This is a genomic window from Pseudomonadota bacterium (genome assembly GCA_036141575.1).
Classification (GTDB): domain Bacteria; phylum Pseudomonadota; class Alphaproteobacteria; order UBA2136; family JAPKEQ01; genus JAPKEQ01.
In genome coordinates this window covers 1-57,671 of record JAYZXF010000012.1, presented here as the reverse complement: position 1 = coordinate 57,671, position 57,671 = coordinate 1, and the positions used below count along the sequence as shown (strand labels likewise).

The 57,671-nt window shown below is 45.4% G+C and carries 58 protein-coding genes and 2 pseudogenes (1 of these 60 running past the window's edge); 14 read left to right on the top strand and 46 right to left on the bottom strand.

Annotated elements, in window-relative coordinates:
* The 4 genes in view from VX730_06085 to VX730_06070 are tightly spaced (at most 51 nt apart) and all read right to left on the bottom strand, a layout consistent with a single transcriptional unit that may run on beyond the window.
* Positions 1-793: the 5' portion of a TolC family protein gene (locus tag VX730_06085; protein ID MEC9291954.1), read on the bottom strand. The gene continues 575 nt to the left of window position 1, outside the view; only the first 793 of its 1,368 coding nucleotides appear in the window; its start codon is at positions 791-793; the stop codon falls past the left edge of the window.
* Positions 780-3,950: a multidrug efflux RND transporter permease subunit gene (locus tag VX730_06080; protein ID MEC9291953.1), complete on the bottom strand. Its 3,171-nt coding sequence runs from the start codon at positions 3,948-3,950 to the stop codon at positions 780-782. Before VX730_06080 ends, VX730_06085 begins: the two co-directional genes overlap by 14 nt.
* Before the next feature lie 31 nt (positions 3,951-3,981).
* Positions 3,982-5,187, bottom strand: coding sequence for an efflux RND transporter periplasmic adaptor subunit (locus VX730_06075; GenBank protein MEC9291952.1), 1,206 nt, complete (start codon positions 5,185-5,187; stop codon positions 3,982-3,984).
* Between the two features lie 51 nt (positions 5,188-5,238).
* Positions 5,239-5,862: a TetR/AcrR family transcriptional regulator gene (locus VX730_06070; GenBank protein MEC9291951.1), complete on the bottom strand. Its 624-nt coding sequence runs from the start codon at positions 5,860-5,862 to the stop codon at positions 5,239-5,241.
* A 135-nt stretch (positions 5,863-5,997) separates the two neighbouring features.
* Between VX730_06070 and VX730_06065 the strand changes: the two genes are divergently transcribed.
* The 4 genes from VX730_06065 to rlmJ all read left to right on the top strand — a co-directional run bounded on the left by VX730_06065 (position 5,998) and on the right by rlmJ (position 10,780).
* Positions 5,998-6,849, top strand: coding sequence for a glycerophosphodiester phosphodiesterase (locus VX730_06065; GenBank protein MEC9291950.1), 852 nt, complete (start codon positions 5,998-6,000; stop codon positions 6,847-6,849).
* Positions 6,816-8,306, top strand: coding sequence for a glycerol-3-phosphate dehydrogenase (gene glpD, locus VX730_06060; GenBank protein MEC9291949.1), 1,491 nt, complete (start codon positions 6,816-6,818; stop codon positions 8,304-8,306). Before VX730_06065 ends, glpD begins: the two co-directional genes overlap by 34 nt.
* 108 nt (positions 8,307-8,414) lie before the next feature.
* Positions 8,415-9,893: a glycerol kinase GlpK gene (glpK, locus tag VX730_06055; protein ID MEC9291948.1), complete on the top strand. Its 1,479-nt coding sequence runs from the start codon at positions 8,415-8,417 to the stop codon at positions 9,891-9,893.
* A 149-nt stretch (positions 9,894-10,042) separates the two neighbouring features.
* Positions 10,043-10,780 carry a 23S rRNA (adenine(2030)-N(6))-methyltransferase RlmJ gene (rlmJ, locus tag VX730_06050; GenBank protein ID MEC9291947.1) on the top strand — a complete coding sequence of 246 codons (738 nt, stop codon included), beginning with the start codon at positions 10,043-10,045 and terminating at the stop codon, positions 10,778-10,780.
* A 43-nt stretch (positions 10,781-10,823) separates the two neighbouring features.
* On the opposite strand, the gene VX730_06045 is transcribed toward rlmJ, so the two are convergent.
* Positions 10,824-11,033: a hypothetical protein gene (locus tag VX730_06045; protein ID MEC9291946.1), complete on the bottom strand. Its 210-nt coding sequence runs from the start codon at positions 11,031-11,033 to the stop codon at positions 10,824-10,826.
* 117 nt (positions 11,034-11,150) lie between these two features.
* Positions 11,151-12,452 carry an AAA family ATPase gene (locus tag VX730_06040; protein ID MEC9291945.1) on the bottom strand — a complete coding sequence of 434 codons (1,302 nt, stop codon included), beginning with the start codon at positions 12,450-12,452 and terminating at the stop codon, positions 11,151-11,153.
* Positions 12,453-12,536: 84 nt separating this feature from the next.
* Here VX730_06040 and VX730_06035 point away from each other — a divergent pair, with 84 nt between their 5' ends.
* The 3 genes from VX730_06035 (at position 12,537) to VX730_06025 (ending at position 15,625) form a co-directional block, all read left to right on the top strand.
* Positions 12,537-13,403, top strand: coding sequence for a PP2C family serine/threonine-protein phosphatase (locus VX730_06035; GenBank protein ID MEC9291944.1), 867 nt, complete (start codon positions 12,537-12,539; stop codon positions 13,401-13,403).
* Between the two features lie 246 nt (positions 13,404-13,649).
* Entirely contained in the window at positions 13,650-15,257 is a 1,608-nt protein-coding gene (locus tag VX730_06030) for a SulP family inorganic anion transporter (GenBank protein ID MEC9291943.1), read from the top strand.
* A 20-nt stretch (positions 15,258-15,277) separates the two neighbouring features.
* A complete protein-coding gene (locus VX730_06025) occupies positions 15,278-15,625 on the top strand; it encodes a zinc ribbon domain-containing protein YjdM (protein ID MEC9291942.1) in 348 nt (115 codons plus the stop codon).
* A 37-nt stretch (positions 15,626-15,662) separates the two neighbouring features.
* Here the strand turns inward: VX730_06025 and nadD are convergent, their stop codons facing one another.
* The gene (nadD, locus tag VX730_06020) at positions 15,663-16,316 is read right to left on the bottom strand and encodes a nicotinate (nicotinamide) nucleotide adenylyltransferase (protein MEC9291941.1); all 654 of its coding nucleotides are present in this window, start codon (positions 16,314-16,316) and stop codon (positions 15,663-15,665) included.
* A 197-nt stretch (positions 16,317-16,513) separates the two neighbouring features.
* Here nadD and VX730_06015 point away from each other — a divergent pair, with 197 nt between their 5' ends.
* Positions 16,514-17,074: an rRNA adenine N-6-methyltransferase family protein gene (locus VX730_06015; protein ID MEC9291940.1), complete on the top strand. Its 561-nt coding sequence runs from the start codon at positions 16,514-16,516 to the stop codon at positions 17,072-17,074.
* 466 nt (positions 17,075-17,540) lie between these two features.
* Here VX730_06015 and VX730_06010 read toward each other — a convergent pair whose 3' ends face one another.
* A complete protein-coding gene (locus VX730_06010; GenBank protein MEC9291939.1) occupies positions 17,541-19,214 on the bottom strand; it encodes a U32 family peptidase in 1,674 nt (557 codons plus the stop codon).
* 222 nt (positions 19,215-19,436) lie between these two features.
* Here VX730_06010 and VX730_06005 point away from each other — a divergent pair, with 222 nt between their 5' ends.
* Together VX730_06005 and VX730_06000 are read left to right on the top strand one after the other, a co-directional pair.
* A complete protein-coding gene (locus VX730_06005) occupies positions 19,437-20,402 on the top strand; it encodes a DUF3137 domain-containing protein (GenBank protein ID MEC9291938.1) in 966 nt (321 codons plus the stop codon).
* 148 nt (positions 20,403-20,550) lie between these two features.
* The gene (locus tag VX730_06000) at positions 20,551-20,844 is read left to right on the top strand and encodes a hypothetical protein (GenBank protein MEC9291937.1); all 294 of its coding nucleotides are present in this window, start codon (positions 20,551-20,553) and stop codon (positions 20,842-20,844) included.
* A 344-nt stretch (positions 20,845-21,188) separates the two neighbouring features.
* Here the strand turns inward: VX730_06000 and rplQ are convergent.
* The 9 genes and pseudogenes from rplQ to rplO form a co-directional block, all read right to left on the bottom strand.
* Positions 21,189-21,539 (bottom strand): annotated as a pseudogene (gene rplQ / locus VX730_05995) (50S ribosomal protein L17).
* Between the two features lie 36 nt (positions 21,540-21,575).
* The gene (locus VX730_05990; protein ID MEC9291936.1) at positions 21,576-22,595 is read right to left on the bottom strand and encodes a DNA-directed RNA polymerase subunit alpha; all 1,020 of its coding nucleotides are present in this window, start codon (positions 22,593-22,595) and stop codon (positions 21,576-21,578) included.
* A gap of 60 nt (positions 22,596-22,655) precedes the next feature.
* Positions 22,656-23,042, bottom strand: coding sequence for a 30S ribosomal protein S11 (gene rpsK / locus VX730_05985; GenBank protein MEC9291935.1), 387 nt, complete (start codon positions 23,040-23,042; stop codon positions 22,656-22,658).
* A 6-nt stretch (positions 23,043-23,048) separates the two neighbouring features.
* Positions 23,049-23,414, bottom strand: coding sequence for a 30S ribosomal protein S13 (rpsM, locus tag VX730_05980; GenBank protein ID MEC9291934.1), 366 nt, complete (start codon positions 23,412-23,414; stop codon positions 23,049-23,051).
* 33 nt (positions 23,415-23,447) lie between these two features.
* Positions 23,448-23,588, bottom strand: a complete 141-nt coding sequence (locus VX730_05975; GenBank protein ID MEC9291933.1) for a ribosomal protein bL36 — start codon at positions 23,586-23,588, stop codon at positions 23,448-23,450.
* 346 nt (positions 23,589-23,934) lie between these two features.
* Positions 23,935-24,153 (bottom strand): translation initiation factor IF-1, encoded by a 219-nt coding sequence (gene infA / locus VX730_05970; protein ID MEC9291932.1) that lies wholly within the window; start codon positions 24,151-24,153, stop codon positions 23,935-23,937.
* Positions 24,154-24,183: 30 nt separating this feature from the next.
* Entirely contained in the window at positions 24,184-24,846 is a 663-nt protein-coding gene (locus VX730_05965; protein ID MEC9291931.1) for an adenylate kinase, read from the bottom strand.
* A complete protein-coding gene (gene secY / locus VX730_05960; protein ID MEC9291930.1) occupies positions 24,846-26,213 on the bottom strand; it encodes a preprotein translocase subunit SecY in 1,368 nt (455 codons plus the stop codon). The genes VX730_05965 and secY overlap by 1 nt, the downstream gene beginning before the upstream one ends.
* A 152-nt stretch (positions 26,214-26,365) precedes the next feature.
* Positions 26,366-26,887 (bottom strand): 50S ribosomal protein L15, encoded by a 522-nt coding sequence (rplO, locus tag VX730_05955; protein MEC9291929.1) that lies wholly within the window; start codon positions 26,885-26,887, stop codon positions 26,366-26,368.
* 391 nt (positions 26,888-27,278) lie between these two features.
* Here rplO and VX730_05950 point away from each other — a divergent pair, with 391 nt between their 5' ends.
* The 3 genes from VX730_05950 to VX730_05940 all read left to right on the top strand — a co-directional run bounded on the left by VX730_05950 (position 27,279) and on the right by VX730_05940 (position 29,164).
* Positions 27,279-27,566, top strand: coding sequence for a hypothetical protein (locus VX730_05950; GenBank protein MEC9291928.1), 288 nt, complete (start codon positions 27,279-27,281; stop codon positions 27,564-27,566).
* A gap of 101 nt (positions 27,567-27,667) precedes the next feature.
* The gene (locus VX730_05945; protein ID MEC9291927.1) at positions 27,668-28,369 is read left to right on the top strand and encodes a carbonic anhydrase; all 702 of its coding nucleotides are present in this window, start codon (positions 27,668-27,670) and stop codon (positions 28,367-28,369) included.
* Between the two features lie 63 nt (positions 28,370-28,432).
* The gene (locus VX730_05940) at positions 28,433-29,164 is read left to right on the top strand and encodes a hypothetical protein (GenBank protein ID MEC9291926.1); all 732 of its coding nucleotides are present in this window, start codon (positions 28,433-28,435) and stop codon (positions 29,162-29,164) included.
* Positions 29,165-29,197: 33 nt separating this feature from the next.
* Here VX730_05940 and VX730_05935 read toward each other — a convergent pair whose 3' ends face one another.
* From VX730_05935 to tuf, 24 genes and pseudogenes are all read right to left on the bottom strand, one after another.
* Positions 29,198-29,473: a HigA family addiction module antitoxin gene (locus VX730_05935; protein MEC9291925.1), complete on the bottom strand. Its 276-nt coding sequence runs from the start codon at positions 29,471-29,473 to the stop codon at positions 29,198-29,200.
* A gap of 223 nt (positions 29,474-29,696) precedes the next feature.
* On the bottom strand, positions 29,697-29,903 hold the full coding sequence (gene rpmD, locus VX730_05930) for a 50S ribosomal protein L30 (GenBank protein MEC9291924.1): 207 nt from the start codon (positions 29,901-29,903) through the stop codon (positions 29,697-29,699).
* A 263-nt stretch (positions 29,904-30,166) separates the two neighbouring features.
* Positions 30,167-30,664, bottom strand: a pseudogene (rpsE, locus tag VX730_05925) (30S ribosomal protein S5).
* A gap of 16 nt (positions 30,665-30,680) precedes the next feature.
* Complete coding sequence (gene rplR / locus VX730_05920; protein MEC9291923.1) at positions 30,681-31,043, bottom strand: 50S ribosomal protein L18; 363 nt, start codon at positions 31,041-31,043, stop codon at positions 30,681-30,683.
* A 32-nt stretch (positions 31,044-31,075) separates the two neighbouring features.
* Positions 31,076-31,615 (bottom strand): 50S ribosomal protein L6, encoded by a 540-nt coding sequence (gene rplF / locus VX730_05915; GenBank protein ID MEC9291922.1) that lies wholly within the window; start codon positions 31,613-31,615, stop codon positions 31,076-31,078.
* A 26-nt stretch (positions 31,616-31,641) separates the two neighbouring features.
* Positions 31,642-32,037, bottom strand: a complete 396-nt coding sequence (gene rpsH, locus VX730_05910; GenBank protein ID MEC9291921.1) for a 30S ribosomal protein S8 — start codon at positions 32,035-32,037, stop codon at positions 31,642-31,644.
* Between the two features lie 14 nt (positions 32,038-32,051).
* Positions 32,052-32,357, bottom strand: a complete 306-nt coding sequence (gene rpsN, locus VX730_05905) for a 30S ribosomal protein S14 (protein MEC9291920.1) — start codon at positions 32,355-32,357, stop codon at positions 32,052-32,054.
* Positions 32,357-32,911, bottom strand: coding sequence for a 50S ribosomal protein L5 (rplE, locus tag VX730_05900; protein ID MEC9291919.1), 555 nt, complete (start codon positions 32,909-32,911; stop codon positions 32,357-32,359). The genes rpsN and rplE overlap by 1 nt, the downstream gene beginning before the upstream one ends.
* Positions 32,912-32,922: 11 nt before the next feature.
* The gene (rplX, locus tag VX730_05895) at positions 32,923-33,234 is read right to left on the bottom strand and encodes a 50S ribosomal protein L24 (GenBank protein MEC9291918.1); all 312 of its coding nucleotides are present in this window, start codon (positions 33,232-33,234) and stop codon (positions 32,923-32,925) included.
* A gap of 10 nt (positions 33,235-33,244) precedes the next feature.
* The gene (rplN, locus tag VX730_05890; GenBank protein MEC9291917.1) at positions 33,245-33,613 is read right to left on the bottom strand and encodes a 50S ribosomal protein L14; all 369 of its coding nucleotides are present in this window, start codon (positions 33,611-33,613) and stop codon (positions 33,245-33,247) included.
* A gap of 12 nt (positions 33,614-33,625) precedes the next feature.
* Entirely contained in the window at positions 33,626-33,892 is a 267-nt protein-coding gene (rpsQ, locus tag VX730_05885; GenBank protein MEC9291916.1) for a 30S ribosomal protein S17, read from the bottom strand.
* A gap of 5 nt (positions 33,893-33,897) precedes the next feature.
* Positions 33,898-34,098, bottom strand: coding sequence for a 50S ribosomal protein L29 (rpmC, locus tag VX730_05880; GenBank protein ID MEC9291915.1), 201 nt, complete (start codon positions 34,096-34,098; stop codon positions 33,898-33,900).
* A gap of 32 nt (positions 34,099-34,130) precedes the next feature.
* Positions 34,131-34,544: a 50S ribosomal protein L16 gene (gene rplP, locus VX730_05875; protein ID MEC9291914.1), complete on the bottom strand. Its 414-nt coding sequence runs from the start codon at positions 34,542-34,544 to the stop codon at positions 34,131-34,133.
* Positions 34,545-34,578: 34 nt separating this feature from the next.
* On the bottom strand, positions 34,579-35,247 hold the full coding sequence (gene rpsC / locus VX730_05870; protein MEC9291913.1) for a 30S ribosomal protein S3: 669 nt from the start codon (positions 35,245-35,247) through the stop codon (positions 34,579-34,581).
* A gap of 2 nt (positions 35,248-35,249) precedes the next feature.
* Positions 35,250-35,648: a 50S ribosomal protein L22 gene (gene rplV / locus VX730_05865; GenBank protein ID MEC9291912.1), complete on the bottom strand. Its 399-nt coding sequence runs from the start codon at positions 35,646-35,648 to the stop codon at positions 35,250-35,252.
* 29 nt (positions 35,649-35,677) lie between these two features.
* Positions 35,678-35,947: a 30S ribosomal protein S19 gene (rpsS, locus tag VX730_05860; GenBank protein ID MEC9291911.1), complete on the bottom strand. Its 270-nt coding sequence runs from the start codon at positions 35,945-35,947 to the stop codon at positions 35,678-35,680.
* Between the two features lie 4 nt (positions 35,948-35,951).
* Entirely contained in the window at positions 35,952-36,788 is an 837-nt protein-coding gene (gene rplB, locus VX730_05855; protein MEC9291910.1) for a 50S ribosomal protein L2, read from the bottom strand.
* A gap of 22 nt (positions 36,789-36,810) precedes the next feature.
* Complete coding sequence (rplW, locus tag VX730_05850; GenBank protein ID MEC9291909.1) at positions 36,811-37,119, bottom strand: 50S ribosomal protein L23; 309 nt, start codon at positions 37,117-37,119, stop codon at positions 36,811-36,813.
* A gap of 5 nt (positions 37,120-37,124) precedes the next feature.
* The gene (rplD, locus tag VX730_05845) at positions 37,125-37,766 is read right to left on the bottom strand and encodes a 50S ribosomal protein L4 (GenBank protein MEC9291908.1); all 642 of its coding nucleotides are present in this window, start codon (positions 37,764-37,766) and stop codon (positions 37,125-37,127) included.
* Between the two features lie 2 nt (positions 37,767-37,768).
* Positions 37,769-38,509, bottom strand: coding sequence for a 50S ribosomal protein L3 (gene rplC / locus VX730_05840; GenBank protein ID MEC9291907.1), 741 nt, complete (start codon positions 38,507-38,509; stop codon positions 37,769-37,771).
* A gap of 13 nt (positions 38,510-38,522) precedes the next feature.
* Positions 38,523-38,828 carry a 30S ribosomal protein S10 gene (gene rpsJ, locus VX730_05835; protein ID MEC9291906.1) on the bottom strand — a complete coding sequence of 102 codons (306 nt, stop codon included), beginning with the start codon at positions 38,826-38,828 and terminating at the stop codon, positions 38,523-38,525.
* Positions 38,829-39,276: 448 nt separating this feature from the next.
* Positions 39,277-39,546 carry a hypothetical protein gene (locus VX730_05830; protein MEC9291905.1) on the bottom strand — a complete coding sequence of 90 codons (270 nt, stop codon included), beginning with the start codon at positions 39,544-39,546 and terminating at the stop codon, positions 39,277-39,279.
* Positions 39,547-39,688: 142 nt separating this feature from the next.
* Positions 39,689-40,009, bottom strand: coding sequence for a hypothetical protein (locus VX730_05825; GenBank protein ID MEC9291904.1), 321 nt, complete (start codon positions 40,007-40,009; stop codon positions 39,689-39,691).
* A 144-nt stretch (positions 40,010-40,153) separates the two neighbouring features.
* Complete coding sequence (gene tuf / locus VX730_05820) at positions 40,154-41,344, bottom strand: elongation factor Tu (GenBank protein ID MEC9291903.1); 1,191 nt, start codon at positions 41,342-41,344, stop codon at positions 40,154-40,156.
* 185 nt (positions 41,345-41,529) lie between these two features.
* Here tuf and VX730_05815 point away from each other — a divergent pair, with 185 nt between their 5' ends.
* Complete coding sequence (locus VX730_05815) at positions 41,530-42,015, top strand: hypothetical protein (GenBank protein ID MEC9291902.1); 486 nt, start codon at positions 41,530-41,532, stop codon at positions 42,013-42,015.
* A gap of 39 nt (positions 42,016-42,054) precedes the next feature.
* Here VX730_05815 and VX730_05810 read toward each other — a convergent pair whose 3' ends face one another.
* From VX730_05810 to VX730_05790, 5 genes are all read right to left on the bottom strand, one after another.
* Positions 42,055-42,624: a hypothetical protein gene (locus tag VX730_05810; GenBank protein MEC9291901.1), complete on the bottom strand. Its 570-nt coding sequence runs from the start codon at positions 42,622-42,624 to the stop codon at positions 42,055-42,057.
* Between the two features lie 102 nt (positions 42,625-42,726).
* Complete coding sequence (locus tag VX730_05805; protein MEC9291900.1) at positions 42,727-43,383, bottom strand: hypothetical protein; 657 nt, start codon at positions 43,381-43,383, stop codon at positions 42,727-42,729.
* Between the two features lie 95 nt (positions 43,384-43,478).
* On the bottom strand, positions 43,479-48,656 hold the full coding sequence (locus VX730_05800; GenBank protein MEC9291899.1) for a BspA family leucine-rich repeat surface protein: 5,178 nt from the start codon (positions 48,654-48,656) through the stop codon (positions 43,479-43,481).
* A gap of 83 nt (positions 48,657-48,739) precedes the next feature.
* Positions 48,740-52,417, bottom strand: coding sequence for a tail fiber domain-containing protein (locus tag VX730_05795; GenBank protein ID MEC9291898.1), 3,678 nt, complete (start codon positions 52,415-52,417; stop codon positions 48,740-48,742).
* A 48-nt stretch (positions 52,418-52,465) separates the two neighbouring features.
* Positions 52,466-57,671: tail fiber domain-containing protein (locus VX730_05790; GenBank protein MEC9291897.1), on the bottom strand; the 5,206-nt coding region annotated here is incomplete at its 5' end.

Sequence of the window (57,671 nt, the reverse complement as noted above, 5' to 3'; positions counted from 1 at the left end):
ATGGAATACTGCCATCAATCATGATCATATCGTCTAGGTTTTCTGGAAGAACACCCACAAGTACGCTCAATGCAAGGCGCTGTGCTTCACGGATACGCTCAGCTTCTGGCACCTGTGCACGTGTTGAGTTCAGAAGGTTATCTGTACGTTCTACGTCTAGGCGTCCCGCCTCACCGACACGCTTTTGCGCTTCAATAATACGCTTCGTTTCTTCTAGCGTTTTAATGTTGCGCTGTGTGAGTTCAACTTGTCTTTCAGCAGCGCGAAGTGCTGTGTACGTACGCGCGATTTCACTAATCAGGACAATCTTAGACTGCTGGTACTGTGCTTCTCTTGCTTTAAAGCTTTTGGCACTCGCTGTGTAGGCATTACGGTTTTTACCCCACAGGTCAATTTCCCATGATGCATCAAAGCCAGCTTCAAATGAACCACGTTGGTTACTTGCACCTTCGTCTGATTCTGTTGCTGTCCCTGTACCACTAATATTAGGCAGCAGGCCACCAAGCGATGTACGCTTAGAGCCACGCGCTTCTTCGACACGCGCAGCAGCAATAGCAAGTGTTGGGCTATCCATCATCGCTTGTGCTACAAGAGCTTCAAGGGCCGGGTCTTCAAAATGAAGCCACCAGTTCTCAAGGCCAGTAATGCTCCCTGCCTCAAGAGGTGTATTTTGCCACACGCTTGCTTCAGGTGCTTCCAGCCCTTTGTTTGGGTTCTTCAGTGGCATACATCCACTGAGCATAAGCGCACTGGCAAGTACCGGAACTGAGAGGTATGTCTTATTCGCTAGCATGTTCAGCCTCTTCCTTTTTTTCAAATTTCTTATCGACTAGGCGTAGGAGTACATAGAAGATCGGCGTAAAGATGATCCCCATGAATGTTACACCAAGCATACCAGAAAATACAGCAACACCAATATCTTGACGCATCTCTGCACCTGCACCTGTAGAGGTTACCAGTGGCAGCACACCCATAATAAAGGCGAATGATGTCATCAGGATTGGACGCAGACGTAGACGGCTGGCTTTCACAGCGGCTTCCACAAGCTTCATACCTTCCCTTTCAAGCTCGCGTGCAAACTCAACGATAAGGATGGCGTTCTTACTGGCGAGCCCCGCCAGCACAAAGAAGCTGATCTGCGTAAAGATGTTGTTATCCCCTCCACTCCATTTCACACCCCAGATGGCACTGAGGATTGTGAGAGGCACGATCGCGATCACAGCAATCGGCATTGTCAAACTCTCGTACTGTGCAGCAAGCACAAGGAATACGAGGAAGAGACACAGTGGGAAAATAATCAGCGTTGAATCACCGGCAAGAATCTGCTGGTACGTCAAATCTGTCCACTCATACGTCATACCTGCTGGTAAAGTTTCATCGAGAATCTCCATAATCGCAGCTTCAGCCTGACCACTTGAGTAGCCCGGTGCCGGGTTACCGTTTACGTCAGCCGCAAGGTATGCGTTATAGCGCATGGCAATGGCAGGACCTTTGCTCTCCTCAACGTCTACAATAGACCCAAGAGGAATCATCGCGCCATCACGGTTACGCACTTTAATACTTGTAATGTCAGAGGCTTCATCACGGTACTCAGCTTCTGCCTGTGCAATTACACGATACACGCGTCCAAACAGGTTGAAGTCATTAATGTACTGTGAGCCAAGGAATGTCTGCATTGTTGCGAAGACTTGGTCTACATCCACACCAAGTTGCTCTGCCTTCGTACGGTCTAGGTTGGCAAAGATCTCTGGCGCATCAATGTTGTAGTTACTGTACACCTGAGTCAGTGCTGGGTGTTGGTTTGCTTTACCAAGCACTTGCCACAGGGCAGCGTTTACAGCTTCATAACCAAGGCCTGCACGGTCTTCAATTTGTAGCTTAAAGCCACCAGCCGTACCCAAACCACTTACAGGAGGTGGCGGGAAGATGGCCACAAAGGCGCCCTGAATACTCATGAACTGCTGTTGCAAAGCCCCTGCAATGGCAAAACCGTTGAGGTGTGGCGCTGTACGCTCTTTAAAGTCTTTTAGAGGTAGGAAGACAATACCACTGCTTGAGTTGGCCACGAATCCGTTTGGAGACAGACCAGGGAATGCAACGGCATTGGCAACACCTTCGTGCTTTAGGGCAATGTCACCCATCTGACGAATCACCTCTTCCGTTTGGTCAAGAGTTGCACCTTGTGGAAGCTGCGCAAAGGCAATGAGGTATTGCTTATCCTGCGCTGGCACAAATCCAGCAGGTACGCTCTTAAAACCGTACATTGTTAACACAAGGAACCCACCAAAGATCGCCATCATCAGCCCTTTACGGCTAATAGACCAACGTACAGAGTTTGTGTAACGGTCATTAAAGCGATCAAACACACGGTTAAACACTCTAAAGAATCCACCAAAGATTTTGTCCATGCCACGTTGTAGCCAGTCACGCTTAGCGCCTTCTTTTTGGAGAAGAAGTGCAGACATAGCCGGGCTAAGTGTGAGCGAGTTGAATGTTGAGATCACAACCGCAATGGCAATTGTTAAGGCAAACTGGTTGTAAAACATACCGGTTAGACCTGAAAGGAAGGCAATCGGAATGAAGACACCCATCAGTACCAAACTCGTGGCAATAATTGGGCCCGTTACCTCTTTCATAGCTCTAATGGCAGCTTCACGCGGCGTCATACCTTCTTCAATACCACGCGACACGTTCTCGACCACAACAATGGCGTCATCCACAACCACACCAATGGCAAGGATAAGCCCAAAGAGTGAAAGGACATTAATTGAGAAACCAAGAACCAGCATCACAGCGAATGTACCAACAATAGATACAGGTACAGCAAGTAGCGGAATCAGAGCCGCACGCCAGCGCTGAAGGAAGGCTACAACCACAATCACAACCATGAGAACTGCTTCAAGAAGGGTTTCAATCACCTTATGAATCGAGTCACTCACGAATGTTGTTGGGTCATAGATCACTTGGAAATCTACATCTTCAGGGAAGTTCTTTTTCAGCTCAGCCATCTTTTTACGCACGTTAGATGAAATTTCTAGTGCGTTTGCACCTGGTGATGCAAAGATCGCCGTTGCCACAGCTGGCTTATTATCCAGCAGTGAACGCAGTGCATAGCCAGAGGCATCAAGCTCAATACGAGCCACGTCTTTCAGGCGCGTGACCACACCCTCTGCGCTACGCTTAATAATAATATCTTCAAATTCAGCAATGCTTTCTAGGCGGCCTTGCACCGTAATTGGCATTTGCTTAGGTACATTTTTACCTTCTGTGTATGGAGGGCCACCAATTGTACCTGCAGCAACCTGTGTGTTTTGGCTACGCACAGCAGCCATAATTTCACCTGTTGTTAGGCCACGCTCAGCAACCTTGTTTGGATCTAACCATAGGCGCATTGCGTAATCCCCTGCACCAAAGATCTGTACAGAGCCCACACCCTGAACTTTAGCCAGTTCATCTTTTACGTTGATGTTGGTGTAGTTACGTAGGTAAAGGGCGTCGTAACGCTCATTTGGAGAGACAATGTGCACCACCATTGTAATGTCAGGTGATGACTTCGTTACCGTCACACCAAAGTCACGTACAGTTTGTGGCAGACGTGGTAGCGCCTGTTGCACACGGTTTTGCACAAGCTGCTGTGCAAGGTCAGCATCTGTACCAATGGCAAATGTTACGCGCAACTGTAGGTTACCGTCTGTTGTTGCCAGAGAGTTCATGTACAGCATGTTTTCCACACCGTTAATCTGCTCTTCTAGCGGAATCGACACAGACTCTGCAATATCAGCAGGGCTGGCACCCGGGAAAGACGCATTCACCACAACAGATGGCGGGGCAACTTCTGGATACTCCGAAATTGGGAGGTTAAACATTGCCACAAAACCTGCGACAAAGATAAGGACTGAAAGCACCGCTGCAAAGATAGGGCGATCAATATAAAATCTAGAGAAATTCATGAGATGTTTCTTTCTTCTTCTAGCGGTCTAATTATTTTTGAGCGACCCACGCTTCTTTAGCAGGTTCAACGTTAATTGAAACCTTCTCAGCGTTAATTGTTTGGCCAGAACGCACCATACCAACCTTATCTGTCACAATCTTCTCACCTGCTTTAAGGCCAGACTGAATCACAATAAAGCCGTTTTGTGGGCGACCCACAGTCACTTCACGGTATTTGGCAACGCCCATCTCATCAACCACGTACACAAACATACGGTCTTGGTCAGTCGCGACAGCTGTTTTTGGCACCACAAGCTCACTTGTTGAAGTTGGTGTCGACATTTCAATCTCAGCGTACATACCTGGTAGAAGGATGCCGTCTTTGTTTTCAAATAGAGCGCGAGCGCGAATCGTACCTGTCGCTGGGTTAATCGCGTTATCAAAACTATCAATGCTGCCTTCCATCTGAGGAATACCTTTCACGTTCAAACGTACAGGTACTTTTTGCTCAGAGTTTGAGCGTACGCTGTACACGTTCTTGAGGTATGTTTGCTCATCTACGTCAAACTCAGCGTAAACAGGGTCATTAGAAATCAGAGTTGTCAGAAGCGGTGCACTGCCTGCCTGTACAAGGTTACCAACAGTCAGTTCCGCACGGCCAGCTTGGCCAGAAAACGGCGCTTTCACATAAGCGTGATCTACATCAACTTTTGCTTGAATCAACGCAGCTTCCGCCTGAAGGATGGCGTTTTCTGCAACTTCAAGGTCATTCACACGGCTATCGTATGTACGTTGAGCAATCGCGTCTTCTTTGAGGAGAGTTTCAGCACGCTTTAGCTCACGGCCAGCAAGAGCCTTCTGGCTTTTTGCAGAAGCAAGATTCGCTTTAGCTTCCTTTAGGCTTGCTTCATACGGACGTGGATCAATGACCATCAAGATATCGCCCTTTTCAACAGATGCACCATCTTTGAATCGGATTTCTGTAATACGGCCACTTACTTGTGGACGAATCTCAGCTTCATTTACCGCAGCAATACGGCCTGAAAAGCGGCTCCAAAGGTTAACTTCTTGAGCTTTCACCTCCGCCACTGGAATGGTCATTTCAGCGACAACAGCAACAGCTTCCTGCACGCTTTCTTCTTCACCATGCACCATAGTACTATAAAAAAATGCTGCTCCAGCAAAGAGCAGCGTTGTTGCGCTCATTAGCAAAATTGTCTTATTGGTCTTGAGTGTTTCCACATATGCCGTATTCATTGTTCTCTCCTTCATTTGACCTTTAAGTCAACTTTTAACAAAAATTTTTAATTAAGATTCCACTTTATCCAGTGAAATACCAAGAATTCTAAATATGCCTTTTTTCAAATCTTTTTCTAAAACATCGAGAGAATCATGCACCTTTGCAATCATCATTTGGCCTGCCACGAAAGTATGAATCATTCGTGCGAGTTCATCAAGATCTTCTCCCTCTTTTAAATACCCCTCATCTGCAATATCTCTCACACATGATCTCCAGTATTTAAGGAACACATCATCCGCCTCTCTGCAACGCTTGGCCAGACGGGCTTCCTCACCATCCTCACCAGCCATTTCAGAGCCAAGAGACATGAGAGGACATCCCACAACACGCCCACACTCCTTCACCTCTTCATGCATTTTTTCAATAGCATAGTCACAAATTTTAACCATACGCATTAAAGGCGGCACTTGAGGGGAGAAGAGAGAATCCCAGTCGTTTGTATTCTCTTCAAAGTAAGCATCAATCGCTGCAATCGCAAGATCTACTTTAGAGGGGAAATGATGGTAAAAGCTACCCTTATGAACCCCAGCAGCCTGACAAATTTCAGCCACACTCACAGTGCTGTAGTTTGCCTGACCAATAAGGTCATTCGCAGTTTGAATCAAACGCTCTTTAGTCGGTAGTTTTTCCATCATTTCTCCATAGGGTTCTCGTATATGGGGTTATACCCTTATATTAAATTATAATAGCACTTGACTGACCGGTCAACTCTTAGTCGTCATTTTTTGTATTTTCCGCTTCTTTTGCGTTCATGTATAATAAGATGCATGGAACAGAAAACGCCCGCATTCCCTAAGATAATCGGCCATAGAGGCTGCGTTATGGCGCCCCCTGCCCCATATCAAAACTCCCTGTCAGCTTTTTCAAAAAGCCTGACACTTTCCGATGGATTTGAGAGTGATGTGGTCAAAAGTGCTGACGGCACCTTATACATGATGCACCCCACCCGCATGCAAGGCACAGAGATTATCAGTGATCTAAACCATCACCTTGAAACACAGACCCGCTGCAAATCCTTCTTTGAAGATCTGTCAGATACAGATATTACTGAACTTAAACTCAAAGATGGCAGCCACATCCCTACATTTGAGGAAACGCTAGCCCTACTGGCAGAGCATATCCCAGCACATCCCAATACACTCTTTAATATTGAGCTCAAAAGCCCAGATGTCGCAGGCGCAGTATGCAGAATGCTTTTACCCCTTATTCAAGCTGGTAAAATCCACCCCCATAACATTCTGATAAGTTCCTTTGACCACAGCCAGCTGAGCACTATTCAAAAAGAGCTACCCTTTATCCCAAGAGGTCTTCTTTTTGCCCATAAAGCGCATGACGGTATTGCCCATTATAAAGCCCTTAGCGCACCATATCTGAAACAAGCAGCACAATACGGCGCCACCTACGGCATCCTGCCAACGGGCGCACTTAACAAAACCGTTATTAACACACTTAAAAGTCACAACCTTGATCTGATTATTTGGACAGAGTCGGAAAAAGCCGACCCGAAACTCGAGCAGCATTTGGAACTGGCTCTTGCCAGTGGTATTCTAAGGGCAGTTATAGCAGATAATCCGAGAGAGGTATCATGTCTGATCAGCAATTTGATCTCATCATTGTAGGCGCTGGCATTAATGGCGCAGGCATCGCACGCGACGCAACCTTAAGAGGGCTTAAAGTCCTGCTTCTTGATAAGGGCGACATTGGCGCTGGCACATCCTCATGGAGCACAAAGATGATCCATGGCGGCCTCAGATACCTTGAACACTACGAGTTTGGGCTTGTGCGTAAAGCCCTGAAAGAACGAGACACACTGGCGCGCATTGCAACACATCTTGTAAGCCCTCTTAGACTCAACATCCCAGACGAACCCCACACACGCCCAGCAAGACTGGTTAAGTTGGGTCTGTTTTTATACGATAATTTATATCGCTCCCAGTTTTTACCCAAGTCTGTCCAATTTGACCTTAAAACATCAGCTGTAGGTACAGCCCTTAAAAAAGATTCAGGCACCGCATTCGCCTATAGTGATCTCCGTGTAGATGATCACAGGCTTGTGATTGCCAATGCTAAAGACGCGAAAAGCCATGGCGCTGAAGTTATCCCTTCTGCCAGAGTGGTTAAAGTAGAAGCCATTAAAAAGCAGTGGCACATCACCTATATGCACAAAGCCATTAAACATACTGTGACTGCCCCTAAATTTGTTAACGCAACAGGTCCATGGGCCTCTCAGTTTATGGAAGATGTTGCCCCAGACCTTCCAAACAAAGCTCTTAAGCTTATTAAAGGCAGCCACATTGTCGTGCCTAAACTCTTCCTGCATGATCAAGCCTACCTCTTCCAACAAGAAGATGGTCGCGTCGTTTTTGCGATTCCTTTCCAGAGAGACTTTACATTAGTAGGTACTACAGAAGAACTTATGGAAGGCGATCCGGGGCAAGCGAAGATTTCAGACGCCGAGCGTAGCTACCTTCTAGCTATTGCCAATGAACGTTTCAGTAAACAAACCACTGAAGCAGACATTGTGTGGGATTACAGCGGTGTGCGTCCCATTATTGACATGGGGCACGGCCTCACGAAAGCCAGCCGAGATTACAGCCTACAAACCTTTAAATCTAAAGGCGCCATTGGGCTCAATGTATGGGGCGGTAAGCTCACCACTTACCGTACACTTGCCAAAGACGCCATGAAGAAACTTAAAATTAAAGGCCGCTGCCTGACTGGTGATCTCCCCCTATACGGGAACGAAGAGAATTTTGACGTCAAAGCTTTCCAAAAGAAACACCCTGCTATTCCAATGGCAGTAACCCAACGTCTTGCAGAAAGCTACGGCACAGCAGCTGAATATATTCTTGCTGGCTGTACAGACATCGCCTCACTTGGTGAGCACTTTGGCGCCACCCTTTATGCCCGTGAAGTGGAATACCTGATGAGTGAAGAGTGGGCAGCCTCAGTTAACAGCATTATTTGGCACCGTACAAAGCAAGGCCTGTTTATGAATGAAGAGCAAAAGAAAAAGCTTTCTGAATATATGCTTCATAAATTCCATGATAGTAAAAAAGAGATTGTGATCACATAAACATACATTTTAGGCGTTTAGATTTAAGTTTAGATTTTTACTTTTTTGACAGCGCCATGTACCAACGCCGTACATAAGCGGGATAAAAAATAAAAAGGTAACTTAAATATGAATGCCCCTAAGCCAGCTATTCTCTCACTTGACCAAGGCACAACATCTACACGCGCTATTGTGTTTGATGTCCAAGGGAACATTATTGCAAGCCACGCCATTGAACATGAACAACACTACCCTGCCCCAAACCATGTAGAGCACAACGCAGAAGAAATTTGGCAGAACGCTCTCGCTGTCTGTAAGCACGCGCTTTCTCAAGCTGAAAATAAAGGCTACAGAGCCGAAACGATGGGCATTACCAACCAACGAGAAACCTGTGTTGCTTGGAGCAAAGATACAGGCATGCCGCTTGCCCCTGCCCTTGTTTGGCAAGATAAGCGTACCGCCGACCTGTGCGCCGATCTAAACGCTAAACATGGCACGGATGTAAAAGCTAAAACAGGGTTGCCTATTGATGCCTACTTTAGCGCAACAAAAATGGCATGGCTGCTTGAGAATAATGACGCCGTAAAACAAGCGCAACGCTCAAATAACCTATGCATTGGTACCATTGAAAGCTATCTCATTTACCGCCTCACAAGCGGCAACACATACGCGACAGACGCAACCAATGCATCCCGCACACTTCTCTTTAACATTCAGGACATGGCATGGGACAATGAACTCTCTTCACTCTTTAAAGTTCCTGTAAACATTCTCCCTGAGGTTAAAAACAACATTGATGACTTTGGCAGAACAGATGAAGCCCTTTGCGGATTCAGTCTCTCCATTCAAGGCTCCTGCGGTGATCAGCAGTCTGCTACTGTTGGGCAGGCTTGCTTTGAAGCCGGCATGGCGAAGAACACCTACGGCACAGGTAACTTTCTGATGATGAACATTGGTGCAGAGCCTAAAAGCGCCCCAGAAGGCATTTTAACGACAGTTCTCTATAAAACGGACACCGAGACCATTTACGCTTACGAAGGCAGCAGCATGGTCTGTGGCAGCGCTATACAGTGGCTTAGAGATAGGCTAAGCCTAATTTCTCATGCCACTGAGACCGAAGAACTGGCAGCAAGTGCTAAACAAAACGATGAAGTTTATGTAGTCCCGGGCTTTGTTGGCCTTGGCGCACCGCACTGGCAAGCTGGCACCAAAGGGCATATTGTTGGCCTGACCCTTGATAGCACAAAAGCAGATATAGTGCGCGCCACGCTTGATGGCCTCTGCTACCAAACGCTCGACCTTCTCACAGCAATGGAAACACCACTTACAGAACTTCGCATTGATGGCGGCATGGTCGCTAACACATGGTTCTGTGACCGCCTTGCGGATATTACAGATGTAGAAACGGTGCGCCCTAAAGTGACAGAAACCACAGCCCTTGGCGCTGCGTATCTTGCAGCTATTGGCGCAGGACTCATTCCTGATTTTGAAACTATTTCTAACCAGTGGCAGGTGAGTAAAACCTTTACGCCGTCTCTAGACAGTGATAAAAGATCAAAAATGATTAAGGGCTGGCAAAAAGCGATTCAAAATTGCATTGATTTATAATCAAAAAATATTTTGATCATTCGCTAGGCGGCTTGCGAAAATGAGTTTTAATGAGAACCGTATCGCAATGTACTTGTCCGTACCTGAGAAACGGAAGCGCAAGCAAAACTCATTTGCAGCGCCGCATAGTAGAATGAGGAAATATTTTAATGCTATCTTACCTACACTCTTTCCACGCTGGCTGCATGGCTGATGTGCATAAACACACGCTTCTCATTCGTATGATTGAAGGCCTAAAAGCAGATGGTAAACCTCTGAATGTCATTGATACCCATGCAGGTCGTGGCGTGTACGACCTAACCTCTGACCACTCACAAAAAACAGGTGAAGCTGGCCACGGTATTTTGAAACTGATGGAGGAAGACCTTGAGATTTTAAACCCAATTAAAAAGCTGATTGGTAAACTGAAGCCGAACCACTATCCGGGCAGTCCAAAGATCATCCAGATGCTGACAGGTAAAGAAGATACCATCCATCTGTTTGAGCGCCATAGTAACGAGTTCAAACAACTTAAAAACCGCTTCAACCTCGATAGCCGCATTAAGTTCTACGAAACCAATAGCTTTATGTCAGCCTCATTTGGCCTCAGCAAAGACGCTCAAAACCTGATTATGATTGACCCTTCATACGAGCTCAAAAATGAATACGCGGATGTGCTTGATACGGTTGAAAGGCTCCTAAAGAGTAGCCCCAATGCGGTTATCATGCTTTGGATCCCTCATCTTCCAAAAAACTATCATGTAAACCTCATTGAGCAACTTGAAGCCGACGGTAAGGCGAAGCTGAGTACATTTGAGTTTGCCCCAATGAATGAACGGTCTATGTACGCAAGTACGGTTGCGGTGTGGAATGCGCCAGAAGGTATAGACTTAAACTTTAGTTTATAACAAACATAAAGGGCTCCCGAAGGAGCCCTTTATTTGGTTTCGATTAGCCATCTTGAGCTTTCACCCTTTTCTCAAGAACGTGTTTAAGAAGGAAATACACGCCCATAACCACCGAAGCAATGACGACAGATCTCAGCGAGAAAAACTCCCCAGCATGAATCTGATCCAGTGCATAGGGAAAGGTCAAAACTCCGTACAGGATTGCAAGCCACTTGAGCCAGCCCATTGCTTCCAAAATAGATTTTGCACTCATAATGCTATGACTCCTCCAGAGGAACATTCCACATAAAACGCCTCTACAGACGCAAACAAGCGGAACAAAGATGTTTGATTATTTAAATATATAGGAATGAAAGAGGATACTTTCAAGTTAGCGCTTAAAGAATCCTTGATAAAACGCCTTCACGTCTCGACTGGTGCGAATATCAGAAACCGTAATTGGGTCTGTAAGGGTAATAGACTCCAAAGAACGGGCACGTGAAAGCGCTACATAAAGCTGACCTTCTGCAAAAATGCCGCCATCAGAAAGATTGATGACACATTTTTCAAGTGTTTGGCCTTGAGCCTTATGAATGGTGAGTGCCCAAGCCGGTGCGAGAGGCAGTTGAGAGTACGTACCCGCCACTTCTGCAACAGGCTGTTCCGTCTCTTCATCAAGTTTATATTTGGTGAGTTCCCACTTCACAGGTTCTACGTTATAAGTACGGCCTTCATCCATTTTCACCTTCACGGTTTTCACGTCACAGCTCACCACTTTACCAAGGGAACCATTCACCCAACGGCCCATGGCATCGTTACGGGTAAACATGACACGTGCCCCTTTTTTCAGGCTCAGGTGAGATGGACTTGTAAACACATTTTCATCTACCTTACCTGTGGTTTTGGCATCGTAAATATGCTCGTCTGTTGGCAATTTTTCCATTTCTTCTGCGTTGATGGCATCTACTGTATTGTTACGCGCTGCAAGAATCACAGCACCATCAGTATCACCTTGTCCAAGGCGTGTATTAAGCTTGCTGAGCAGGTCACTACTACGCTCGCCGTAACGCACACGATTGAGAAGGTCAATAAATGGTGCATCGCTCTGACGGAAAATTTCTGTAAACTCGACCACTTCAAATGCGCCTTCACGCCATGCATCCGCACCCCAGAAAAATGCTGTACCGAATGTATCTTGGAAGAAGTCTCTTTCGTCTCTGCGCACCACTGGCGGAAGTTGGAATACATCACCCAGTGCAATAATTTGCACCCCTCCAAATGGCTCACCTTTCCTCGGACCATAACGACGCAAAAACTGGTCAATACTATTAAACACATCTGCACGCACCATTGAGATTTCATCTAAAATAATCATCTCAAGTGCTTCATATATCTTACGATTTCTTGGGCGGTGCCAAGCGGTATCGTCTTGCATCAGCTGTGCTTTAAACCCAAAGAAACTGTGAATTGTTTGCCCAGCAACCTGCAAAGCCGCCATACCTGTTGGCGCAAGAACCACATGCTTTTTGTGTTCGCCAACCTTTTTACGGACCCATTTTAAAAATGTACTTTTACCTGTACCGGCACTACCAAGTACAAGAGTGTTGTCACCATTTTCAATGCAAGAATACGCCGTCTGAAATTCAGGCGTAATAGAAACTTTCATCATTGGCTTAGGGGTAGATTCACTCATGGCTTTAGTGTAGCGAGTTAGACCGTATACCGCAATGTACAAAAGCGTGTTACACTGGCAAAAAATGAGAAAGATTTACCACCTATGAGCCATGTCATTCAAAACGTTGATAGCTTTAGCCACCAAGGCTATGTTGCTGTGCAAACACCCAACCATTACAACGAAGATAGAATGGTTGTTGGCACTTATACATTTGCGGTTATCGATGGTGCGACGGCCATTACACCTGCAGATATTGATGGCCTCAACACATCGGCTTATACCTCAAAATTTTTAGCAGAGTTTCTCTCTGCCAATGACAGTAGTGATATGGATGCAAGAGAGAGCATGCTTGCTGCCAACCATGCCTTTAAAAGCCACTTAGAAGCTGAACATCCAAACATTATTGAACTGGGTAAAAGCGGGCCCTGCGCTGCTGCTGCCATGATTAAAATTCATAAGAATGAAGTAAGTTTTAGCAATATCTCTGACTGCGCCATTGTGGGTTTTAAAAAAGGTGAATGGCATGTACTGAGCACACATAGTACATTCCACGCAGATTTAGATAAAAAACTCTCTGACTATATCTTCACTGAAAGTGCAAAAGGCATCAATGTCAATGAGATCCGTAAAACAGAAGCAGTAAGAAGCATTATTGAGCGTAACAGAGGCCTCACCAATGTTAAATATGGTGTATTTAACTATGAACCAGAGATGGAAAACTTCCTCACTGGTGGCACGTTTAAGGCTGGTGAGTTTACACGCATTGTCATGTTTAGTGACGGCTTAGACTGGCCTGAAGGAAAATCTACTGAGCAATCGCTTAAAATGGCAGCAGAAAAAATGACTGAAATGGGCGTTAAAAATTACTATGAAATGCTCAAGGAAATGTTTGCGTCAGACCCAACATTTGAGCGCTACCGTCGCCTCAAGCATATGGATGATGCCACAGGTTTGGTGATTACGCTTTAACTCCAGTAAAATTTAGTTGTTTCAAGGGGTAGACAGAACCTTGTTTTTTGTATACTTTGCACGCTTCGCAATGATCAATAACCGTATTTAAAAGTAAGGTTTCCAATAGCGAAAATGGATAGATTACGAGGACGAGCGCGCAATGTACTAACTGGTACATGAGCACTGGAAGCGCAGTAAGCTAACATTTGCAGCAGTGGCAAATTATCTTTTAATCGGTTAGTAAAGTATAGGAAAACTAACCCCATGTTACGTCTCGTAAACCGTTTTAAACTCACAGAAAATCCACGCGCTGATATGCTTTCGGGCCTTACGGTTGCGCTTGCCCTTGTGCCAGAAGCCATTGCTTTTGCCTTTGTAGCAGGTGTTGAGCCGCTTGTTGGCCTTTATGCAGCCTTTATTGTGGGCTTCATTACATCTATTTTTGGTGGACGTAGCGGTATGATTTCTGGTGCCACGGGCGCCATGGCAGTCGCCATGGTTGGTATTGTGATGCTGTACGGTGTTGAGTATCTTTTTGCAGCGGTTGTCCTTACGGGTATTTTGCAAATTCTTGCTGGCGTCTTCCAGCTCGGTAAATTTATTAGGCTTGTGCCCTACTCTGTAATGCTTGGTTTTGTAAACGGTCTTGCGATTGTGATTTTCCTTGCGCAACTTGGGCAATTTAAAGCGAGAGCCGTAGCAGAAGCAGCTGCACATGGCCATGATGCGGAAGCAAGCCACAGCGCGCTGAGCGTCCTTTGGAATGGCGGTTGGATGCAAGGTTCTGACATGCACATGATGGTTGGCCTGACAGTTCTTACAATGGCGATTATGTGGCTGTTCCCTAAACTTCCTAAAGTGGGCAAAATGCTCCCAGGTTCACTGGTTGCCATTACATCTGTTTCAGCACTTGTTGTTGGCCTTGGCCTTGATACAAAAACTGTGGGTGACATGGCCAGCATCGCTGGTGGCCTTCCTGAGTTCCACATTCCAATGGTGCCATTCACACTTGAAACACTGTTCATTATCTTCCCAGTGGCGCTCACACTTGCAGGTATTGGTCTGATTGAAAGTCTTCTGACCCTCACACTTATTGATGAGATTACTGAAACACGTGGCCGTACATCACAAGAATGCATGGGCCAAGGTTTTGCGAACCTGACATGTGGTTTCTTTGGTGCGATGGGTGGCTGTGCGATGATTGGTCAATCCATGATCAACATTAAATCTGGTGGCCGTGGTCGCTTGTCTGGCATCACCGCTGCAGTTGCGCTCCTTATGTTTATTCTATTTGCTTCACAGTGGATTGAAATGATCCCTCTTGCGGCTCTGACAGGCCTCATGATGATGGTTGTGATTGCGACATTCGCATGGACATCACTGCGTATTATGCAGCACATGCCAAAGGGTGACGCTTTTGTGATTCTACTGGTAACAGGTGTAACAGTGATGCATGACCTTGCCCTTGCCGTAGTAGTGGGTGTTATTGTTGCTGCGCTTATGTTCGCATGGCAATCAGCAACACACATTTGGGCGCAGGTTGGTAAAAATGAAGAAACAGGCGCTAAAGTTTACAGCCTAAACGGCTCGCTATTCTTTGGTTCTATTGCAGAATTTAAAGACATCTTCCATCCGAAAAATGATGAAGAAGATAAAGTCGTGATTGACTTCAAAAACGCGCGTGTTTGGGATTACTCAGCCCTTGAAGCGATTGAAGCCATTGCTGAGAAATACACAGCTGCTGGCAAAAAGCTCAGCCTTGTGCACCTGAGCCCAGACTGCACACTTCTGTTGAAAAAAGCCAAGCACCTTGTAAAAGCTGATTTAATTGAAGACCCGCACTACCGAGTTGTGGCACACTACACAGACTAATCACAACAGAAAGAAACCTCGTGAGCGATATGCCTCTCTGCCCTGAATGTAACGGTGAATATGTTTATGAAGTCGGCGATATGCTCAACTGCCCCGAGTGCGGTCATGAATGGCATAAAAACGCTCTGCCAGATGAAAGCAGTATCATTAAAGATGCCAATGGAAACATTCTACAAGACGGTGATAACGTAACCGTGATTAAAGACCTTAAAGTCAAAGGTTCAAGCCTTGTGATTAAGGTTGGTACAAAAGCAAAGAATATTTCTCTGATTGATCCTGACCGCGTGCATGACGGGCACGACATCAACTGCAAAATTGATGGCATGGGCGCCATGAAGCTAAAAAGCAGCGTGGTGAAGAAAAACTAATCACGAAAAAAGCCCCCTCTTCAGGGGGGCTTTTCTTTTATCGATAAAGGCCGTGCTCATCAATGTACTTTCGTACACCAGAGCTGATATGCGTCGTCCGCTCACCAGCTTTAATGGCATTACGTACCTCAGTGGCTGCGCCAGCAAAGCAGTTGGTCACCATATAGCGGAGGTCACTGCCGCCATTAAAAGGTGTACCTTCGTCTTTCAGGCAAGTGGCAAACTCTTGCATCATCGGACTGTGCATGGCTTGCTCCATGGAACCCTCTCGGGCCATGATCACCATGGGCACCATCTGCACCATCTCACGCCAGTATTCCCACTCATGGAAATGCGTCAAGTTATCGCTGCCCATCATCCAAACGAACTGGCGATCAGGATAAACATCAACCAAGTTGGCAAGAACGCGCTGCGTATAGTGCGGCGCAGACATTTTGCTTTCAAAGTCCGAAACCGAAAGCCACGGATACTTGGCTGCTTCAATTTCACACATCGCCAGACGGTGTTCATAAGGCGCCATATCCTTGGTGGACTTGAACGGGTTTTGTGCCGCCGGCAGAAGCCAAGCATCATGAACCTTTGCGCCTTCCAAGTTCAGCGTATGGTACACATGCGTGATGCTACCAATATGACCGCTTTTATGGATGGGGTTAAATGACCCGCCCAAAAGCAGGGTTACAGTCTTGCTCACGGGGAATTCTCCTTATTGTGAGTGCAAAGAAAAAGTTGAAGATTTCATATAGATGTCTTATAACTGAAAGACTGGTTGTATGCAACCATGGACTTTTGAATAAATTCAGATTCCCCCCTTGAAAATCTCAATAAAAACCCCATCTTCTCCTCATACAATAGCTGACACAAGCTAACACCAGTTGAATAGGGCCACTCATGAATCGTCGCATTGACTTCTTCAAAGAGTTCATCAAAAACCCACTTGGCGTGGGTGCCATTGTCCCCTCTTCACGTTATCTAAGGCAGCGCATGCTATCTTCGATTCCGTTCCAAGATGACCTTGTCATCGTTGAATATGGCCCTGGAGGCGGCGTATTCACCGATCACATGGCATCCAAACTCTCAGAGGGCTCCACCCTTGTGGTGGTTGAAAACAACCCCAGCTTCTATGAAGCACTGCAAGCCAAATACAAAGACACCCCGAACGTCCACCTTCACCTTGGTAGCGTGGAAGACATTCAGGACATTTTGGCGCAGCACGGCCTCAGCCATGCTGATTACGTGGTTTCAAGCATTCCCTTCCTTAGCCTCGGCACCGAGTTCACGCACAACGTGTTCAAGGCAACCAAGGGCATCCTCAAACCCACATCGCAGTTCATTCTGTTCCAGTACACCCGCATGCTGGAAAGCATCCTGAGCGCGCACTTCTCCCAGTACTCCACCTCAAAAGTGCTTCTGAACATGCCCCCTGCCACTGTGTTTAAAGCACAGATTTAACGAACAAGAAAAGCCCCGCAACTGCGGGGCTTTTTGTTTGGGGAGATTATCTTCACTTACAGCCTTGCATTTTCCCTCTGCTGCGCGGCGTCAAAATACAATTCTACGTGAAGTACCATCTTGGTTTAAAACATCTCACTTCAAAAACAGGCATCCGCTCTGTTTTTATATTGTTTTAAACCGCTCAAAACGCCTGAGCGTTTTGGTTCGCCTATTCGGCTCACACACGTCGATGAAATAGCTGGGGTGAATGCCTAAACGAGTGCGAACAGAGTGAGCCAAAACCCGAGGTGGAGGGTTTTGAGCGGGCGAAGCCCAAGACATACGTTTTGAACGAAAGTGAAAAACATCCAAGCGCACATGCAAAGCTATGTGCGATAAAGCAGTATTAAAAGACTATAACTTTCGGAGCATAAAAAACGCCATTTTACATGGCGCTTTTTTATTCTGGGAGTAAGCAAAGAAACTAAACAGCAACCTTACGCTCTTCCTTCGTCAGCATCTTACCCATCTTCTTCTGTTGCAGAAGCTCACGGGCTTTAGCGTACTTGTCATCGTTCCAGAACATCAGGCAACCGTTACAACCAAGGCCACAGCACCCTTCGTCTTTCTTCTTAGGCGGTTTCGCACTAGAAGAACGTACAGGCTGATCGCCACGCTTCTCTTCTGCACGGTGCTTAATCTGAACCAGTACTTTTTCACTGATCTTACCTGATTCCATCTGGTGCGTACGTTCACGTACTTTCACGTGGTCACGGCGCACGTTATCAAGTGAGATCATTTCTGTACGTGCCACTGTCATCACAGGTAGGCGCTGTTTGAAGGTTTCAGGGTCTTCTAGGTGGAAGGCACTGATTGGAATACGCAGAGCAAATTTTTGACCTGGGTTCACCTTCTCAACCATTTTACCTGTTTTTGCGCACTCAAACTCATACAGGCGCAGACGTACAACTTCTAGGTCTGGGTTGTGCTTACTGTTTGGTGGCAGAAACTCAATCACGTCACCCTTTTCAATCGTGTTACGCACTTCAAAGATCATGTCATCGCCGTCCCACTCACGGATAAATCCACCAAAGTTCCACTCACCCATAGACGCCGTTGTTTCGTAGTCTTGAGAGTGGTTTGTCAGGCGACCATTGTGGAAAGCGAGCGTGTAACCACGGCTACGTACAGCATTCAGTTCAGCCATGTAAGCTTTGCTGTCCCAGCCTTCTGGGTCCACGTAGTAGTCATCAATCGCTTTACGGTAAGCACGGGCAACACTTGCCACGTAGAACTCATTCTTGTGACGACCTTCAATCTTCAGGCTATCTACACCAATACGCAGGTAATCGTTAAGCACTGGCATGAGGCACATGTCTTTTGCGTTCATGAAGTATGTACCGTCTACAGTCTCCTCAAGTGGAATCAAGTCACCCGGGCGGAACTCTTCTTCAAGGAAGAACTGGAACATGTCCTTGTTGTCTTCGTTGATGATCAGCTCTTCTGTACGACCATCTTTCATCTTCATGTGTACTTTGTAGTGCCAGCGGCAGCTGTGTGCGCAGTTCCCTTGGTTTGCCCCACGCTCACTCATAAAGTTTGAGAGCAGGCAACGGCCAGAGTAACTCATGCACATGGCGCCATGTACAAAGGCTTCAAGTTTGATGTCTGGGCATTTTTCGCGGATCTCTTCCATCTCACCAAAGCTCACTTCACGCGCCAGTACAGCAAGTGATGCGCCCTGCTCTTTCCAGTAGTTTACCGACAGCCAAGAACATAGGTTCGCCTGCGTTGAAATATGGCGCTCAAGCTCTGGGCAGTTTTCTTTCATGTATTGGAATACACCTGGGTCAGCCACAATCACACCGTCTGGCTTCACTTTACGAATCGTCTCAAGGAAGTCAGGCAGCTTTTCAATATCTTTGTTGTGTGTGTATAGGTTAAGGGTCAGATACACACGTACGCCGTTCTCGTGCGCGTACGCGATACCTTCCATCAGGTCTTCAAGGCTAAACGCAGACTTAGTACGCAGAGACAAATCAGGTGTCCCACAGTAAATGGCATCCGCACCATAAAGAATGGCTGTTTTCATGTTCTGAAGACTGCCCGCTGGCATTAAGAGTTCGCTGCGCTCTGGACGTGTAACCTGCACTGTCATGTGTGTATTCCTTAAAACTAAGTTTTTATTTTTGGGCTATGGCAAACCTTGCCTTATACCCGAAAAATAAGGGTATCGCCCAGCGCACTGTATACCATACGAACAATAGCGATACAAGACGAAAATGGTTTTGTTTAACCACAACTTTTACGTTTTATTCTACTGATTTTCACACCTATTTCCCGTATGCTAGTTTCACGTAATAAAAACAGGACAGATACGATGCTCGACACATCTACATTTAAAGATTTAGAACGCACACGCGAAACCATGAAGAAGAGCTTTGATTTATATCTCATGGTATTTAAAGTTACATTATCACTATGGCTAGTGCTTCATGTCATTGTTCTTGGAACAATGTTTAAACCAGAAGTTCTTGCAATATTACCTGTTGCTCTAACAGATACATTTACAAGTATCTTAAATTCTCACCAATATGTTTCACACCTAGTAATTGGCGTACCATTTATTCTGTTGATTGCTCCTATCTTTAAAATTACTTCCGTTGCAGGGAAATATAAAAAATACATGTTAGAAACTATCTTTAAATCAGGGCTTGGCTTTAAACAGGAGAAGTTTTCAGACCATGCACTTTACAAAACCCTAAAGACACAAGGTATGTTTACACGTGGAGAAAACCCGTCTTTTACAATGGAAATATACGAAGGAAAGCACGGTGAACGTGATCTAAAATTCTGGCAGCAACGTACTATTAAAGGGAAAAACACAACGATCTTCTCTGGTATGTACCTGACAACAGATATGCCAAATGCTCCAGCGTCTACGCTACTCTGTACAAACCTTCATAAAAAAGTACGCGCCAAGCACCTAAGTAAATTTGAAACAAACAATAGTGTATTTGAAAGCAAGTTTAACCTTTACTCAGATAATGCAGACGCTTTCTCCCCTTACCTAACTGATGAGCTTCTCAGTAAACTTGATGACCTGAACCAATCGTTCCGCTCTAACCGTGGTAAACAAGATGGCGAAATTAAAGAGATCGAATTCCTCATTCATGAGAAAAAACTTTATCTTGCAGTCCCAATGGCAAAAGGCATGTTTCAAGCCACTAGCTTGTCTTACAAGAGCCAATCTATCCGCAAGGATGTAGAACACATTGTAAAAGAGATTGAAGAAATTCTCTCTGCTGTGAATGTGTTCTCAGTTTTTGACCAGTCCCACCAATAAGAAAATACTACTTTAAAAGCCCTCAGCAGCACACTGAGGGCTTTTCTATTGAAAAAAACGATTCATCATACCCATATATAGAGACAGTTAACCCATCATGGGTTCTCTGAAGTACCATTTCAACAGCCTTTCTAGAGGAGATATCTTTATGGCTGACAACCCTGAAATTAGCTACGAGCTGAACAGCAACGGCATGATCAGCGAAGCTGCTGCCACAGCCATCCAGCTGGCCAAGCAAGGCAACTGTGAAGTTGTCATGACTTGCGGCTACGGCGCCAAAATTCGTGTGAATAAAGACACGGAAATGGCGCACGTAACCCAAGCGTATGCTTGCTTCAAACGCGGGCAGATCAAAGGTGACATTGACTGCACCGTCAAAACCCTGCTGGATGCGGAGAACAAGCGTATGCAAGCAAGAATCGAAAAAGATATGGCTGCATAACAGTTCATATCAACCAAACAAAGCCCCCTGCTACATGCGGGGGGCTTTTGTTATATTTAGCTGAAAGTTATAGTCAAACAAAAAAGCCCCGCACATGCGGGGCTTTTTTAAACTTAACTTAGCCTCGAGAGAGATTACTCAGCTTTTTCAGCTTCGTCTTTTTTAGCAGCTGCTTTTTTAGCTGGCGCCTTTTTAGCAGGAGTCTTCTTCTCAGAAGCTTCCTTCTTAGGAGCGGCCTTCTTAGCAGGAGCTTTTTTCTCAGTTGTTTCAGCTTTAGCTTCAACGACTGCGTCTTTAGCTTCTGTTTTAGGCTTTTCAGCTTTAGCAGGCTTCTCTTCAGCCATGTCCGTTAGAGCGATGATTGCCATTGGGGCAGCATCACCTTGACGGAAGCCAAACTTCATTACGCGCGTGTAACCACCCTGACGGTCTTTGAAGCGAGGTCCGATTTCATCGAAAAGCTTCTTAACAACCGCTGGGTCTTTGATGATGCGTGCTGCCTGACGGCGAGACGCTAGGTCACCTTTTTTCGCGTAAGTGATGAGTGGTTCAACAACCTTACGAAGGTCTTTAGCCTTTGGAAGTGTTGTTTTGATTTGCTCATGCTCAAGCAGGCTTGTTGCAAGGTTGCAAAATAGTGCCTTGCGGTGGCTGCTTGTACGGTTCAGTTTACGTCCTGCAATACCGTGTCTCATAGTTTTACCCTATCTCTCTTAATGCTTCTATTAAGCTTAGTTAAAGTTTTTTGTGATTCGGCTAGCCAAATCTTCAATGTTCTCTGGTGGCCAGTTGTCGATACGCATACCGAGGCCTAGACCCATAGTTGAAAGAACGTCCTTGATCTCGTTTAGAGACTTACGACCGAAGTTTGGAGTCTTCAGCATTTCAGATTCGCTCTTGTGAACTAGGTCACCAATGTAAACAATGTTGTCGTTCTTCAGGCAGTTTGCACTACGTACAGATAGCTCAAGCTCATCTACTTTCATCAGTAGGTAAGGGTTGATCTGTACTTCTGGCTCTTTCGCTTCCTCTTCTTCAACAACTTCCTCGAAGTTAATGAACACTGTTAGCTGGTCCTGAAGGATACGCGCTGCGTAAGCAAGAGCGTCTTCTGGAGCAACAACACCGTTTGTTTCAACTTCCATAGTTAGTTTGTTAAAGTCAGTCGCTTGACCAACACGTGCGTCAGTAACTTTGAAAGCAACACGACGAACAGGTGAGAAGATAGAGTCGATTGGAATAAGTCCAATAACTTGGTCTTCTGGAGCGTTCTCAGCAGCTGGAACATAACCCTTACCAGTGTTAACTGTAAGTTCCATGTTTAGCTCACCTTCATCGCTCAATGTTGCGATGTGGTGGTCTGGATCGATCACTTCGATGTCGTGGCCAGTTTCAAGGTCACCAGCAGTAACTACGCCTGGGCCCTTTTTCTTCAATGTGATTGTTTTTTGCTCATCAGAGTGAGAAACAATCGCCATTGCTTTCAGGTTCAAGATGATGTCTGTTACATCTTCACGCACACCTGCTACTGTTGAGAATTCATGTAGAACTCCGTCAATTTTCATTTGTGTCACAGCCGAACCTTGTAGGCTAGACAGTAGGATACGACGTAGTGCGTTACCTAGTGTGTGACCAAAGCCGCGCTCTAGAGGCTCAACAACAAATGTTGCGCTCTTGCGAGGATCTTTGTGAGTTACGATGTCTACTTTGCTGGGTTTAATCAGCTCTTTCCAGTTTGCAGTAATTTGCATGATTTTTATCTCCACTATTTATCTTAAAGCTCGGTTTAAGAAGTGGCGGTACGTATAAAATTATACGCGACGCTTCTTCTTCGGTCGGCAACCGTTGTGTGGTACAGGTGTAACGTCCTTGATTGACTGAATTTCAAAGCCAAGTGTGTGTAGTGCGCGAACAGCTGATTCACGACCAGAACCTGGGCCTTTTACTTCAACGTCAAGTACTTTAACACCATGGTCTTGAGCCTTACGGCCCGCATCTTCAGCAGTTAGCTGTGATGCAAAAGGAGTCGCTTTACGAGATCCTTTGAAACCCTGTTGGCCAGAAGTTGACCAAGAAATTGTGTTTCCTTGTACGTCTGTAATAGTTACAGATGTGTTGTTAAACGTAGAACGAATGTGAGCGATACCGCTTGTAATGTTCTTTTTAACTTTTTTCTTTGTACGAAGTTGTTTAGCCATGTGTCTCTACTTTCTCTTTACAACGCCTGTACGAGGGCCTTTACGCGTACGTGCATTTGTCTTTGTGCTCTGGCCACGAACTGGCAGACCACGACGGTGGCGTAGACCACGGTAGCAACCTAGGTCCATAAGACGCTTAATGTTAAGAGCAACCTGACGACGCAGATCACCTTCTACAAGATTCTTTGTTTCCACAAGTTCACGAATTTTCGCTACTTCTGCTTCAGTAAGTTTGTTTACGCGTGTGTCTTCTTTCACCTTAGCTTCTGCTAGGATCTGACGAGACTTTACGTTACCAATACCGTAAATGTAAGTCAGAGCGACCCACACTTGCTTATCTGTTGGAATGTTTACACCGGCAATACGAGCCACTGGTTCTCTCCTTGTTTACCTAAATTCTTTAAATTAGCCGCGACGCTTGAAACCGATACGCACTTTGTTGCGTGGGTTCATTTTGTCGAGTACATAAATACGACCACGACGCTTAACAACCTGAGTTGTGCGGCTACGAGTCTTACGGCTTCCTAGTGATGAACGTACTTTCATCGTTCTTTCCTTTCTCATGTGTCTAAGGCGGTTATCTAGTGCATCTAACCAAATCGCTAGGCGCCTTAGGCTTTCTTTTAAGGGTTTTTCTATATACACATACAAAAAAACCACGAAACTATACGTTTGTCGTTGCGTCTTACCAGGCCAGATTCCTTTTTACCGAAGTAAAATGGCGGTTATGTTAAACCTGATGCCCACTTGACGCTTGGGGCTTATTGCCAAAACAGAGGCTGTGTGTGCCTTGTATAAGCGATGTAGGTATAAATTGCAAGGGGTTATTTAAGATTCTCTGATAAAAAATCAAAGCCCCCTCTCTTGAGGGGGCTTTTTGTAATCAGTGTACTTACTTCTTACGGTAAGTGATACGGCCTTTTGTTAGGTCGTAAGGTGTCATTTCAACCGTTACAGTATCACCAGCAAGAATACGAATGTTAAACTGACGCATTTTACCAGAAATATGCGCAAGGATTTCGTGACCGTTCTCGAGCTTCACTTTGAACATTGTGTTCGGTAGCGTATCTACTACAGTTCCGTCGAGTTCAATTACATCGTTTTTGGCCAAGGGTCTTCTCCTAGTTGTTTAAATATTCGTTTACGCTGACTGTTTATAAGGTACGCCAAGTGCTTTTGCAAGGTTTTCACTTACAGTTTCTACACTTTCAGCACCATTCACCCGAATCAGTAAGCCTTTTTCATCGTAGTAGTTGATGAGTGGCATTGTTTGCTCACGGTAGACATTTAGACGGTGGCGTACCACGTCTTCTTTATCGTCTTCACGCTGTACAAGATCTTCACCAGACTCGTCACACTTACCAGCCACTTTAGGCGGGTTGAATTCTACGTGGTAGATGCGCTTAGATTTAGGTGCCGTGAGACGACCACCCTTACGACGAACAATCTCGTCATCAGCCACATCAAAGTTAATCACGTGATCAAGCGTTAGATCGCGACGACCAAGCATTTCACCAAGGGCGTCTGCTTGAGCCACAGTACGTGGGAAACCATCCAGAATAAAACCATTCTGACAGTCTGCTGCACGTGTACGCTCTTCAACAAGTGCAATTACATCTTCGTCTGCTACAAGGTTACCAGAGTCCATAACCTCTTTCACTTTTTTACCAAGCTCAGTACCTGCCGCCATAGCGTCACGTAGCATATCACCTGTTGAAAGAGTTGGTACATTCAGCATGGTACTCAGGCGGTGTGCCTGAGTCCCTTTGCCTGCCCCTGGAGGGCCAAGTAGAATAAGAATCATCATGCTGTTCCTTTAGCTTTACGGCCAGCAAGTGGAGATTTCTTCAGAAGGCTCTCGTAACGCTGAGCGATCAAGTGAGACTGAACACGTGTGATCAGGTCAATTGTGACTGACACAACAATCAGGATGCTTGTACCACCAAGGTAGAACGGTACAGTCAGCTGGCTGTTAATGATCTCAGGAAGCACACATACAAATGACATGTAAGCGGCACCAATAACTGTTAGACGTGTCATCATGAAGTCTAGGTAAACAGCAGTACTCTTACCTGGGCGGATACCTGGAATAAAGCCGCCGCTCTTCTTCAGGTTATCAGCGGTATCATCTGGGTTAAACACAATCGCTGTGTAGAAGAAGCAGAAGAACACAATCAGCGCTACAAAGAAGGCTGTCCATAGAGGCTTACCTGGTGCAAACCATACACCAACCCACTGTGCCCAAGGCGCTTCTGGGTTAAAGTTAGCAACACTCATTGGCAGCAGAAGAAGTGAGCTTGCGAAAATCGCTGGGATCACACCTGCTGTGTTTAGCTTCATTGGCATGTGGCTTACTTCTGGAGTACCGCCAGTCATACCCCCAATCATTTGGCGTTTCGGGTATTGAATTGGCACTTTACGCATTGCTGTTTCAACAAACACCACAAAGCCCATGACAAGAATAACAAGAGCGAAGATACCACCCACCATTAGAGGGCTTAGCGAACCAGCACTCGCAAGCTCAAATGTTTGGAACAGAGCACGTGGAAGTTCAGCCACAATACCTGCAAAAATAATGATAGAAATACCGTTACCAATACCACGGCTATTGATCTGCTCACCGAGCCACATCACAAACATTGTACCCGTCATCAGTGTGAGAGCTGTTTGCAGGCGGAACATCATGCCGCCGTTTGCAACAACGTTCATAGACTCGTTTGCAACCTGCACAGTTGCGCCTTCCATACCTGCAGCAAGACCGAAACCTTGTACAAGCGCTAGGATAAGCGTGAAGTAACGTGTGTATTGGTTAATCTTACGACGGCCTGTTTCGCCTTCTTTCTTCAGCTCAGCAAGCTTTGGAGAAACTGTTGTCATAAGTTGCATAATAATAGAAGCCGTAATGTAAGGCATCACGTTAAGTGCGAACACCGACATACGTGCAAATGCACCACCAGTAAACATGTTAAACATACCCAGAACACCGTTCTGAAGCTGGCTTTGATACTGTGCCAGTGCGTATGCGTCAATACCTGGAAGTGGAATGTGTGTACCTAGGCGATATACAATCAAAATACCTAGTACAAAAAGAATTCGTGATTTTAGCTCAGTTGCGCCAGCCAGCATTGAAGCCAGTTGCGCCTGATTTGGTTGCCCCGCGCGATTTGCCATCTTATAGAGGTCCTTTATTCTATTATCCCAAACTTAAGTGTTTGGTTTTGTTTCTTTTTAAAAACGAGAGGAAATTCTTGAATGCGGCCTGTCCTCTTAGGCCTCACACAAGCAAAACGGGGCGGAGGATAACTCCCCTGCCCCGAAAGTACTTATTTCTTAGCTTTAGCAGCTGTCTCTTTCTTAGGAAGCTTGCGAGGGTTTTCCTTCACTTCCGCAACAGTAAGAGTACCGCCAGCTTTAGATACTTTTTCCATCGCTGACTTAGAAGCACCAGCAGCTTCAATAGTAAGTGCTGTTTTCAGTTCGCCAGTACCAAGTACTTTAAGACCGTCTTTTGCTTTCTTAGACATACCGATAGATTGGATCACTTCAATCGTGATTGGTTTCTTCGCGTCTAGACGACCCGCGTCAACCATAGCTTGGAGGTCACCAACGTTTACTTCACAGTAAGATTTTGTAAAGTTCGCGTTGCTGAAACCACGCATTGGCAAGCGTTGGTAAAGTGGGTTTTGACCACCTTCAAAGCCGATACGTACTTTACCGCCAGAGCGAGAAAGCTGACCTTTGTGACCGCGACCAGCAGTTTTACCGTTACCAGAACCAATACCGCGACCTACGCGGTTTTTGCCCTTACGAGCGCCCAAGTTATCAGAGAGTTGATTGAGTTTCATGACTCGGTTTCCCTTTCGCCTTAAAAATAATCCTATAATTCTACTAGAAGCTGCTGTAAATCTCTGCTTCCTGTGCGCCGTTGTTCATGTGTTGCATATACACTGCGCTACGGTGCTCGTAAGCAAAAATTTTCGCCACTTTCTAGCGAATTCTCGGATCATTTTTGCATGTTAGTTTTCATCTATTTTGCAATGCTTTCCATAGCCACAGCCACGGACAACATTAAAATCCAAATTGGTTTGTAAGGTATCTAGTGCGCTTTGTCAATGAGGGAATTGATTTTATTTGTGTTTTGGTGCCTTGAATTTCGTACTTTTGGCTCCCATATATTAGATACGACATAAACTTGGGCACTCTTGCCCTGTCCCTCTTGTAAAAGGATGAAATCCAATGAAACTCTCTTTTGCCGGTTTTACCGACATGACCGTATTGCATGATGTGGTGGAATTTCTGGAAAGTGACATGATTTCCGACCACGACAATCACCGCGGCGATTGGAACGTTGACCATGACTACCCTCTCATCGTCACCACTGAAGGTGATGGCTCAGAGGCTCATATCACCATCGCGCTGGACTATGCCAACGGCACCCCCATGAACGAAATTCACTTCGGCAAGCTTGCTGAAGCTTTGGGGCACAAGACCTACCAAGGCGCCCCTTGGGGTAAACAGTGCTAAACGAATGCTTAGAGCCCCCTTTTTAGGGGGCTTTTTGCATGCACTCTCTATCCATGATATATTTCAGATCTGTAATAAATAGGATGATACAAGGAGCTCTTATGCCTGAACTTAAACCACGTCACGCCTCTGCGGCTCTTGCTCGTATTCCTAAACACAATCACAAACACCAAAGTAATATGCCTGATAAAACCTTTGCGTTTCTGCAAGATGGTCAAGAACCTTGGATTGGTGTGATTACCTGTGCAGATTCTCGCGTTCCACTTGAATCCATCATTGGTGATGCCTCTAACCTTGGAAAGGCATTTAAATGCGCCTGCGCTGGTAATACAGCTAAAGGCGCTATTGGCAGCCTTGAGTTTGCTGTGCATCATCTTGGCGTTAAGCTACTTGCCGTACAAGGCCATACAGAGTGTGGCGCTGTTGGGGCTGCTCTTTCAGATTATTCAGGCCTCTCAGAGACACTTAGAGGCGAAATTCACCATATTAAAGGCATGATAGATGAAACGCCCGAGGATGAGCGCCTAAACAACTTAGACGGCGTTACAGCGGGTGTTCTCACGAACATTCGCGCTCAAGTCAAAGCGCTTTCTGCGCACTTTGCCACAGAAATCGAGCGAGACGGCGTCGCTGTTGTCGGCCTCCTTTATGACCTCCACAACAAATTTGGTGGCGGCTTTGGTAAAGAGTACCTTTACTGTATTGGCGATGAGATCCAAACGGATCAGCTTCTAAATCACCCCCTCCTCTCAGAAACCCCACAAGAAGAGCAACTTTCTTTTATTCTGCCCCTTGATTTATAAAATATTCTCCTTACATGAAAGGAGAACTTTAACTTTCTTCCCTTTCACATCATGGAGATTCTCATGCTTAACGATCAACTCCTTCAGCAGCTGCATCGTACTTTTGTCCCCCACGTAGATCTGCTGGCACTTCGTCCAGAAATCACCATCAGCAAAAGTGACTTGCCCAATGAAGGGTTCGGTGAACTAGACGTGACGACTCAAAACCCAGACGGACAAGCTGAAGCGCATTACAGCTACTTGCAACACCCTGTAGGGAGCCTCACAGCGAAAGAGGCTGGAGCGGGTAAGCCTGATAACCTTAACTATACGATAGAAGGGCAACTTTGCAAAAGTCTGGAACAATGGCCTAGAGTCATTGACATGCATCCCCCACGGAAACTCATGAGCATGACCTATTCAGCTCGCCAGCGTCATAAACTCAGAGCGCGCCAAAAGCTATTCTGGACTTATGACAGTGATGAGTTTGAACAAAAAGAAAATGGGAAATTTTCCCTGCACCTTTTTGCCAAAGACCCACACAGTGCTTGGATGGGGCTCTGCATGACACCGCAAAAACAGACCCCGATCAAAGCCAGAGGAAAAACAGCTTTTCCGTTTGAAGGTGGCTTTGTCAGCGTACAGACAGACATGCCAGAGCCAAATGGCAGCAAAACTTTGCAGGTTCAAATCTGGGAAGCGGATGATTCTGGCGAGATGCAAGAGGCCTTTCAGTTCTCCCTAGCAGGCACCTATCCATATATTGGCGCCCCCTGTCAGTATGTGAGCGGCCGGCTGACGCTTCACTGGTCTTAAAATCGAAAAAGCCCCCTGTTGGGGGCTTTTTGTTTATTCGTTTTCCACAAGGGATTTGATGCTTTTAATACCATCATAGTTTTTCTGCAGGTTTAGCCAAAATTGAACCGTATTGCCAAACAGTTCATGAAGCTTCTGAGCGAGAGGTTCATCGATGTCACCTTCCTCTTTCAGCAAGGCTTCAATCACATCATGCGGCTCATGCAGAATGTCTGCAAAAACTTCAGGTGTCCATTCCATGTGAGGCAGAATCTCTTCACGCAAAATTTCACCGGGATGTACAGGCACACGCAGCAGGGACTTAGTCATAGGAATTTCTCCAAAAGAAAAAGATATACAGAAATAGAATACTTTGGGTATACGGCACTCTCCCTGCTTTGTCAATTGAGCATGACAAAATGAAAAAACCCCGCTCATGCGGGGCTTTTTAAATATTGTGCCCAAAGGCTTTTTTAAGAGTTTAGATTTTTACTTTTGGTAAGCGTGGCGTAGTAAAACTACGTAAGCGAGACCGAAAGTGAAAAGGTATCTCTTAAAATTCCTTTGATGTGATGCGCTCACCGTTTACCAATACAAGGTGACGTACTTTGAAAAGCATGCCACGGATGCAAGGTGAATCTTCAAGCGTACGCTCACGACCAATACGGTTAAGACCTAGACCACGTAGAGTCGCTTGTTGGTCTTCTTTACGGCCGATTGGGCTACCAGTTTGCTTAATCTGAAGTGTTTTCTTAGCCATTACGCTTTCTCCCCTTCAGCAGCTGGAGTTTCAGCTGGCGCTTCAGTAGCAGCTGCGTCAGTGTTGTCACCTGCAGCGTATTCTGGCTCCAGAGTTTCTTTCTTCACTTCTTCAGCACGCTTCGCAGCAGCTTTTTTCTCAGCTTGCTTCTGCATTGCTTTTTTCTTCACTTCTTCTGGGCTAACAGTTGTCTTCTTCTCAGAAGCTGTTTTTTCCTCAGCAGGAGTTTCGATGTTATCAAGTACAGTTGAGCGGTTGTTTTTCATTTCACTCATACGTAGGCCACGCTTAGAGGCAACGCTACGAGGTGTTTGAGTGTTAGAAAGCGCTTCAAAAGTTGCTTGGATCATGTTGTATGGGTTCGAGTTCCCTAGAGACTTCGCTACAACGTCTTTGATACCAAGAGCTTCAAATACTGCACGCATTGGACCACCGGCGATGATACCACGACCAGGTTTAGCTGGGCGTAGAACAACTTGTGAGCCTGAGAATTTCGCTTCTACATCATGGTGTAGAGTACGACCTTCACGTAGTGGAACACGGATCATGCGGCGCTTTGCAACGTCAGTTGCTTTACGTACTGCATCAGGAACTTCCTTCGCCTTACCTGCACCCCAGCCGATACGGCCATTTTCATCACCAACTACAACGATGGCGCTGAAAGAGAAACGACGACCACCTTTAACTACTTTCGCGACGCGGTTAACAGCTACGAGCTTATCAACCATTCCGCTTTGTTCACGATCTTGTGTGAATGCCATTGTGTTTCGTCCTTTCTTAGAAGTTTAGGCCTGCTTCGCGAGCCGCGTCAGCAAGTGCTTTAATTCGACCTTGGAAACGGAAAGAACCACGGTCAAAGAATACATCTTTAACACCAGCGTCTTTAGCACGCTTACCAATTTCAGCACCTACAGCTGTTGCTGCTTCAACAGTGCTACCCTTCTTGATTGACTTACGAAGTTTCTTGTCAACTGTTGAAGCTGAAGCAAGAGTTGTACCCTTCACATCGTCGATTACTTGAGCATAAATGTGTTGCTCACTTCTGTACACGCTTAGGCGCACACGATCGTTACGCGCAGACACAGTTTTAAGCTTGTGTCTGTTTCTAAGAGCGCGGTTTGAATTCGCTTTAGATGTCATAATAATTACCCTATCCTTTACTATAAGAAGAATTACTTCTTCTTACCTTCTTTCATCACTACGTGCTCGCCTTTGTAGCGTACGCCTTTACCTTTGTAAGGCTCTACAGGACGCTTTTTACGCACGTTTGCAGCAAACTGGCCAACTTCTTCTTTATCGAAGCCTTTAACAACAACGTTTGTGTTGTCGTTCACTTCAACAGTAAGAGTTGAAGAGATTTCCATTGCTACAGGGTGAGAGTGTCCAAGTGATAGGTTCAGAGTTTTACCCTGAACGTTTGCACGGTAACCAACACCACGGATTTCTAGTTCTTTTACGAAACCTTCGCTTACACCTACAACCATGTTGTTTACTTTAGCGCGAGTTAGGCCCCAAGCAGCGCTGAGTTCGTTGCTAACTTTTTGCTTAGTTGGTGTAAAAGAAAGTTCAGAACCTTCTAGTTTACCTTCGATGTCATGAGGGATAGTCCAAGCAAGTTGACCTAGCTTACCCTTCACTGAAACATCACGACCAGCAAGATTCACTTCTACGCCAGAAGGAATGCTGATAATTTGTTTTCCGATACGAGACATGATTTTTTCTTTCCTTGTCTACTGGATTAAAACATTTCGCAAATCAGCTCACCACCAATGCCAAGCTCACGAGCTTTAGCATCCGAAATCATACCTTGAGAGGTAGAAACGATGGCAAGACCAAGACCGTTACGTACTAGAGGCACATCAGATGAGCTCTTGTAGCTACGTAGACCAGGCTTTGATTTACGACGGATTTCAGTGATCACTGGCTTCGCATCGAAGTATTTCAGTGTAACTGTAATCGCCTTTTCAGTACCCTCACCTGATTCAGTAAAGTCAGCGATGTAGCCTTCTTCCTTCATCACAGCAAGAATGCTGTTTTTAACTTTAGATGCTGGGATAGAAACAGTTTCTTTACCAACCATCTGTGCGTTACGGATACGCGTGAGCATATCTGCAATTGGATCTGTCATAGTCATGGTATATTCTTTCCTTACCAGCTTGATTTTGAAACACCTGGTAGCGCGCCACGTGAAGCCATTTCACGTAGAACGTTACGGCAGATGCCATACTTCTTGTAAACAGAGTGAGGACGACCAGTAAACTGGCAACGAGTCTGAACGCGGATTGCGCAACCGTTTTTCGCAAGCTTGTTTAGAGCGTCACGAGCAGCCATCTTGTCTTCGTATGAAGTTGATGGGTCCTTAATTGTTTTCTTCAGTTCAGCACGGCGCTCTTCTTGGTTTGCAGCCATGCGGATACGCTTATCATTGCGGTTAACAGCACTTTTCTTAGCCATTATTGAACCTTTCTTCTAAATGGCATACCAAATGCTTCAAGCAGAGCATGCGCTTCTTCGTTGTTCTGAGCCGTTGTACAGATAACGATATCCATACCACGTACACGGTCCGTTTGATCATAATCAATTTCAGGGAAAATGATTTGCTCAGTGATACCTAGCGCGTAGTTACCACGACCGTCGAAAGCCTTGTGAGATACACCTTCAAAGTCACGTACACGTGGAAGTGCAACAGTGATCAGGCGATCTAGGAATTCGTACATGCGGCGGCCACGTAGAGTAACTTTACAACCTACAGGCATACCGTCACGGATTTTAAATCCAGCGATTGATTTACGTGCGCGTGTTACTACAGGAGCCTGACCAGCGATCTTTGTCATGTCTTTTACAGCTGCGTCGATAAGTTTCTTATCTTCAGCCGCTTTACCAACACCCATGTTGATCACGATCTTTTCCAGCTTAGGTAGCTGCATCACATTTTTGTACTCGAACTTCTTCATCAACTCTTTAGTGATGGTTTCGTCGTACTGTTTTCTAAAACGAGGTGCTTCCATTGTCTTTCCCCTTAACCTAGTACTTTGCCAGATTTCTTAGCGAATCTAACTTTTTTACCGTTTTCAATTTTGTGGCCAATACGAGTTGGCTTACCAGTTTCTGGGTCTTTCAGCATTACGTTAGAAGCGTGGATTGGAGCTTCCTTAGAAACAACACCCGCTTCAGATACCATAGAAGCTTTCATGTGACGCTTAACCATGTTTACGCCTTCGACAACCACACGGTTCGTCTTAGTCACAACACTGCTAATTTTACCAGTTTTGCCTTTTTCCTTACCCGAGATAACGATGACTTCATCGCCAGTCTTAAGTGGGCTTTGCATTTTAGCCATATTATAGAACCTCCGGTGCTAGTGAGACAATTTTGTTAAAGTTCTTACGGCGAAGCTCACGTGCTACAGGACCAAAGATACGTGTACCTACTGGCTCATGTTTCTTATCGATAATAACTGCAGAGTTGTTATCGAAACGGATGCTTGTACCGTCTTTACGCTTAATAGACTGAGATGTGCGCACAACAACAGCGAACGCTACGTCACCTTTTTTAACACGGCCGCGAGGCAGTGCGTCTTTAATCGCAACAACAATCACGTCACCAACTGAAGCATAACGACGCTTAGAACCACCAAGAACCTTGATGCACTGAACGCGTTTTGCGCCAGAGTTATCGGCAACGCCCAAATTACTTTCTACTTGAATCATTGTGTAGTCTCCTTACGCTTCAGCTGCATCTAGTGCAGATGCTTTGCTGACTGTGCTTTCAACCGCCCAACGCTTCAGCTTAGACATTGGTGTTGCTTCGATAATACGAACAACATCACCAACCGTGCAGCTGTTATCAGCGTCATGAGCATGGTATTTTTTACTCTTACGAATTGTTTTGCCGTATAGAGGGTGCTTAACTTTACGCTCCACCTTAACGACAGCTGTTTTATCAGCGCCTGTGCTTACCACAGTACCTTGAAGAATGCGTTTTGGCATATCTCTTACTCTCCTTTGGCAGCAGAAGCTGCTGTCATTTGTGTTTTCACGCGAGCGATCGTCGTGCGAACTTCACGCCAGCGGTTTGGGTTTTCCATTTGACCGGTCGCTTTTTGGAAACGCAGGTTCATCTGCTCTTTGCGAAGGTTAAGTAGTGTTTCCTTCAGCTTTCCAGCGTCCATCTTTTGAATGTCTGCATTTTTCATCGTGTTTTGTATCCTACGTTTACAAATTCAATTTACTGCGTGTGGCGTGAAACGAATTTACATTTCACTGGAAGCTTCATCGCCGCTAGACGCATTGCTTCACGCGCTTTTTCTTCTGGAACACCAGTAATTTCGTACATAATACGACCTGGTTTAACACGGCATGCCCAGTACTCAGTAGTACCTTTACCTTTACCCATACGTACTTCAGCAGGTTTGCTTGATACAGGTACGTCTGGGAAGATGCGGATCCAAATGCGACCGCCACGAGCAACGTAGCGAGTCATAGCACGACGAGCAGCTTCAATCTGACGTGATGTTACACGTGCAGGTTCCATTGCTTTCAGACCGTATTCTCCAAAGTTAATATCAGTACCGCCCTTGGCTAGGCCGTGGATACGACCCTTATGCGCCTTGCGGAATTTAGTTCTTTTCGGTTGTAACATGGTTCTTGTCCTCTACGATTTCAAGTCTTGTCAATTAATTTACGTTGCGCTCTTCGGCAGTGCTTGGCATATCCATCTCGTATTTTTCACCGACATTGATCCAAACCTTAATACCGATCACACCGTAAGTAGTGTGTGCTTCCGCAAAACCATACTGGATATCAGCACGGAGTGTGTGTAGAGGAAGACGACCTTCACGGTACCATTCAGTACGCGCGATTTCTGCACCGTTTAGACGACCAGAGCAAGATACCTTGATACCTTCTGCACCGTTCATCATTGCGTTCTGCATAGAACGTTTCATAGCGCGACGGAACGCGATACGACGCTCAAGCTGTGACGCGATGCTGTCAGCTGCAAGCTGTGCATCTAGGTCAGGTTTGCGTACTTCTACGATGTTTAGGAAAACATCAGCAGATGTAAGCTTTTGTAGCTTAGCGCGTAGTGTTTCGATATCGGCACCTTTTTTACCGATGATTACGCCAGGGCGAGCTGTATGGATGAACACACGGCATTTGCTTGCTGGACGCTCGATAACAACCTTAGAAACACTTGCGTTCTTTAGGTTTTTCTTAACGAACTTACGAATCGCTTCATCTTCCGCTAGAAGACCTGCGTAGTCCTTCTTAGATGCAAACCATAGTGAGTCCCACGTACGGTTGATCTTAAGTCTTTGCCCAATAGGGTTAACCTTCTGACCCATAATTATTCTCCTGTTTTCGCAGTTGTTGGTTCAGGGCGCTCAGCAACTACAACAGTTAGGTGTGAGCGAGGTTTCAAAATCTTAGCAGCACGGCCACGAGCACGCGCGCGGAAGCGTTTCATTACAAAACTCTTATCAGCGAATGCTGTCTTCACGTAAAGCTCGTCTACGTTCAGACCGTGGTTGTTTTCAGCGTTAGCGATTGCACTCTCAAGAAGAGTTTTAACCTCACGTGAGATTGCCTTTGTAGAGAACGTAAGTTCAGCTAGGGCCTTCTCAACGCTTTTGCCTTTGATTAGTTCCATTACCAGACGCGCTTTCTGCGGGCTGGACTTTGCGCTTTTCAGCACAGCACGCGTTTCTGTCTGTTCTAGACGGCGTGGTTGTTTCTGTTTAGCCATTGTTTATATCCTTATCTACCGCGTTAGCGCTATTTTACTTTTTTGTCTGGGTGACCAGTAAATGTACGCGTTGGAGCAAATTCGCCAAGCTTATGGCCAATCATTTGGTCCGTTACAAGTACTGGTACAAACTTTTTACCGTTATGAACAGCAAAGGTAAAGCCTACGAAGTCTGGCATAATCGTGCTACGACGAGACCATGTCTTCACAACTTGTTTCTTGTTGCTCTCGATCATTTTTTCAACCTTTGCAGCCAGGTGGTGGTCTACAAATGGTCCTTTACGAATTGAACGTGGCATCTACTTACCCTTTCTTGTCGTAACGACGACGCATAATCATTTTGTTAGACGGCTTGTTCTTAGCACGTGTACGCTTACCTTTAGTTGGCATACCCCAAGGTGAAACTGGGTGACGACCACCACTTGTCTTACCTTCACCACCACCATGTGGGTGATCAACAGGGTTCATAGCTACACCACGTACCGTAGGACGAATACCCATCCAACGCTTACGACCAGCCTTACCAAGGTTCGTGTTACCGTGGTCTGGGTTAGAAACCGCACCAACTGTTGCCATGCAAACTTCGTTTACAAGACGCTGCTCACCAGAAGCAAGACGGAGTTGAGCGTTACCACTGTCACGACCAATAATTTGAGCGTAAGTACCAGCACTACGTGCCATCTGACCACCTTTACCAGGCTTCAGCTCAATGTTGTGAACCACAGTACCAACTGGGATGTTCTTAAGTGGTAGAGCGTTACCAGGAACAATATCTACCTTTGTACCCGCTACCACTTTGTCACCTACTTTAAGGCGCTGTGGAGCGATGATGTAAGCTTTTTCACCGTCAGTGTACTGAACAAGTGCGATGAACGCGCTACGGTTTGGATCGTACTCAAGACGTTCTACCGTTGCTTCAACGTCAAACTTGTTACGTTTGAAATCGATGATACGGTATTTACGCTTGTGACCACCACCACGGTGACGCGTTGTAATACGACCAGCGTTGTTACGACCAGCCTTTTTCTTCATTGGTTCAACCAATGACTTTTCAGGACCCTCTTTTGACAGGTGAGAGCGGTCTACCGCTACCAACTGACGACGTCCAGGAGACGTAGGCTTATAAGTAATAAGTGCCATTTTGCATATGCTCCTTTAAACTTTATACGCCAGCAGACACGTCAAGCGTTTGGCCAGCTGCCAGACGAATGAATGCCTTCTTGACATCGTTGCGACGGCCAAGGCCACCACGGAAACGTTTTACTTTACCGTTTAGGTTAGAAGTGTTCACTTTATCAACTTTTACGTTGTAAACAGCTTCAACCGCACGCTTGATAGCAGGTTTGTCAGCAGATGTATCTACTTCAAACGCATACCAGTTACCAGCAGTACTCATTTGAGCAGTCTTCTCAGTAATGAGAGGACGCTTCAGTACAGTGTACATACCTTCAGTAGCTTGTGTTTTTGACATGAGTCTTACGCCTCCTTCTTAGTGTGACGCTCAGATAGACGCGTCTTTAGCATCTCAACAGCTTGCTTAGTCAGCACAACTTTGTCTGCCTTCAGGATGTCGTAAACGTTAGCACCTTCAGTTGGTACAACGCGCACGAATGGAAGGTTACGAGACGCTTTGTCAAAGTTTTCATCCATGTTGTCCACTACGAATAGAGAACGTGTTAGATCCATTTTCTCAAGCTTAGTCGCAAGATCTTTTGTCTTGTGGCTCTTAAGCTTCGTGTCTTCGATTACAACAATGCTCTTCTCAGCTGCTTTAGATGAGAAAGCTGTTTTAATTGCAAGAGCACGTACTTTCTTAGGCATTGAGAATGCGAAAGAACGTGGACGTGGACCGAATGCAACCGAACCACCTACGAATGTGTTTACACGACGGCTGTTGTGACGAGCCTTACCCATACCTTTTTGACGGTATAGCTTAGAACCTGTGCGAGAAACTTCGCTTACAGTCTGCGTGCTTGCAGTACCTGCACGACGGCGCGCTAGCTGCCATTGTACGGCACGGTGAAGAAGATCTTTACGAACTTCTAGGCCGAACACTTCTTTAGGAAGCGTTACGCTACCAGAAGCCTTACCTTCAAGTGTCATCAAATCTAGTTTCATGTTTACGCCTCCTCTGAAGCAGCTTCAGTTTCTGCTTCTGTGTTAGTGTTCTCAGCAGCTGGCTTAAGTGCAGCACGTGCAGTTTCAATAGCGCCAAGATCTACAGGTGCCTTCTTAACAGCATCTTTGATCATTACCATTGAACCTTTAGCGCCTGGCACTGAGCCCTTCACCAAAATAACTTCTTTATCAAGATCAACACGTACAACTTCTAGGTTCTGTTGAGTACGTTGAACGCTACCCATGTGACCTGGCATTTTCTTACCTTTGAATACGCGACCTGGATCTTGACACTGACCAGTCGAACCGATCGAACGGTGAGAGATCGATACACCGTGAGATGCACGTAGACCACCGAAACCGTGACGCTTCATACCACCGGCAAAACCTTTACCAACTGTGATACCTGAAACGTCAACTTTTTGGCCAGCCATGAAGTTTGTTACATCAAACTTCGTACCAGCGTCTACAAGTTGGTCTTCGTCTACACGGAATTCACGAACGTAACGCTTGTTAGATACTTTAGCTTTACCAAAGTGACCTTGCATAGCTTTTGATGTGTGCTTGTCTTTACGAGAGCCCATACCAAGCTGTACAGCGTTGTAACCGTCAGTTTCAACTGTTTTCTTTTGAACAACTTCAGCTTCGCTAACGCCAAGAACTGTCACAGGTACGTGACGGCCTGTTTCGTCGAATACGCGAGTCATGCCAAGTTTAGTTGCAATAAGTCCTGTTCTTTGCATATCAGTCCCCTCCTTACAGCTTGATCTGCACATCAACGCCTGCCGCTAGGTCAAGCTTCATAAGTGCATCAATTGTTTGTGGAGTTGGCTCAACAATTTCAAGAAGGCGCTTGTGTGTGCGCATTTCGAATTGTTCACGAGATGATTTGTACACGTGCGGGCTACGAATAACAGATAGTTTTTCGATGCGTGTTGGAAGTGGGATTGGACCACGAACACTTGCACCTGTACGAACAGCTGTATCTACGATCTCAGTCGTAGACTTATCTAGCACACGGTGATCGTATGCCTTCAAACGAATCTTAATGTTTTGTGTCATATCAGACATTGTCTAGTTCTCCTTATGAGCATACTCTTGCGGCATTGGCTCTGAGTTTGGTATCAACCGCCGTATGGATCTCTCTCAGCCACACGGTGTCGCTTTAGGGGCTGCACCACTTTAGATGTTATGGCACATACCTCTGGGTAACAAAAAACGCCCTTATCAGGCGTCTACACATATGAATTCGTACATCACTACTTGTCCATATATGCGACCTTGTCCCCGTCGCGAAGGATAGTAAAATTCCTTCTTTCTAAAGGGTTTCTCCCTTAGAAGTCTCGCTCTTTTACGCCTTACAGCCGCGACTGTCAAGGGAAATATGAACTTTTTTCATGTTTTCAAGTGGGTGGCTAAATTTTTTGCCATTTTTGGCTATTTTTTACTCATTTATATAGAGACAGCAAAAGGCCGCCCCAAATGGGACGGCCTGATAGCAGTTTCGATTTTACGCGGCGCACTTTTCACAAAAGCGCTCCAGGTCGACCTTGGCCTTTTCAGCAGCACCGGGAATGCCGTGCAGCACACGCTGCTGGTCATCCACAGTGATTGGCAACGGAATTTTCCGACCATTTTGCCAAATCCCTGTCACCACATGATCGGGGTGACGAAGACTCTCCTGAAAAAGCAGATCCATGCATTCCTGCACAGAGTCAACCTTCAGGTGATGTGCACACCCTTTTCCAGTCACATAGTGGCTCAATGATGCAATAAACATCGTGTTTCCTCCTCAGAAAAGCTTCAGATGATAGAGCCACAGAATATGACCCTTATACTTTAATTATGGGGACAGCATCTCCATCTATCAACCCCTCAAAACAAGAAAAACCGCCCCAATGGGCGGCTCTTCTTCGATCAAGTTAACCATACATGGTCCGAAGACCCTCTGCCACGGCAGCGCCTTGCGTACGGTTGTAGTAACCAGCCAGTGTAGCACACATGTTTTCACGAGCCCCTTTCACACCACGCAAAACCTGGCCCTGCGTGTATTCACTCACCGGCAGATCCAGCGCCATATCACGACGACAATCCCAAATTCCGGTGACAATCCAGCCTTGAACGGCCTTTTCACCCTCAAACAGCTCATGAGCGAGCATTTGACGATCTGTGCCTTCTGCATAAGCTGTCAGCTGTACTTGTGTCTTGGGGTCCTTTAAACAAATTTTATAACGACGAGGCATGAGACCTCTCCTGTGTTGAACGTTTTCAGATATAGCCAGAATGGCGTCTTATACTAAAAGTATGGGGATGCTTTCTTGCATATCAAGAGAACAGAAACAAAAAACCGCCCCGAGGGGCGGTTTTTCTCAAGTGTATCTAAGCGATTACTTGATGATAGATGCTACCACACCGGCACCAACTGTACGGCCACCTTCACGGATCGCGAAGCGTAGACCTTGGTCCATAGCGATAGGAGCGATAAGCTCAACTTCCATCTCAATGTTATCACCAGGCATTACCATTTCTACACCGTCTGGAAGCTTAATGCTACCAGTTACGTCTGTCGTACGGAAGTAGAACTGTGGACGGTAACCAGAGAAGAATGGAGTGTGACGACCACCTTCATCTTTACCTAGTACGTAGCACTCAGCTTTGAAGTGTGTGTGCGGAGTGATAGAACCTGGCTTAGCAAGTACCTGACCACGCTCAACATCTTCACGCTTAAGACCACGTAGAAGTACACCAACGTTGTCACCAGCTTCACCACGGTCAAGTAGCTTACGGAACATTTCAACACCAGTACATGTTGTCTTTTGAGTGTCACGGATACCAACGATCTCGATTTCTTCACCAACGTTTACAACACCAGCTTCGATACGACCAGTTACAACAGTACCACGGCCAGAGATAGAGAATACGTCCTCAATCGGCATTAGGAATGATTTGTCGATTTCACGCTCAACTTGTGGAATGTAAGAGTCTACAGCTTCCATTAGACGGTCGATAGACTGAACACCGATTTCAGATGCTTCGCCTTCAAGTGCTTTAAGAGCTGAACCACGAACAACAGGAATGTCGTCGCCTGGGAAGTCGTAAGAAGATAGTAGCTCACGGATTTCCATTTCAACAAGCTCAAGAAGCTCTTCATCGTCAACCATGTCACATTTGTTCATGAATACAACAAGAGCAGGTACACCTACCTGACGTGCAAGAAGGATGTGCTCACGAGTTTGTGGCATTGGGCCGTCTGCAGCGTTTACTACAAGGATAGCACCGTCCATTTGAGCGGCACCAGTAATCATGTTTTTAACGTAGTCGGCGTGACCTGGGCAGTCTACGTGTGCGTAGTGGCGGTTCTCAGTTTCGTACTCAATGTGAGACGTGTTAATTGTAATACCACGCTCACGCTCTTCAGGAGCTGAGTCAATTGTACCGAAATCACGAAGTTCAGCTTGGCCTTTTTCGGCAAGAACTTTAGAAATTGCAGCAGTTAGAGTTGTTTTACCATGGTCAACGTGACCGATGGTACCAATGTTACAGTGCGGTTTACCGCGCTGGAAAGTCTCTTTAGACATTGTAATCCATCCTTTTGATTTTAAACTTGCATGGCATGTTAACCCTGTCGCCAATTCAGAGGACTTTGTAACATAACCAGTCATCTTTTCAAGTAAAAAATGTTCTTTTTTTGTTGTTTAAGTGCCACATTTTTTGCAACTCTATATAAGAAAGCAGCCACTTTTAGAAGAAGGACCACTATTTTATGAAACGTTTTATTGTCGCACTTATGTTCACCGCCCTCTTTTCTGGGCAGGCATTTGCACTCAGTTGCATGCGCCCCAATGCATTTTGGAGCGCCAAGCACTTGAACGATCAAGAGGATGATTTTATTGTATTTAAAGGATCTCTTACATTAGAGGAGCCTATTGATGGGCCAGGCTATGAAAACCCGCCCAAACCTAAGAAAACAATTGGCCAAACAGAAGGTATAAACCTACTGACAGGTGAGCCTTTTAATGAACGTATTGCTGTACAGCAGCATTGCTATGGCCCATGGTGCGGAACCTCATCCAATAAAGTAATTCAGGACCGCCTCATCTATATTCGTAAGCAAGGTGAAAATTACTCTATAGAGCTCAACCCATGTGGAGGCGTTATCTTTGCGCAGCTAAAAGCTGAAGAAGAAGAAAAACTCATTCAATGCATCAAAGAGAAGAGCTGTGAGAGACCTGAGCCAAACTATAATTAAGTTTTAAAACAGAAAAAGCCCCTTTAACGGGGCTTTTTCTTATCGCTTTTCAATCGCACTGGCCAGTGCCGCCAAAAAAGGTACGGTACGTGTTTTCATCACGTATCCGCCTGTATCTAGATCACGCAGAGAGCGATTGAGCTCAATTTGTAGCGCGGTGCCATCCCCATTGAGATCCTGCCAATAGTTTGTTAGGCCATTTTTACCAGCAAATGGCTGATTTACCGTAAAGCTAAAGCCGTAAGATGTCGCCAACTGAATGGCATAAGCAAGCAAGATATGCTGATCAGGCATACACTGCGCAGTACCAAAACAGATATCAAATGGATGGTGCAAAGCAGCACCATGAATATCCAAAAGTAACGATGTGCTGGGAATGGTCTGATGCAGCGCCATCTTAAAGTATTTATAGCGCCATGTACGGTCAGAACCATAAGGCGAATCAAGCCTCAGGATAGAACTGCGAGAGAGCTCTGCGGCATGATCAGCAATCTCTCCGGTAAAGAGATCAGCGCGCTTCTCTCCTTTGGTGGGAGAGTCATAGCTGCAAGCATGAGGCGCAGTAAAACATACAGCGCTTCCTCTTGCTGTGAATACGCAAGGTTTCATGAAGATGTATCCTTGAACCAAGAAAAAGTAAGAGAGGTCTTAAGTGCCCTCACCCTAACAAAAAGGCCCTCCATATGGGAAGGCCTTTTTAGGATTTAGAGTTTATTGACAACCAACACTATCTGCTCGTGCGGCACATGTTGTTGTGTAACAGCCCTTATTGGTATCGCGACACTCTTGTCGGTAACACACTGGTGCAGGACCATTTTCAAAACCAGATCCTGATACATGACATGTTGTACCATAAGCAGAACTACAGCTATTAGATGTATAAGAATTCCATTGCTGATATTTAGTAAAGCCAGAAGGACATTGCCCTGAAACACCATCAAACTTACAGAAGAACTCACCTGCATTTAGAGGATCTGCATGAGGAGTACCACCCGCTGCTGTACAGTCTGCACATGAGTTATGACCTCCAATTAGAGAGCCAGAACATGTACCTGCCCCCTGACCTGAACCGAGAGAGCTCTCAGAAATACAACCGTTACTGTCTGCTGAAGAGTGGTTAGGCCAATAAATATGAGATTCACCCGTCATGTTAAAACATGCCGTGCGCGCATTTTCTACTGCCTCTAAGCTTCCTAAACGCGTCGTAATACCACTAATCTGCGTTGCGACACTATCAGCATGACTTTCCATCATATTTTTGAGAGCAGTCACCTGACGGCTAACTCCCTCACCTGTACGTGAGCTTTGCGCATAAGATAGCGTGGCTATCGCACATAAAACTGCTGCAATTATATAAACTTTACGCATGTAATACCTTTTTTAATTCACTTCATTATATAAAAAGAAAAACTTTTTAAAAAATTTTATTTTATTACTTCAACTTATAATATTAAACATTAATTTTACGGACATGATCCCCATATAGGTCTTGTCGCTGTCCAACTGGTTGCATTCCTATCAAAATAGCTTGGCGCGCTACCAATATTACTCACACACCAACCATTTAGATGGCGGTTAAATGATGAGGCCCCATCAAACATCTCTGTCATGTTTGTTGCTGAGCTTGTATTCCAGCCACCAATATTCTGGTTAAATAATGTTGCACCATCAAACATTCTTACAAAGTTAGTAACGTTTGAGGTATTCCAGCCACCAATATATTGGTTAAACGCTGTCGCACTACGGAACATACTATGCATATGCGTTGCTGAACCAGTATTCCATCCACTAATAGGCTGGTTAAATCCACTATTGTTTTGGAACATATTACCAAAAGTAGTTACATTAGAGGTATTCCAAGCACCAATGCTCTGGTTAAAGGAATCAGCGTTATAGAACATATATTTCATATCCGTCACGTTAGCCGTGTTCCAGCCACCAATAGGCTGGTTGAAGGCACCGGCATCACGGAACATATAACTCATATCCGTCACGTTAGCCGTGTTCCAGCCACCAATATTTTGGTTAAAGACCGCAGCACCATAGAACACTCTTGCCATATTCGTTACGCTTGCAGTATTCCAAGTCGCAAGAGGCTGGTTAAAGGCTGAAGCATTATAGAACATACCATACATGTTTGTCACACTACTGACATCCCAACTGCCAATAGGCTGGTTAAAGGCTGAAGCGCCATAGAATGTGCTATACATATTGGTCACACTACTTACATCCCAACCACTAATATCCTGGTTAAAGCTTGATGCTGAGTAGAACAGGTTCTGCATAGTTGTTACATTTGCAGTATCCCAGTAACCAATATCACCGTTAAAGCTTGTAGACCTTAATAGGTTACTCATATCAGTTACCTGACCTGTGAAGATATTATTGGCATCATCTGCAAATGTGTAAGACGTACCACCGGCATCAATACTGAATGATTCATCACCACCCGCGCTCGCAGATGCGACAGCACGTAGAGTTGTGTTATCAACAATGAGCATACCCTCACATACGGTACCTGTATCCCCGACACCGCCAACACTTGCTGGCGCGAAACAGTCTGTTACAACAGGAGGAGGCCCACCAGGACATGTTCCCCATACAGGCTGAGGCTCTGTCCAACTTGTGGCACCCTGATCAAAGAAGAACGGCTCACTACCAATGTTACTTACACACCAACCAGAAAGGTCTTGGTTAAATGCAGAAGCACCATCAAACATACTCTCCATATTCGTGACTTCGCCAGTATCCCAAGCCCCAATATCTTGGTTGAAACCAGTTGCCGCACGGAACATATAGTTCATTTGTGTCACTGAACTCGTATCCCAACTTCCAATCGGCTGGTTAAAGACAGAGTTATAAGCAAAGAGCCAGTACATATCTGTTACATTAGATGTATCCCAGCTCCCAATTGGCTGGTTGAAGGTAGTGTTGTAAGCAAAGAGCCAGTGCATATCCGTTACATTAGATGTATCCCAGTAATCAATGTCACCATTAAATGTAGTGGATCTGAATAGATCACTCATATCAGTAACTTGACCTGTAAAGACATTATATGCGCTATCAGCAAAGGTGTATGTATTGCTATCTGGACCTACAAGATCAAACGATTCATTACCACCTGCATTACCTGATGCTTCTGCACGCAGCTGAGCCGTACTTACAATCAGCATGCCGTTACAGCCTTGCCATGTACCAACTGTACCCACGTTCGCCGCGTTGTAACATTCTGCATGTGTTGGTAAAACAGGACATGTGCCCCATACAGGTTTTGGATCGCTCCAGCTGCCTGCACCATCATCAAAGCTTGAAGGCTCAGAACCAATGTTGCTTACACACCAGCCACTTAAATCTTGGTTAAAGGCAGTTGCCCAGTTAAACATACCATTCATTGATGTAACCGCGCTTGTATCCCAGCTGCCAATGTTCTGGTTGAAGGCACTTGTACCACCAAACATGGTATCCATATTGGTTACATTACTTGTATCCCAGCCACTAATATCTTGGTTAAACACAGCACTGTTTTGGAACATACCGCCCATACTTACTACAGAGCTTGTATCCCAGCCACTAATGTCTTGGTTAAATGAGGTACCCAGGAACATCACAGCCATATCTGTTACAGAGCTTGTATCCCAGCTACCAATGTCTTGGTCAAATGAACTGTTACCATTAAACATCCAAGCCATGTCAGTTACATTACTTGTATCCCAGTAGCCAATATTACCGTTGAATGACGTACCTCTGAAGAGGTCGCTCATATCCGTCACCTGACCGGTGAAGACATTATATGTGCTATCAGCAAAGGTGTATGTATTGCTATCTGGACCTACAAGATCAAATGACCCATTACCACCTGCATTACCTGAAGCTTCTGCGCGTAACATCGCATTATCTACAATCAGCATACCCTCACAAATCGAGTACTCTGCACCAATTGTATTCACGTTTGCTGGGTTGAAACATGCTGCATCCAGAGCCGGACATGTGCCCCATACAGGCTTCGGATCGGTCCAGCTACCGGCACCATCATCAAAGTTTGATGGTTCAGAGGCAATATTACTTACACACCAGCCGCTTAAATCTTGGTTAAAGGCTGTTGCCCAGTTAAACATACCATTCATTGTTGTCACTGCGCTTGTATCCCAACTGCCAATGTTCTGGTTGAAGGCACTTGTACCTGCAAACATGGTATCCATATTGGTGACATTGCTCACATCCCATCCGCCAATATCTTGGTTGAAGGCTGAGCTGTTCTGGAACATTCCACCCATGGCTGTCACAGAGCTTGTGTCCCAACTACTAATATCTTGGTTAAAGGCTGTACTAATAAACATCACAGCCATATCTGTTACATTACCTGTATCCCAACTCCCAATATATTGGTTGAAGGAGCTGTTATTTGCGAACATCCAAGCCATATCTGTCACATTACTTGTATCCCAGTAATCAATATCACCATTGAATGACGTGCCTCTGAAGAGGTCACTCATATCTGTTACCTGACCAGTAAAGACATTATACGTGCTATCGGCAAAGGTGTATGTATTGCTATCTGGACCTACAATATCAAATGATCCATTACCACCTGCACTACCTGATGCTTCTGCGCGGAGCATTGCATTATCTACAATCAGCATACCCTCACAAATCGAGTACTCTGCACCAATTGTATTTACGTTTGCAGGGTTGAAACATGCTGCATCCAGAGCCGGACATGTACCCCACTGTGGGCGTGTGTCAGGGTCACCAGTCCACGCTGTTGCACCTAAATCAAAGTTCCCTGGCTTAGTGGCAATATTTGGCACACACCAACCTGATAGGTCTTGGTTATATGATGTTGCACCGTTGAACATGTTGTTCATGTTCGTCACATTGGTTGTGTCCCAACTGCTCAGGTCAATATTGTAATTATCGTGACCATAAAACATACCACTCATACTTGTTACACTTGAGGTGTCCCAACCAGAAATATCGCCAACAAAGCTGTCTGTATTATAAAACAGGTTCGTCATATCTGTTACATTAGAGACATCCCAACTGCTCAGATCTGAAACAAAGGCAGTGTTACGCCCAAAAGCACCGTTCATATTTGTTAGGTTTGGCGTAGTCCAGCCTGAGATATCACCACCAAAGCTACCGTTATCAAACATAGCCCTCATGTTTTCAAGACTTGTTGGGGTCCATGCTGAAATATCACCTGTGTAAGCCATACCAGCAAACATAGCTTCCATCGTTACCACATTACTCACATCCCAGCTCGAGATATCTCCTGAGAAACCAGATGTACTTTGGAACATGTACTCCATATTGGTAACGTTACTTACATCCCAGCTATTTAGATCCTGGTTGAAACCATCGGCGTTGTTAAACATGCGAGCCATGTTTGTTGCACTTGCTGTATTCCAGCTACCTACATCTTGGTTGAAGCTTTGTGCGTTTCTGAACATATATGCAAAGCTATCAACGCTACTTGTATCCCAACTACCAATATTACCATCAAAGTTTGTGGCATTATCAAACATGTTCGCCATGTTGGTTACATTGCCTGTATCCCATGATCCAATATTCTGGTTAAAGGCAGGCGCGCCAGCAAACATACTCGCCATATTTGTTACACTTGCCGTATTCCAAGTCGTGATATTGCCATTAAATACTGTTGCATTAGAGAACATGCTCGGCATATTAGTTACAGAACTTACATCCCATGCCGATAGATCTTGGTTAAAGGCATCAGTGCTATAGAATGCACTATTCATGTCAGTTACACCACTTACATCCCAACCTGAAAGGTCTTGGTTAAAGGCGTCTGCGCCACTAAATGTATAACCTAAGTTTGAAAGAGATGACGTTGTCCAAACACCAATTGGCTGGTTGAATGAATCCGTCCCCTGGAAAGCATTACGCATTGAGCTTACATTACTCACATCCCAGCCTGTAATATCTCCATTAAAGGCTGTCGCTCCTCTAAACATTCCAAATATAGACGTCACATTGCTCATATCCCATGAACCAATATTTTGGTTAAAGGCTGTGGCATCTCTAAATGTTTGACTCATTGTTGAGGCACTTGACGTATCCCAACCACTAATATCTTGGTTAAAGGATGAAGCCCCTCTAAATGTGTCATTAAAGTTTGCAGCACTGCGGGTATCCCAATAGCCAATATCACCATTAAAGGCAGTGTTCTCAAACAGGCTGTCATAGTCTGTCACTTGTCCTGTAAAGACATTATTTGCAGTATCTGCAAATGAGTACTCTGTACCTGCATGATTTATATCGTATGATTCATCCCCACCCACCACAGCGGAAGCAGCTGTATGCAGCATTGCATTGTCAACAATTAACATCCCATCACAAATAGACCCTGCCGGACCAATTGTATTGACATTTGCAGGGTTAAGACAGGCAAGGTCATTGCAAGAAATTAGCGTTACATTTTCTGGAGCCTCATCGATAAAACTTTGCCATTCTGTCAGAGTTTTTGTTGGCACAAAGATAGCTTCAGTGGAAAGGTGTTGATTATCTACATTGTAGCAAATACCATGCTCATCAATATTAACATTCGCTGTGTGTGCCACAACATGACCATCGGCCGCATAAACGCTGAAAGAGGCACCGCACAGTACCCCTAGTAGCAACAGAGTCCTTTTTAGTTTCCCTATTATTTTATACACAGCTTCCACACACGTTTTTATTTATCTTTTTTTTATTTTTATTGTACTTATTGAGCTCGTTTTAATTCCTCAACTTCAGCTTTCAGAGCGTCAATCTGTTCTTGTTGCAGCTTGATGGCTTCAATCATCGGTGCAATCAATTGGTTATATTCTACAGCAAGCATCCCATCTTCGCGCTCATGCACAGCACTTGGCAGCACTTCACGTACTTCCTGTGCAATAACACCTGCGCTTTCTCTTCCAGAGTCCTTCCACTTATAGAACACACCGCGAAGTTTCTTGACAATTTCCAGAGGATTCATGACCGTGCGGATCTCATCCTTAAGGCGTTTATCCGAACTGTTTATAAAACCAGTGGCTGTAACGGTACCACTGGCAACAACAGCACCTGACTCACTCACATCAAATACTGAGGGAGCAGAGCCAGGATCAGTTGTGACATCTTTTACAATTCTAAATTTAGACGTTGTAGAAGAGTTTGTTCCATCCAAACCTACATGTACTGAAGCATCAGCTAGTAGAAAACCTGCTGCACCCATTCTAATATCAGCACCATTCACAAGGCCACTTGCAATATAGATTGCATCACCAGATGTACTATTGACATGCAACGTACCATTCGGCGCTGTTGTACCAATACCTACATCACCGTCACTCTGAATGGTCATCAATGCTTCATCTCGAGTATTATCAGTCCCATAGTTACCTCCTGTACCGACAAAGTAGAAACCATCATTTGCATCATTATCTCTTAGAGAGAAGACCATATGACTGTTTGATCCACCTTCTAAGAATGGCCCCGATGTCGAACCAGGAAGGAGTGTATCTATATCAGACCCCACCCCCCAAGATGAAACAAATGTTCTTTGCACTGAAGACGCCGCACCCAAGTATGAGTCACCAATAACATGTAATGTGCTAGATGGTGCCTGTGTGCCGATACCTACATTGCCATCAGCACCAATATACATACGTGTTTGGCGCGTAATTGTTCCTTCTGGCGTTGTCTCAAAACGCAAGGCCGTACCATGTGCACTATTGGTAAAGTTTTCTGTTGCCAATGCTTTTACAGATGCTGTTGCCCCTGTATAACCTGAGCCATCATAACCACCCATTTCATAAGCTGCGAGGTTATCTCCACTTTGTACAGCAAGTGGGGCAGCTTTTGTTCCACGAGCTTTTTCAGAAATATAATAAGGAGCACCTTGGATAGCTGAATTATCATGCCCTCTTGCACGCACCACTGTTGAACCATTATTCTCAATCATTAGAATTGTGCTTGGCGCTGTTGTACCAATACCAATTCTACCAGAATCGCTTACATAAAACTCAGGATCATTTAGTCGTGCTGAATTACCCGTTAAACCAATACCATCAAGGCCCGCCTCAGTAATGAAACCATAATTACTGTTCACACCATCATTTACTGAAATATAACTGGTTTTAGAAATAGAGTTATACCCCATATCTAGCACTTGTGTCGCGACATGGTCACCCAGGTTATCAGCACCGCCCCCTAGCAGAGAGGTACCATCAAACGTTACATCATCTTTACTAATACGGAAGAGCGAGCCCCACGTGACTGGTTGACCAGTTCCCGCACCAGGGTTAGAGGATACTCTGAAATCTAGGTATGTATTGCTCACGTTATCAATATTAGATTCAATTTCAGCCGCACCACCAGCATGGGTAAAGACTTGGCCACCATCATGTTCATGACCAAAGCGGATATTTACGTTACCGCCACCATCATTATTGGTAATACGGTTTACACCATCTTCCCACTGGAAAGATCCTGCACGCGCAGCGCCATCCACATGAAGTGTTGTTGAAGGTTCAATAGTACCAATACCAACATTACCGCCATCTTTAATCATCATAGGAACTTTCCAGCTTGCACCATTCCAGTAAGAAAAACCTAAATCTTCACGTTGCGCCACGTTTGTATAATTTTCTCCACCAGCATAAATAGACCAAGCTTTAGCGCCTGCATTAGAATGCGTTGTCTGACCATCACCTGCTGTTATTAACGTTAAACCAGACCATTTTGTCTCGTCACCCTCAACAATAATTTCACCTTCGGCTGCAGAGTCATAAACATGCAGGTTTTGTGCAGGGTCTCCAGAACCAACACCAACTTTACCATCATTCGCGACAGTAATTCCTTCATCGTCACCATCACCACTTAGGTAATAATTACCAAGTTGAATATTTTGACCAGCCTGGTGGTTACCAAGGTTATCACCACCACCTGCTACACCAAGCGTGCCCCAAGCTGTACCATTACAAAACTGGAGTACGCCGCCATTATAACGGATTGCACCAGCACGATCACTGTCACACGTCGCGCTATCGTTACCAATTTGGATATCACCAGCTACATGAAGGGTGCTTGATGGACTATCTGTAGCAATACCAACATCATCATTAATCACATCTACATATAGTGCTGGGATATTATTACCAAATTTTGCATATGCCACATTATTAGCAGATCTGCCAAAGTCAATAATTTGACCACCACCAGAACCTGTATCACTTAAAGCTTGAACACGTAATATACCACCAGATTCTACACGCAAGTCCCAGCGCTTTAGATCAACTCCACCATTTATATCAAAGAGAGACATAATAGGGAGGTTACTTTCCGCTCTAATAGTACCCATAATATGCAATGTTTCAGATGGAAAGGCCGTACCAATACCAACCTGACCAGTGCTATCAACAGTAATCCCTTCATCACCGCCATCACCACTTAGGTAATAGCTGCCAAGTTGGATATTTTGCGTTGCAGTATGGTTACCAAGGTTATCACCGCCGCCACCCATAGCGCCCCAAGCTGTACCATTACAGAACTCAATGTTACCGCCGTTATAGCGCATCGCACCGGCTGTTGTGCCTGTACATGTTGCACTTGAGTTACCAATCTGAACATCACCTGCTACATGGAGTGTGCTTGATGGAGACTCAACACCAATACCCACTGTTGTCTCACTGGTATCACCATAAATTGTATTACCAATATTTAGAGTATCAAATACTGTTGGCCCAAGCGCTGAAGTATTAGAACCAATAATAATGTTACGTCCTCCGCCTACAATATTACTACCCGCAAGCTTACCAATAAGTACGTTTTCATCGCCATTTTCAACACCTTGACCAGCCTGATAACCAATAATGGTGTTATCATTGGCATTATGGCTCAGCCCATACCCTGCACGGGCACCCATCACTGTGTTTCCAAGCATATTACCGTCAGGGTTTACAGCTCGACCACCTGCTTCCCAACCAATAAACACACTGTTTGTAAGACTGCCAGTTGCATTCACAGCCGCATTTTGACCAATCACAACACTTTGTGTCATTGTTGTTGGATCCGCAACTCCACGTGCAAATAACTGACTGTCACCATCGTTTGTCACATCGGTTAAATCATCTAGAGCATTTGCGCCACCGCCGCCAGACCCAAGCGTTACCCAATTTGTGCCATCACAAACAGCAATTGTGCTATTGGTATCATCCCAAACCATCGCACCTCGAATTGTGCTACTTACAGAGTCTGTTGCACCAATCTGAAAACGATCACTTGCATTTGCAATAAGCTGGAATACAGGATCTTTTACATCACCCACAGGCGCTGCAGGACAGGTTTGCGCAGTGGCAACCAGTGGCAGCATCATGAGTGTTGTTAAAATAAATAAGCGCTTTAGTGTTTTTGTTTTCATAGCCTTATATCCTACACCTTGTGTAATGTTCATTTTCTGGAAGTTCATTTATTTACCCTCCAGATTGTTCACGCGCTCCAGTAAGTCAGCGTTTTGTGCCTTCAGAGCTTCAATTTCATCTTGCTGAATCTTCACAGCTTCAATAAGTGGTGCAATCAGCTGATCGTATTCAACAGACAGCATGCCATCAGGACGCTGCTTCACAGCTTGAGGCATGACTTTTTGTACCTCTTGGGCAATCACACCCGAGCTTTCTTTACCACTCTCTTTCCATGTGAAGAACACACCACGGATCTTACGGATCAGTTCAATAGGGTTCATCACTGTACGGATGTTCTCTTTCAGGCGCTCATCCGAGCTACCGTTAAACTGCGTTGCGAAGACTTCACCGTTAAATGTACCGTCACCAACAACATGAAGTGTGCTTGATGGGTCTTCTGTACCAATACCTACAAGGCCTGCAGCATCTAGCCAAATTTGCGTGTTTGATGTGTTTGAAATACGCATATGTGCATTATGCTGACCACTATAGTAACCATCATAAACAGCAGATACATGCCCCATAGTTGTCCAGTTTTGAGCAAAGTGTATTGAAGGTGTCGTTCCATTTGTACCTGTCAAACTATTCAACGTTAAACCGACAGGACCATCTAAAGGATCAGCGTAAAAGCCCCACGTCCCTCGCCCGTTTCCATCAATACTAATACCTTCATTCGCACCTGTATCATTGGCAATTCTATTATTATTCAGAACCACTGTTTGACCTGCCTGATGGTTACCAAGGTTATCACCGCCACCAGCTGCACCTAGAGCTGTCCAAGATGAGCCATCACAAAATTCAATAGCACCACCATTGTAACGCATACCACCGGCAGTTGTTGCCGCACAAGCCTCACCGCCATTTGCAACAATAAGTGTTCCTGAAACATGGAGTGTGCTTGATGGGCTATCCGTACCGATACCAACAAGGCCACTCGGCACAACAATCGCCTTTCCTGTTGCGTTGGTATTTCGAACACTTAAACCAACAGCATCAGCATGGTTTGCATTAATGACACCACCTGTTGAATTCGCAGCAATAGCTTCCACAAATAATCCTGATGCACTAGATGCGTCTACATAGGCGCGGTAACCACGACTTGCTGAATTATTTAGATATGTGTAAAAGGCAGCCCCTAAAGCAGGAGCACTTGCTCCCACTGCAGAACCATTCGAAGTAGAGTTAACTACATATAAAGAGCTTCCCACCACTGATGCAGAAACAGAAACTGTACCGTTTGCATTAAAAGCAAGGCCTTCTTCATCTCCATCTGCACTAATTCTATAGCTCCCCATAGCAATATTCTGAGCAGCCTGATGGTTACCAAGGTTATCACCGCCACCAGCAGCCAGGCCTGTCCAAGCCGTGCCATTACAATATTCAATAGCACCGCCATTGTAACGCATACCACCAGCCGTTGTAGCGGCACATGTCGCACTTGAGTTACCAACTTGAATATCACCTGCCACGTGAAGTGTGCTTGATGGACTATCCGTACCAATACCAACCAAACCTTCAGATGTAACACGCATACGCTCAGTAGCAACGGCTACACCGGTTGGGCGTGTATCAAACCTTAAGGCTGCAGCACCTGTTGAATCTGTAAAGTTTTCTTCTGCAATCGCTTTAATTGCTGCAGACGCTGTATCAAGATAATCCGTTGTAGCATACCCCTGGAAACTAAAGTTACCAATAACATTATCGGCAAGAACAGCAGTTGGGAGAGCTTCTGTACCATTAGTCCTACGTACACGAACAACAGCTGCCCCACCATGCCTTACAGATACAATACCAGCACCAGATGAACCCCCTTGAACTACATGCAGAGGCGAGTCTGGTGACGTGGTACCAATACCCACGTTACCATTATTATCAATACGGATACCTTCATCGCCACCATCGTTAGAAATATAACTATCAGATAGAGCAATATTACCCGTACCAACGCCAATAGCTGGGCCGCCGGCTGTATTATCAGCATAAACACCATGTCCGCTGGCACTACCTGTAATACCTGTTACACCAATTGACGTGCCGGCTGCATTTGTGGCGTAACCCATCACACCTGACGCACCAGCGTTACTACCTGTTTCACCATAAACTGCTGTTGCAGTACTTGTGGCATTACCGACATAACCCATAATAGCTGCGCCACCGCTTGCAGCGGTTTCACCATAAATACCCATACCGCCAGATGCGTGACCTGCATAACCCATCACACCAATACCAGAGGCACTTTGAGTTTGACCATACACACCTTTTGTTGCACCTGTTGAAGAGGATGCATAACCTTGAATCGCTGTTCCGTTCGGGCTAGCGACATCACCACGTACACCAAACGTTGTACCTGATGCTGAAGTGCTTCCACCATACACTGCCGTACCTGCATCACCTGCATTTACAGCAGAAATTGCACTGACATTGTTATTGGCGTGACCTGCATTCACGCTAATACCGTAACCAGTGGCTGCATTGTTATCAATATAAAGACTTGTTGATGGGTCACCCGTAAGAGCAAGCATACCCGCACCGTTGTACGTAAAGTCAGCGTGACCTGCAAGCGTACCTGCACCGTTGTACTGCACCTCAGTGTTATTACCACCAGCATTACCAACACCAGAAGCAGACGAGAGAGCAGCCCAAGCTGTACCGTTACAAAATTCTACATTACCTGAGTTATAACGAATCGCACCAGCTTTAGCTGCCACACATGCATGACTTTGGTCACCCAACTGAATATCACCATCCACATAAAGCGTAGAAGAAGCCTCTTGAGCGTTATTACCAATCGTCATTTGCGCATTGTTTAGATCAAATCGCATTTTGCGAATATCATCATCACTTTCATAAAAGTTAATCACACTGTCTGCATAAAGTGCGAGACTTGCAGTCCCTTCCACCTCAATAGACGTCTGATCATTCGAACCATTATTTTCAGGGCTAAAAATCAGGTTACCATCTAGGCGCTGGTCACCCGCAACATGAAGCGTACTTGATGGAGACTCTGTACCAATACCAAACTTACCGTCAGACTTTAGATAAATAGCTGTTGCGTCAGTCGCTGACTGCACATTACCTGTACCAATTTTAATACCACTAACACGCTCATCATATGCAAAATATGCTGAAGCTTGGTTTGCTGTCGCCGTATCCGCTAAATCATTAAAAATCAGATACCCCGCATAGGCGCTCGTTTCATTATTATTGGCATCAATACCTAAACGCAGGAAGTTACTATAACCATTTGCAAAGTCTTGTTTGTTACCAAGGTTATCCGCACCTGAGCCACCAACTGAGGCCCAAGCTGAACCATTACAAAACTCTACATCACCAGAGTTATAGCGAATGGCACCTGCTGTTGTAGCGGCACATGTCGCACTTGAGTTACCAATCTGAACATCACCAGCTACATGAAGTGTGCTTGATGGACTATCAGTTCCAATACCTACATTACCTGCACTATTAATACGCATGCGCTCAGCATTGTTTGTGCTGAAAGACATGGGCTGACTCGCCGTTGTACCCAGAGCTAACCTGCCCGTACCTCCATAAGCAATAGCAGCACCGCCAGCGTCCACATTAAAGAGTCTTCCACCAACATGGTCTGTATGGTAAGAAATAAAGTCTAAATCACTACCTGCATCATTGCGTATAAACATATGCGTTGCTTGTGATGCCCCGCCAGGATCTAAAATACGTACGCGGTAACCATGCAAATTAATACCATCAGCGCTTGCGGCAACACCAAGGCCGACACCACCACCGTTATGAACCTGAACACCTTCAGCATCACCATCACCTGAAAGCCAGTTGCCTGCGAGCTCAATGTTCTGCGTTGCCGTATGGTCACCAAGGTTGTCCGCACCTGTGCCACCAACTGACGCCCATGCTGTACCATTACAGAATTCAATATCGCCAGAGTTATAACGAATTGCACCGGCTTTACCCACACTACAGGCTGCGCTATCATTACCAACCTGAAGATCACCGTAAACATGCAAGCGAGACTGAGGAGGAACCTCTGCAGGGTTTACACCAACCCCAACGTAACCAACTTGAGTCCCTGAAATAGCCTGAGTTGGGAAGAAGAAGGCTTGGTTTGCTGTTCCTGATCCTTCTGCATGAACACGCAAAGCCATCGGCTGAACAAAATCTGCATAACGCATAATAGAGATACCTCTATTATTATCACCATCAACTTCAAAGATACCAGATACCGTTGAGTCACCTGCCACATGAAGCGTTGATGATGGAGAGGCCGTACCAATACCTAAGCCATCACGTGTTAACGTGACTCTTTCTTCGTACGAGTCATTATCCCTAATAACAAAAGCCATTTCTGATGATGTTGCCCCTGCATCTGATGTTCTTGCAAGAATAGAGCCTCGGTTTACCGTTGGCCCATTTTGGAAAATAATTCCTGATTCACCTGTTGTGGCTCTGTTATTTACAGTTATGCCAACAAAACCTCCACCACCACTGTAACCTTCTTGGTTGATTCGCGTACCTGTTAGCGTAATACCATTAACGGTTCCGCCCGCGTTCAGCGTTTCATCATTTGTTAGGACATTAGAGCCCAGAATAATATTCTGCGTTGCCGTATGGTCACCAAGGTTATCAGCACCGCCAGAAGCAACAGCGGCATCTACATAAGCCTTATTTGCTGCATCTTCAGTATTTACTGGCGTGGCAACGTTTATAATCGTATTACTTGCCATATCAACGTTTGCAACAGCAGCACGTTGACCAAGTTCACTTAAATAGCGCAGTTGAGTACCATCACAAATGTGTAAATACCCTCCTACGTACTTTAATGTACCTGCATTAGCAGCATTACATCCATTACCATCACTTGAAATTTTAAGAGCACCTGCAACAGATAACCTTGCAGCACCAACGGTTCCGGCAGGACCAACAGAAGCATTACCGTCAGCTCTCACATAAAAACCTTCATCGTCACCATCATTAGAGATATAATAACCACCTGTAACCAAATTCTGCGTTGCCGTATGGTTACCAAGGTTATCAGCACCGCCAGAGGCGATTTGTGCATCTACATAGCCTTTTGTTGCTGCATGATGATCAGCAACAGGGTCCAATACTTTTACAATATTATTGCCATTCAGGTTCAGGGTTGCTGAAACATGATCTGCAATACTTACCTGACCACCGTAAGGGTTTAAGCTTAAAGAGGTTGCTGCACCACCATTTGAA

Excerpts from the sequence above, each read along its gene's own strand:
- rplP (MEC9291914.1), bottom strand. The coding sequence starts at position 34,544 with ATGTTACAACCGAAAAGAACTAAATTCCGCAAGGCGCATAAGGGTCGT.
- rplR (MEC9291923.1), bottom strand. The coding sequence starts at position 31,043 with ATGACATCTAAAGCGAATTCAAACCGCGCTCTTAGAAACAGACACAAG.
- VX730_05805 (MEC9291900.1), bottom strand. The coding sequence starts at position 43,383 with ATGCGTAAAGTTTATATAATTGCAGCAGTTTTATGTGCGATAGCCACG.
- rplV (MEC9291912.1), bottom strand. The coding sequence starts at position 35,648 with ATGGCTAAACAGAAACAACCACGCCGTCTAGAACAGACAGAAACGCGT.
- glpD (MEC9291949.1), top strand. The coding sequence starts at position 6,816 with ATGTCTGATCAGCAATTTGATCTCATCATTGTAGGCGCTGGCATTAAT.
- VX730_06000 (MEC9291937.1), top strand. The coding sequence starts at position 20,551 with ATGGCTGACAACCCTGAAATTAGCTACGAGCTGAACAGCAACGGCATG.
- VX730_05940 (MEC9291926.1), top strand. The coding sequence starts at position 28,433 with ATGCTTAACGATCAACTCCTTCAGCAGCTGCATCGTACTTTTGTCCCC.
- VX730_05825 (MEC9291904.1), bottom strand. The coding sequence starts at position 40,009 with ATGCCTCGTCGTTATAAAATTTGTTTAAAGGACCCCAAGACACAAGTA.
- rplB (MEC9291910.1), bottom strand. The coding sequence starts at position 36,788 with ATGGCACTTATTACTTATAAGCCTACGTCTCCTGGACGTCGTCAGTTG.
- VX730_06010 (MEC9291939.1), bottom strand. The coding sequence starts at position 19,214 with ATGACAGTGCAGGTTACACGTCCAGAGCGCAGCGAACTCTTAATGCCA.
- VX730_05815 (MEC9291902.1), top strand. The coding sequence starts at position 41,530 with ATGAAACGTTTTATTGTCGCACTTATGTTCACCGCCCTCTTTTCTGGG.
- rpsC (MEC9291913.1), bottom strand. The coding sequence starts at position 35,247 with ATGGGTCAGAAGGTTAACCCTATTGGGCAAAGACTTAAGATCAACCGT.
- VX730_05795 (MEC9291898.1), bottom strand. The coding sequence starts at position 52,417 with ATGAAAACAAAAACACTAAAGCGCTTATTTATTTTAACAACACTCATG.
- VX730_05945 (MEC9291927.1), top strand. The coding sequence starts at position 27,668 with ATGCCTGAACTTAAACCACGTCACGCCTCTGCGGCTCTTGCTCGTATT.
- rplD (MEC9291908.1), bottom strand. The coding sequence starts at position 37,766 with ATGAAACTAGATTTGATGACACTTGAAGGTAAGGCTTCTGGTAGCGTA.
- VX730_05965 (MEC9291931.1), bottom strand. The coding sequence starts at position 24,846 with ATGATTCTTATTCTACTTGGCCCTCCAGGGGCAGGCAAAGGGACTCAG.
- rpsK (MEC9291935.1), bottom strand. The coding sequence starts at position 23,042 with ATGGCTAAACAACTTCGTACAAAGAAAAAAGTTAAAAAGAACATTACA.
- tuf (MEC9291903.1), bottom strand. The coding sequence starts at position 41,344 with ATGTCTAAAGAGACTTTCCAGCGCGGTAAACCGCACTGTAACATTGGT.
- VX730_06070 (MEC9291951.1), bottom strand. The coding sequence starts at position 5,862 with ATGGAAAAACTACCGACTAAAGAGCGTTTGATTCAAACTGCGAATGAC.
- rpmC (MEC9291915.1), bottom strand. The coding sequence starts at position 34,098 with ATGAAAAATGCAGACATTCAAAAGATGGACGCTGGAAAGCTGAAGGAA.
- rpsQ (MEC9291916.1), bottom strand. The coding sequence starts at position 33,892 with ATGCCAAAACGCATTCTTCAAGGTACTGTGGTAAGCACAGGCGCTGAT.
- VX730_06035 (MEC9291944.1), top strand. The coding sequence starts at position 12,537 with ATGAGCCATGTCATTCAAAACGTTGATAGCTTTAGCCACCAAGGCTAT.
- rpmD (MEC9291924.1), bottom strand. The coding sequence starts at position 29,903 with ATGGCTAAGAAAACACTTCAGATTAAGCAAACTGGTAGCCCAATCGGC.
- VX730_06045 (MEC9291946.1), bottom strand. The coding sequence starts at position 11,033 with ATGAGTGCAAAATCTATTTTGGAAGCAATGGGCTGGCTCAAGTGGCTT.
- VX730_05935 (MEC9291925.1), bottom strand. The coding sequence starts at position 29,473 with ATGACTAAGTCCCTGCTGCGTGTGCCTGTACATCCCGGTGAAATTTTG.
- VX730_05990 (MEC9291936.1), bottom strand. The coding sequence starts at position 22,595 with ATGCAAATTACTGCAAACTGGAAAGAGCTGATTAAACCCAGCAAAGTA.
- rplC (MEC9291907.1), bottom strand. The coding sequence starts at position 38,509 with ATGCAAAGAACAGGACTTATTGCAACTAAACTTGGCATGACTCGCGTA.
- secY (MEC9291930.1), bottom strand. The coding sequence starts at position 26,213 with ATGGCAAATCGCGCGGGGCAACCAAATCAGGCGCAACTGGCTTCAATG.
- rplE (MEC9291919.1), bottom strand. The coding sequence starts at position 32,911 with ATGGAAGCACCTCGTTTTAGAAAACAGTACGACGAAACCATCACTAAA.
- rpsS (MEC9291911.1), bottom strand. The coding sequence starts at position 35,947 with ATGCCACGTTCAATTCGTAAAGGACCATTTGTAGACCACCACCTGGCT.
- VX730_06005 (MEC9291938.1), top strand. The coding sequence starts at position 19,437 with ATGCTCGACACATCTACATTTAAAGATTTAGAACGCACACGCGAAACC.
- rlmJ (MEC9291947.1), top strand. The coding sequence starts at position 10,043 with ATGCTATCTTACCTACACTCTTTCCACGCTGGCTGCATGGCTGATGTG.
- VX730_06015 (MEC9291940.1), top strand. The coding sequence starts at position 16,514 with ATGAATCGTCGCATTGACTTCTTCAAAGAGTTCATCAAAAACCCACTT.
- VX730_06040 (MEC9291945.1), bottom strand. The coding sequence starts at position 12,452 with ATGAGTGAATCTACCCCTAAGCCAATGATGAAAGTTTCTATTACGCCT.
- rplO (MEC9291929.1), bottom strand. The coding sequence starts at position 26,887 with ATGAAACTCAATCAACTCTCTGATAACTTGGGCGCTCGTAAGGGCAAA.
- VX730_06080 (MEC9291953.1), bottom strand. The coding sequence starts at position 3,950 with ATGAATTTCTCTAGATTTTATATTGATCGCCCTATCTTTGCAGCGGTG.
- rplF (MEC9291922.1), bottom strand. The coding sequence starts at position 31,615 with ATGTCTCGTATCGGAAAACAAATTATCAGCATTCCTTCTGGCGTAGAA.
- rplX (MEC9291918.1), bottom strand. The coding sequence starts at position 33,234 with ATGCAAAGCCCACTTAAGACTGGCGATGAAGTCATCGTTATCTCGGGT.
- rpsH (MEC9291921.1), bottom strand. The coding sequence starts at position 32,037 with ATGACTATGACAGATCCAATTGCAGATATGCTCACGCGTATCCGTAAC.
- VX730_05830 (MEC9291905.1), bottom strand. The coding sequence starts at position 39,546 with ATGTTTATTGCATCATTGAGCCACTATGTGACTGGAAAAGGGTGTGCA.
- VX730_05810 (MEC9291901.1), bottom strand. The coding sequence starts at position 42,624 with ATGAAACCTTGCGTATTCACAGCAAGAGGAAGCGCTGTATGTTTTACT.
- rpsJ (MEC9291906.1), bottom strand. The coding sequence starts at position 38,828 with ATGACACAAAACATTAAGATTCGTTTGAAGGCATACGATCACCGTGTG.
- VX730_06065 (MEC9291950.1), top strand. The coding sequence starts at position 5,998 with ATGGAACAGAAAACGCCCGCATTCCCTAAGATAATCGGCCATAGAGGC.
- VX730_06075 (MEC9291952.1), bottom strand. The coding sequence starts at position 5,187 with ATGAATACGGCATATGTGGAAACACTCAAGACCAATAAGACAATTTTG.
- VX730_06030 (MEC9291943.1), top strand. The coding sequence starts at position 13,650 with ATGTTACGTCTCGTAAACCGTTTTAAACTCACAGAAAATCCACGCGCT.
- rplN (MEC9291917.1), bottom strand. The coding sequence starts at position 33,613 with ATGATTCAAGTAGAAAGTAATTTGGGCGTTGCCGATAACTCTGGCGCA.
- VX730_05950 (MEC9291928.1), top strand. The coding sequence starts at position 27,279 with ATGAAACTCTCTTTTGCCGGTTTTACCGACATGACCGTATTGCATGAT.
- rplW (MEC9291909.1), bottom strand. The coding sequence starts at position 37,119 with ATGTCAAAAACACAAGCTACTGAAGGTATGTACACTGTACTGAAGCGT.
- glpK (MEC9291948.1), top strand. The coding sequence starts at position 8,415 with ATGAATGCCCCTAAGCCAGCTATTCTCTCACTTGACCAAGGCACAACA.
- rpsN (MEC9291920.1), bottom strand. The coding sequence starts at position 32,357 with ATGGCTAAGAAAAGTGCTGTTAACCGCAATGATAAGCGTATCCGCATG.
- VX730_05975 (MEC9291933.1), bottom strand. The coding sequence starts at position 23,588 with ATGAAAGTACGTTCATCACTAGGAAGCCGTAAGACTCGTAGCCGCACA.